Genomic DNA, 57,261 nt, shown 5'->3' on the forward strand with positions numbered 1-57,261 from the left:
GGCACCCGGCCCGGGGGGGGGGGGGGCGCGCGCCGGGGGGGGGGGGGGGGGGGGCCCGGCCCGCCCCCCGCCCCCCCCCCGGGGCCCCCCCCCCCCGGGGCGGCCCCCGCGCGGGCCCCCCCCCGGGGGTGTACGCCCGCGCTCACCCGCCGTAGCGAAGCGGCGCTCGAGGGCAGGTCGGGCGGTACGTCGGGCGGCAGGTCAGGCGAGCGAGGCGCTGAGCGTGATGGTGGTGCCGGTGAGCGCCTGGCTGACCGGGCAGTTCGCCTTCGCGTCCTCGGCGGCCTTCACGAAACCCGCCTCGTCCAGGCCCGGGACGGTGCCGACCACGGTCAGGTGGATGCCCGTGATGCCGGTGCCCGGCTGGAAGGTCACGTCCGCCTTGGTGTCCAGCTTGGTGGGCGGGGTGCCCGCGCCCGTCAGGCCGTGCGAGAGCGCCATCGAGAAGCACGCCGAGTGCGCGCCCGCGATCAGCTCCTCCGGGCTGGTCTTCCCGTTCGCGGCCTCGGCCCGGGACGGCCAGGACACCGGGAACTCGCCGATGCCCGAGGAGTCGAAGGTCACCAGGCCCTTGCCGTCGAGCAGGTTGCCCTCCCACTCGGTGTGCGCGGTGCGGGTCGTTGCCACGATCAGGTACCTCCTGTAGGGGGAACTGCCGGTCGAACTGCTCCACCCGCGACCGCACTTGCGGCCGCGGCCCGCCCAGCCTAGGGCCTGCTCGGCCGTTCCCGCCGGATCAGCGCGCAGTCCGTCCGGCGGCCGTCCCACATCGCGGAACGTGCCGGTGATCGGGGCGAAAGCGACGTGTTTGCCCTGTTAGATTGGCCGTTCGCCCGCGCCCGGGCCGGCCCGTCCGCCGCGCCCCGCCGTGCCCGGAGCCCACCCGCACCCGCATCGGAGCCGCCCCCATGACGGACCAGCCCACCCCCTCCCCGGCGGAGACCGACCCGGCCGTGCGGGCCGAGCTGACCCGCCTGCGCGAGTCGATCGACAACATCGACGCCGCCGTCGTCCACATGCTCGCCGAGCGCTTCAAGGCCACCCAGCAGGTCGGCCGCCTCAAGGCCGAGCACCGGCTGCCGCCCGCCGACCCGGAGCGCGAGCGCCGGCAGATCGCCCGGCTGCGCGAACTGGCCGTCAGCGCCCACCTCGACCCGGTGTTCGCCGAGAAGTTCCTGAACTTCATCATCGCCGAGGTGATCAGGCATCACGAGGCGATCGCCGGCGACAGGCCGTAGTGTCTGTGTGTCTGTCCGGTCCGCGTAAGGGCCGGATTTTCGCCGCGTCCGGCGCGCGGGTTAGCGTGCTGTCCTTCCCGAGGAGGCGGTGTCGGTGTCGGTTGCGGTGACCGAGGAGACCACACAGGAGCAGGGCTGGCGCAGGCGCCGGCCCTGGTACGTGGAACTGCCCGTGATGATCGCCGTCGGCCTGGTGGTCGCGGTGGTGATCAAGTCCTGCCTGTTCCAGATGTTCTCCATCCCGTCCGGTTCCATGGAGAACACCCTGCAGATCGGCGACCGGGTCGCGGTCAACAAGCTTGCCCCGCTCACCGGTTGGAAGCCCGAACCGGGCGAGCCCGTGGTGTTCAAGGACCCGGGCGGCTGGCTGCCGCCCACCCCGAAGGACAGCAACGCCTTCACCGGCGCCATCCACTCCGGCCTCAGCGCGATCGGCCTGCTGCCCCCCGGCGACGACTACCTGGTCAAGCGGGTCATCGCCACCGGCGGCCAGACCGTCGCCTGCCGCGGCACCACCCTCAGCGTCGACGGCCAGCCCGTCGCCGAGCCCTACCTGCACCCCGGCGACGACTCCTGCTCCGGCCTGGACTTCGGGCCCATCACCGTCCCCGCCGGCCACATCTGGGTCGAGGGCGACCACCGCAGCGACTCCGCCGACTCCCGCTACCACCGCGACGGCCCGTCCGGCGGCGCCGTCCCCGTCGACAACGTGGTCGGCCCGACCTCCGCCGTGGTCTGGCCCCTCAACCACCTCAACTGGTTCGGCTGGACCGGCCGCTGAGCGCCGGTCAGGCCGACACACCGCGCCGCAGCCGGACGGCGCAGCCCGCCGCGACCACCGCCGACAGCAGCACCAGCGCCCCGGCCTCCGCCCACTGGAACGTCCAGTAGCGGTCGGCCGGCTGGTACTCGGTGCGCTGCGACAGGTGCATCGCGTTGATCGTCTCCATGCACCGCTCGGTCGAGCCGGCCGGGCCGCACACCTCGGGGGCGGTGGGCGTGAACGGCCGGCCGGTCCGGCGCCAGCGCCACCGCGGTCCGCTGCTGCACGGGCGCCGCCAGGTGGGCGCGCAGCGCCAGCGGCACCAGCACCTGCATCGCTGCCACCGCCGCCAACACCACGGCCATCGCCGCGACTTGGCGCCGCAGCAGCAGCCCGGCCGCCACCCCCGCCGCGACGGTCCCGGCGGCGCTCGCCGGGACCACCGAACGCGAACGGGAGGTGCTCGTACTGGTCGGGCTCGGCCTCTCCAGCGAGGAGATCGCCGCGCACCTGCACGTCAGCCTGTCCACCGCGAAGACCCACATCGGCCGGCTGCTGCAGAAGCTCGCCGCCCGGGACCGGGCGCAACTGGTCATCGCGGCCTACGAGTCGGGCCTGATCCGGCCCGGGGCCCGCGCGGCCTAGGATGATCGGGTGTTCATTCTGGAGCTGACCTACACCGCCCCGCTGGAGCGCATCGACGCGCTGCTGCCCGCCCATGTGGCCTGGCTGGAGCAGCACTACGCGAGCGGCACCTTCCTCGCCTCCGGCCGCAAGGTTCCCCGGGACGGCGGGGTCATCATTGCCGTCGCGGAGAGCCGGGACGCCGTCGAGGCGCTGGCGGCCACGGATCCGTTCGCGCAGGGCGACGTCGCCGAGTACCGCATCACCGAGTTCGTCCCCACCACCACCGGCCCCGAGCTCGCCCCGTACCGGCAGACGCTCCCGGCCTGACGCGGGGGACGCCTCCGGCGGGGAGCCGGGGGCGCTTCGCGCGCACGGAGCCGGGCTCGATGTGACCTGATGGTCTGGCGTCCCGGGACGCCTCGACGGGCCCTGCGAGCTGGGGACCGGCATGCGTGGCGCCGGGCCGGACCCGGCCTGGCGGCTCGTCGGCGCGGTGTCTTCGGTGGGTCCACAGGAGCCGGCGGCCCCCCCAGGCCCGCGCAGCGGTCAGTGTTTGGCCGAGGAGGCCGACTGGGCGGCGAAGGCGCCGGCCAGGACGAGGGCGCCGCCGGCGAGTTGGGGGGTGCCGAGGTGTTCGCCGAGGAGGATCCAGGCGAGGACGGTGGCGACCACGGCTTCGAGGTTGGCGACGACGCCGGCCACGGGCGGGGAGAGGTACTGGACCGAGGCGACGCCGGTGAGGTAGGCGACGACGGTGGCGACCAGGATCATCCAGAGGGCGGGGAGCAGCGCCGGGAGCTGGTGGCCGTTCATGGTGACGGAGTGGGTCAGCAGGGACCAGTCGGCGTCCCAGGGGCGGGTGAAGGCGGTGAGCAGGATCGCGCCGATCAGCAGGCCGTACGCGGAGACCGCCAGCGGGTCGACGGGGCGGTCGCCCTCGCGGCCGGCGTCGGCGAGGACGAAGTAGCCGACCTGGCAGCAGGCCGCGCCGAGGGCGAACAGGACGCCGAGCGGGTCGAAGGAGAGGCCGTGCCAGACCTCGACGACGCAGGCGAGGCCGGCCACCGCGGCGCCCGCGCCGGCCATCGCGCGGCGGGAGACGGGGCGGCGCTGCACGAGTCGGACGTAGGCGAGCAGCAGCGGCGGGCCGAGGTATTCGATCAGCATGGCCACGGCGACGGGGATGCGGGAGATCGCCGCGAAGTAGCAGGCCTGGACGCCGGCGACGGCGAGCAGGCCGAAGCCGATCAGCAGTCCGGGGCGGCGCAGTACCGCGTCGCGGTGCTTCCAGGCGATGGGCAGCAGCACCAGTGCCGCACCGGCGACCCGCAGCCAGACGGTGTGGGTGGGGGAGAGGCCGGCTTCGATCAGCGGCTTGGCGGCCGTTCCGGATCCGCCGAAGGCGACCGCGGAGACCAGGGCCAGCACCAGGCCCAGCTTGGCGGTGCGGTGGGTGGGGGAGGGGCTTTCCACCAGGGGACGATCGGGCGCCGGGCGCGGGTCGAGCGACATGGCGGAGGGGTCCGAGCTGCTGTGCATCGCCGCATTGTGCCAGCCCGGACCCCTCTGCCGTAAGGTGCTATCCCGCAGGTTGGTCCTGTGTTCCGAGCAGTCCGCCGGAGCCGCCGGACCCCGTCGAGGCGCTCGGCGTCGGCGGCTCGCTGGGGCCGGCGCTGGGCTTGGCGGACGGGCTGCGGCTGGGCCGCGGCTGACCGCCGCCGTCACCGGCGCCGCCGCTGGGACGCGAGCTGGGGCTGCCGTTGCCGTTGCCGGTGCTGTCGCCGGCCGACGGGGACGGCGCGGAGGTCACGCCGTCCGAGGTGGACGGGTTCTGGCTCGGCGAGGCGGACCCGGTCGGCCCGGACGGGACGGTGGTGGACGGCGTCCGGACCGGACCGGAGAAGGAGCTGACCGGCTGCCCGGCCAGCGCGGACTTCATGTAGGCCGTCCAGATCTGCGCCGGGAACCTGCCGCCGGCCGCGCTGCCCATGCCGCCGACGCCGTCCAGGGTGACCTGCTTGCCGGTGGTCGGGTCCTGGCCGAACAGGCCCACCACGGTGACCAGTTCGGGCGTGTAGCCGGCGAACCAGACCGACTTGGAGTCGTCGGTGGTGCCGGTCTTGCCGGCCGCGGGGCGGTTCAGCGCGGCGGCCCGGTAGCCGGTGCCGCCCTGGTCGTCGATGACGCCCTGGAGGATCGCGGTGGTGCCGCGGGCGGCGTTCTTGGAGATCGCCTGGGTGCTCTTGTGCTCGGGCAGCGCGACCTTCTCGCCGCCGGACTCCAGCCCCTTCACCAGCCACGGGGTGATCTGCTGGCCGTCGTTGTCGAGCGTGGCGTACACGCCGGCCAGTTCCAGCGCGCTGGGGGAGGACGTGCCCAGCGGGATCGACGGGATGGCTTCCAGCTGCGGGGTGTCGGCGGGCAGGCCGAGCGCCACCGCGGTGGAGCGGACCTTCTCCAGGCCGGTGTCCTGGGCGAGCTGCGCGAACACCGAGTTCACCGACCAGTCGGTGGCCTGCTGGAGGCTGATCTGCCCGAACGAGCGCTCGCCCTCGTTCGGCGGCGCGTAGGGCACGCCCTTGGCGCCGCGGACGGGCCGCCGGTTGGTGCCGTCGTAGATGGTGTCGGCGGTGATCCGGTCGCCGTACTGGGTGCGCGCCCCGGAGTCCAGGGCGGCGGCCAGCGCGATCGCCTTGAAGGTGGAGCCGGCCTGGTAGTCGGTGCGGGTGGCGTTGTCGATCCAGTGCTTGGTGGCGTCGGCGCCGCCGTACAGCGCCACCACCTGACCGGTCTTCGGGTCGACCGACACCGCGCCGGCCTGCGCGGCCGCGTCCACCTTGCGGGTGTCCGGCTTCAGGTTGTCGATGAGCTGGGCCTGCACCGCGTCCTGCAGCTGCTGCTGCTTCTTGGAGTCCACGGTGAGCGTGATGGTGTAGCCGCCCTTGGCGAGCTGGGCGTCACTGACGATGTGGTTGTCGGTGAGGTACGAGGTGGCGGCGGCCACCAGGTAGCCGGCCTGGCCGGACATGCCGGGTGCGGACTTCGGCGACTGCACCTCCGGGAAGGTCAGCTGCTTGCGCTCGTCGGCGCCCAGCCAGTTCTTCGACACCATGCCGTCGAGCACGTAGTTCCAGCGGGCCGTCGCCTTCTGCTTGCCGTTCTCGGTGGCCGAGGAGACGTCGTACGCGCTGGGCGCGTTCAGCAGGGTCGCCAGGTACGCGCCCTGGGCGGCGTCCAGCTGGCTGGCGTCCACCCCGAAGTAGGCCTGCGAGGCGGCCTGGATGCCGTACGCGCCGCGTCCGTAGTAGGAGGTGTTCAGGTAGGAGGAGAGGATCTCGTCCTTGCTCTGGGTGGCGTCCACCTTGAACGAGATGAAGACTTCCTTCACCTTGCGGCTGACGGTCTGTTTCTGGTTCAGGAACGCGTTCTTCACGTACTGCTGGGTGATCGTCGAACCGCCCTGGGTGGCGCCGCCGGAAGCGGTGTTGAAGGCGGCGCGGGCCATGCCCTTGAAGTTGACCGCGCCCTCCGAGTAGAAGTTGCGGTCCTCGGCGGCCAGTGCGGCGTGCTGCGCGTCCTTGGAGACCTTGTCCAGTCCGACGTTCTGCCGGTTGGTCTGCCCGGTGCGGGCCAGCAGCGAGCCGTCCGAGTACAGCCAGGTGTTCGACTGGGCGGTGGCCGCGGCGTGCGCGTCCGGCACCTTGACCAGGGCGACCCCCAGGGCGAACAGGCCGACTCCCAGCAGCAGCGAGGCGGCCAGGCCGACCAGCGTCATCCGCCAGGTGGGTATGAGTCGGCGCCAACCGGTTCTTTTCGTGCGTTCACGGGGCTCTCGAGGCAACGGAGACCTTCCCGCAGGCCCCGGACGGGCTGCTCGCTCGGGCGACGGATGAACCTCGCCAGCTTGATCGATCGACTTGTCAGATGTTAGGGACCTATGTCCTATTTCTCCTAAGACGATCTTTAAATCCCCCTTAGTTGCGTGTTCTCCGTCACCCCGGCCGTCACCTCGGCCATCACTCCGGTCTCCTCAACGAGCGGACCCCGCACGGGGACATGGCCGGCCCGATCACACGATCGAGAACCTGCTCGGAGAAATGCAGAAGGCCCCCCGCTTTCGCGAGGGGCCTTCTGCTGTCTGTGCGCCGCCAGGGACTCGAACCCCGGACCCGCTGATTAAGAGTCAGCTGCTCTAACCAACTGAGCTAGCGGCGCTTGCTGACGGAGAGAACATTACACGCCTCCCGACCTGCGGTGAAATCGGGTTCCCCGGGCCGGTGTGCGGGGAAACGCAGAAAGCCCCTCGCGTGAGCGAGGGGCTTTCATGCTGTCTGTGCGCCGCCAGGGACTCGAACCCCGGACCCGCTGATTAAGAGTCAGCTGCTCTAACCAACTGAGCTAGCGGCGCCTGCTGACCTGGAGAACATTACATGCCCGGCGCCGATCCGCCGAATCGTGACGGCCCGGCCACGCACCGTGCCCGCCGGTGGTCAGCGCTGCGGCGGGAGCCTGGCCAGGAACACCTCGAAGGCGGTCGACCGCACCCGGTTCGCCCCGTCGAACGGATAGTTCATCTCCTTGATCGCGATCAGCGACAGGCCGATCAGCCCGGCCAGCGACACCACCATCGCCAGGTGCGCCCAGGTGTTGGACAGGCCGAACAGGAAGGTGAAGGCGATGGTGACGATCGCGCCGGCGATCAGCGCCGCCCACAGCAGCAGCGGCACGCAGTCCGCGATCTGGTTCAGCCGGGCGCGGCGCTTGCTGGCCAGGCCGTCCACGTGCGTCACCAGGTTCTGGTAGATCGTCGCCTGCCGGGCATCGGCCGGTTCGAAGGCCAGCGCGGTGTCGCGGATGCTGTACATCAGCGCGGTCGCCGCCGGGTCGCTCCGGTGTCCGGCCATCTGCTTCCACTCGGCGTCCACCACCGTGTGCGCGTAGCTGAGCGTCAGGCCCTCCAGCTTGGCGCCCTCCGGAAGCGGCATCGCCCGGGACATCCAGTAGACCCCCGCGAGCTCGTCCGCCTCCTCGAAGGTGGTCGCCCTGGCGGCCGAGGTGTTCTCCCACACCACGATCACCACGAAGGCCACCAATACCGCGTAGAAGGCGCCGACCGCGGCGAAGATGAACCCCGCCACGTCGTTGCAGTTCTCCCGGGCCGGGACGGACGCGTACCGCTGCACCAGCACCATGCAGCCCGCCGTCGCCAGCAGCATGCCGACCAGGATCGCCACGTCGGACCAGTTCACGACGACCCCCGCTGAGCAGCTCGGTGCACGCCTGTACGCATACCGCCATCAGGCCACGGGCGGGCCGGGGCGGGCGAGCGGGGATGGTCCGACCGGCCGGGGGCCGACGCGCCGCCGGACAGCGCGGTGATCGCGAGGAGGGCCGGTGGGCGGACGCGGGGCGAAGCGGCAAGACCGCCCCCCATCGTCCGTGCCGTCCTCCTTGACCTTCCGCGTTGCCCGCGAGGCGTCCGTCCGTCCCTCCATTCGGAGAGGAATCTATCGGGCCAAACGGGGCGGACGGGACAAGCTTCGCACCAACGCCCCGGACGGGCCCCAGCTGTCACCCGGATCGCGCACTGCGGCGTCAACTCTGCCTGACGGACGGGCAAAACGGTTCGAATCGGACCAATCGGCGTGCCGGGTACGGTCCGTGCGGGTTCGCGCCCCGGATGCAAGGATCGTCCGAGCGCAACTCCCCGGCCGCGCGCGCTCCCTGCCGCGCGGCCCCGTCGTGAAAGCAGGACGATGACCACCGCCCCCGACCGCTACCGTCCGGTCCGCCGGATGCTGGCTCGCGACCAGGGCGAGTCCCACCGGGTCTCCACCCCCCTGGAACTGTTCTTCGACCTGTGCTTCACGGTGGCCATCGCCCAGGCCGGCCGCCAACTCGCCCACGCGCTGGCCGCCGGGCACCTCTCGGTCGCCCTGCCCGGGTACGCGATGTCCTTCTTCGCCATCTGGTGGGCCTGGATGAACTTCACCTGGTTCGCCTCCGCGTACGACGTGGACGACGTCCCCTACCGGCTCACCACGCTGCTCCAGATCACCGGCGTGCTGGTGCTCGCCGCCGGCGTGCCGCGGCTCTTCGGGGACCAGGACCTCTCCCTGGTGGTGGCCGGCTACCTGCTGATGCGCCTCGCGATGGTCACCCAGTGGCTGCGCGCCGCCCGCGGCGAGAACGGGTCCGCCCGGACCGCCGCGCTGCGCTATGCCCGCGGCATCGCGCTCGTCCAGGCGTTCTGGGTGGTGCTGCTGTTCGTCCCGCACGAGGCCCGCGTCCCGCTGTTCGTGGTCGGCGTGGTCGCCGAACTGTCCGTCCCCGTCTGGGCCGAGACGCACAACCGGACCCCGTGGCACCGGCGCCACATCGCCGACCGGTACGGCGCGTTCACCATCATCGTGCTCGGCGAGACGGTCGCGGCCGCCACAGTCGCCGTACAGACCGCACTGGACGAACACAAGGCCGTCGCCGAACTGCTGCCGATCGCCGGCAGCGGACTGCTGATCTGCTTCGGCGCCTGGTGGATCTACTTCGCCGACGACGCCCACCCCTACCTGCACTCCGCCCGGCAGGCACTGCCCTGGGGCTACGGCCACTTCGTGGTCTTCGCCTCGGCGGCCGCCGTCGGCGCCGGGCTGGAGGTCGCCGTCCAGCACGCCGTCGGCACCACCCACCTGACCGAGCGCGCCGCGGCCGCCGCCGTCACCGTCCCCACCGCGGTGTTCCTGTTCACCGTCTGGGCCCTGCACTCCCGCCACCACCGGCGCGGCGCCGCCCAGTTGATCCTGCCGCTGGCCGCGCTGTCGGTGCTGGCTGCGACGCTGGCCGGGGATGCCGGTGTGCCGCTGGCCGGCCTGCTGGTGGCGGCCGCCGTCGCCATCGGCATCGCCCTGTCCGCGAAGACCGTTCAGAGACGGAGTTGACCACCCCGTGAGCCTGGAAGACCTCCCCTACGCCCACCTGCTGCAACGCCACACCGGACCGCTGCGCGCCGACACCCGCTACGACACCGTCCACTTCGACGACCTCGACCTGGGCGGCCAACTCGGCGGGGTGAGCTTCCTGGAGTGCGCGTTCACCGGCATCCGGGCGGACGGCGCGAAGCTGCGCCGGGCCGGCTTCAACGAGGTGTGGCTGCACGGCGGGCGGCTGGTCGGCGTCGACCTCGCCGAGAGCGAATGGCAGGACGCCGAGATCGACTCCAGCGTGCTGGCCGGCGTCTCCGCGTACAGCTCGGCGATCCGCCGCACCGTCTTCCGCCAGTGCAAGCTCGAAGCGGTCAACCTGCGCGGCGCGACGCTGCGCGACGTCGTCTTCGAGGACTGCCTGCTGCGCGACGTCGACCTCGCCGAAGCGAAACTCACCAACGTGACGTTCCCGGGCTCCACGCTCGACGACGTCCACCTGCGCGGCGCGACCCTCAAGGCGGTGGACCTGCGCCGGGCCGCGAGCCTCGGCCTGCCGGACGGGCACCAGGGGCTGCGCGGGGCGATCATCTCGACGGGGCAACTGCTGGATCTGGCGCCGCAGTTCGCGCAGGCGCTGGGGATTTCGGTGAAGGACTGAGAAAGGTTCCGCTTCGCGGCGAATGGGAGGGTTCCGGGGCTGGTGCGCCGTCAACGGCCCTGCGCGTACCCGCCGTTCATCTGGTGAACGGTTCGACAAACGTTCGGTTCAAGTCATGGCCATGCCGCCCCGGCTGCGTGAGGATGCTCGGCGTTCGACACGAGGTGTCTGAACAACATCATCAGCAGCCGAAGGGACGGGCGGGTCAAGATGGCAGAGCTGAGTCGTAGGAAGTTCATGGCGCTGTCGGCGAGTGCGGCAGCCGGTGCGGCGGTCGCCGGGTCGGGCGTGGTGGGCGGGGCGGCTCCCGCGGTCGCGGCGCCGGCGGGGACCACGGGGACGATCACGGACGCGAAGCACGTGGTGATCCTGATGCAGGAGAACCGCAGCTTCGACCACTACTTCGGGATGCTCAAGGGCGTGCGCGGCTTCGCGGACCGCTCGGCGATCCAGATATCCGGCGGCTACAGCGTGTTCAACCAGCCGAACCTGCTGGGCCGCCAGTACCCGTGGCAGTTCAGCGCCACCAAGCCGGCGGGTGGCGCGGACCCGGCGCGGCTGGCGCAGTGCAATGGCGACCTGAGTCACGCGTGGAGCGATCAGCACAACGCCTGGAACGGCGGCAAGCTGGACTCCTGGGTGTCCGCCAAGGGCACCGTCCGCGCGCTGGGGTACCTGACCAGGGCGGACATCCCGTTCCACTACGCGCTGGCCGACAACTGGACGGTCTGCGACGCCTACCACTGCTCGGTGCTGAGCGCGACGGGCCCGAACCGCACCTACCACTGGTCCGGCCAGATCGACCCGTCCGGCACGGCGGGCGGTCCGGCGTACGACGGCGGCGACGAGTCGGGGCTGCGCTGGCAGACGTACGCGGAGGCGCTGGAGAACGCGGGGGTGAGCTGGAAGGTCTACCAGAACGCGTCGGACAACTACGGCGACAACGCTCTGGCCTACTTCACCCAGTTCTCCTCCGCCCCGGCGGGCAGCGCCCTCGCCGTGAAGGGCATGGGCTCCGTCCCGAAGGCGACCGGCCGGACGCCGGACGACATCGTGGCGGCGATCAAGGCGGACGTGCTGGCGGGCACCCTGCCGCAGGTGTCGTGGATCGTGCCGGACCAGGCGTCCTCGGAGCACCCGTACGCCACGCCCACCGACGGCGCGCACTTCGTGCACAACGTCATGGACGCGCTGAACGCCGACCCGAACGTCTTCAACTCGTCGATCCTGTTCATCAATTACGACGAGAACGACGGCTTCTTCGACCACGTCCCGCCGCCGGCCGCGCCCTCCGGAACGGCCGGGGAGTTCTACAACGGGGTCAACATCGGCCTGGGCTTCCGCGTCCCGATGCTCGCCATATCCCCGTGGAGCCGGGGCGGCTGGGTGTCCTCGGAGACCTTCGACCACACCTCGGTACTGCGCTTCCTGGAGAAGTGGACGGCCGCCCAGGGCCGGCCCGCGAACTGCGTGAACATCTCGGCCTGGCGGCGGAAGATGTGCGGCGACCTGACCGGCCTGTTCGACTTCGCCAACCCGGTGTACGGGATGCCCGCGCTGCCCGACACCTCGGCGACCATCGGCCTGGCCGCCTGCGGTCCGCTGCCGAACCCGGCGCCCGTCAACAACCAACTGCCCGCGCAGGAGGCCGGTACCCGTCCGGCCCGTGCGCTGCCGTACCAGCCGGTGGCGAACCTGGACCACCTGGAGTTCGGCTCCGCCGGCGTGACGAAGGTCTGGATCGCGATGTCCAACGCCGGCACCGCCACCAACCACTTCGCCGCCTACGCCAACGCCTACCGCTCGGGCGGGCCCTGGCAGTACACCGTCGATCCCGGCGCGGCGACCAGCGACTTCTTCAACTGCGGCACCGGCTACGGCTCGGGCAAGTACGACCTGACGGTGATCGGCCCCAACCGCTTCCTGCGCCGCTTCACCGGCGACACCACCGCCGCCGGCAAGAACGCGGCCGTCACCGCGACGTACGCCCCCGCGCCCGACACCGGCAAGCTCGCCGTCTGGTTCAAGCTCGCCAACACCGGGACCGCCCCGGTGACCTTCACCATCACGTCCACCAACTACCGCACCGACGGCCCCTGGACGTACCAGGTCGCCGCCGGGGCCACCACCAGCGACTGGTTCAACGCGGCGGCCTACACCAACGGTTGGTACGACTTCACGGTGACGGTCAGCGGCGACGCCAGTTGGTCGCAGCGCTTCACCGGCCACCTGGAGACCGGCACCCCGTCGATCTCCGGCTGACGCGGGCTCACACCGCACGCAGGCCGTGCGCGGCGAAGATGTCGCGCGCGGCCTGCACCTGTTCGGGCGTGGGCGTGGGGGTGTCGGCGAGGGTGAACTCGCGGCCCAGGGCCGTCCACTTGGGGTGGCCGAGCTTGTGGAAGGGGAGGACGTCGACGCGCGAGACGTTGCCGAGGGAGGCGGCGAAGGCGGCGACCCCGGCGATGTTCTCGGGCGGGTCGGTGAGGCCGGGGACGAGGACGAAGCGGAGCCACACGTCCTTGCCGAGGTCGGCGAGGCGGCGGGCGAAGCCGAGGGTGGGTTCGAGGGGCTGGCCGGTCAGCCGGCGGTAGAGGGCGCGGTCCCAGGACTTGATGTCGAGCAGGACCAGGTCGGTGTCGGCGAGCAGGGCGTCGCTCGCCCGGGCGCCGAGGAAGCCCGAGGTGTCGAGCGCGGTGTGCAGGCCGAGCTCGTGCTTGAAGCGGCGCAGCAGTTCGCCGGTGAAGGCCGGCTGGAGCAGGGGTTCGCCGCCGGAGAGGGTGGCGCCGCCGCTGCCGGAGGCGTGGATGAAGGCGGTGTACTTGGCGGCCTCGGCGACCACCTCGTCCGTCGTGGTCCGTCGGCCGCTGCGCATCCGCATGGTGTCGGGGTTTTGGCAGTACAGGCAGTTCAGCGGGCATCCGGCGAGGAAGGCCACGAACCGGGTGCCGGGGCCGTCCACGCCGGTCGACAGGTCCCAGGAGTGCACCGAGCCGGTGGTCTTCGGAGCGGTGGTCATGGCGGTGCCTCCCGGGAGCTGTCGGGGTGGGCTCAGAGCGAGCCGTGGAAGGTGCGGTTGACGACGTCCAGCTGCTGTTCCCTGGTCAGCCGGACGAAGTTGACCGCGTAGCCGCTGACCCGGATGGTCAGCTGCGGGTACTTCTCGGGGTGCTCCATGGCGTCGAGCAGCGTCGTCCGGTTCAGCACGTTGACGTTCATGTGGAACCCGCCGACGGCCGTGTACCCGTCGAGCACACCCGCGAGGTTCCGCACCCGTTCCTCGCGGGTGCGGCCGAGGGCGTCGGGCGTGACGGTGTTGGTGAGCGAGATGCCGTCCTCGGCCGCGTCGTAGGGGAGTTTCGCCACCGACAGGGCGCTCGCCACGTAGCCGTGGGTGTCGCGGCCGTTCATCGGGTTGGCGCCGGGGGAGAACGGTTCGCCGGCCCGGCGGCCGTCGGGGGTGGCGCCGGTCTTCTTGCCGTATACCACGTTCGAGGTGATGGTCAGCACCGACTGGGTGTGCTCGGCGCCCCGGTAGGTGGGGTGCTTGCGCACCTTGCGCATGAACTCCTCGACCAGCCGCACCGCCAGTTGGTCCGCCCGGTCGTCGTTGTTGCCGTACGCCGGGTACTCGCCCTCCACGCGGTAGTCGACCACTAGGCCGGACGCGTCGCGCACGGGCCGCACCTTCGCGTACTTGATCGCCGACAGCGAGTCCGCCGCCACCGCGAGACCGGCGATGCCGCAGGCCATGGTGCGGCGCACGGCACGGTCGTGCAGGGCCATCTCCAGGCGCTCGTAGGCGTACTTGTCGTGCATGTAGTGGATGACGTTCAGCGCGTGCACGTACGTCTCGGCCAGCCACTCCAGCTGCCGGTCGAAACGGGCCGACACCTCGTCGTAGTCGAGGACCTCGGACTCGATCGGGCCGGTGTCGGGGCCGATCTGCTCGCCGGTGATCTCGTCCCGGCCGCCGTTGATCGCGTAGAGCAGCGTCTTGGCGAGGTTGACCCGGGCGCCGAAGAACTGCATCTGCTTGCCGACCTCCATCGCGGAGACGCAGCAGGCGATCGCGGTGTCGTCGCCGAAGCGGGGGCGCATCAGCTCGTCCGACTCGTACTGCACGCTGGAGGTGTCGATGGACACCTGGGCGCAGAACTCCTTGAAGCCCTGCGGGAGTTGCGGCGACCAGAACACCGTCATGTTGGGCTCGGGCGCCGGGCCCAGGTTGTACAGCGTCTGGAGGTAGCGGAACGAGGTGCGGGTGACCAGGGGGCGGCCGTCGCAGCCGATGCCGCCGATCGACTCGGTGACCCAGGTCGGGTCGCCGGAGAACAGCTCGTCGTACTCGGGGGTGCGCAGGAAGCGGACGATCCGCAGCTTGATGATGAAGTCGTCGATCAGCTCCTGCGCCCGGCGCTCCGTCAGCCGGCCCTCGGCCAGGTCGCGTTCCAGGTAGATGTCCAGGAAGGTCGAGGTGCGGCCGAGCGACATGGCCGCGCCGTTCTGCTCCTTCACGGCCGCCAGGTAGGCGAAGTACAGCCACTGGATTGCCTGTTGGGCGGTGCCGGCGGGCCCGGAGATGTCCTGGCCGTAGCTCGCGGCCATCGCCTTGAGCTCCTCGAGGGCGCGGATCTGCTCGGCCAGTTCCTCGCGCTCCCGGATGGTGTTCTCCAGCGTGCGCGGGTCGTGCGGCGCGGCGTCCAGGCCGGCCTTCTCCTCGCGCTTGGCGGCGATCAGCCGGTCCACGCCGTACAGCGCCACCCGCCGGTAGTCGCCGATGATCCGGCCACGGCCGTACGCGTCCGGCAGGCCGGTGACCACACCGGCCTTGCGGGCGGCCCGGATCTCGGGCGTGTAGGCGTCGAACACGCCCGCGTTGTGGGTCTTGCGGTGGACGGTGAAGACCTTCTCCAGCTCCGGGTCCACCGGGTAGCCGTACGTCTCCAGCGCGCCCGCGACCAGCCGCCAGCCGCCGTTCGGCATGATCGCCCGCTTCAGCGGGGCGTCGGTCTGCAGGCCGACGATCAGCTCGTTGTCCCGGTCGATGTACCCGGGGGCGTGCGCGGTGATGGTGGACGGCGTGTCCCACGAGACGTCCAGGACGCCCTTGGCGCGCTCCGCCGGGAACAGGTCGGTGATCCGCTTCCAGACGGACGCCGTCCGCGCGGTCGGGCCGGCCAGGAAAGCGGCGTCGCCCTCGTACGGGGTGTAGTTCCGCTGGATGAAGTCGCGGACGTCGACGGCGTCCCGCCACAGGCCGCCCTTGAAGCCGTCCCAGGCACCGCTGTGGATGCGCTCCGCGTGCTGCGTGCTCATTGCCTCGCTCCCGCCTCTCGCCTACGAGCACCATTGTGAAGCGGTCCACAAACTCACATGGGCTCGAAAAGTCCTGATCAGAGGGACATTGGTCCCCAATGGTCCGCCGGCTCTCAGATCGCCCGGTCGTCGCCGTAGTACGCCTGGGTCATCAGCCGCCGCAGGTCCCGCAGCATCGGCATCCGCGGATTCGCCGGCGCGCACTGGTCCTCGTACGCGTTCATCGCCTGCTGCTCCAGCCCCGCCAGGAACGCCGCCTCGTCCACCCCCGCCTCCTTGAACGAGCGCGGGATGCCGACCCGTTCGCGCAGCTCCTCGACCGCGAGCGCCAACGACTCCACGCCCTGCTCGGGAGTGTCCGCGGGCAGGCCCAGCGTCCGGGCGATCTGCTGGTAGCGCTCCGGCGCCCGGTAACTGCGGTACTTCGGCCAGCTCGTGACCTTCGCCGGGGCGCCGCCGTTCCAGCGGATCACGTGCGGCAGTAGCAGCGCGTTGGTCCGCCCGTGCGCCACGTGGAAGGTCCCGCCCAGGGTGTGCGCCATCGCGTGCACCACGCCCAGGAACGCCGAGCCGAACGCCATGCCCGCGATCGTCCCCGCGTTGTGCATCCGCTCCCGCGCCACCGGATCGTTCGGGCCGTTGTCGACCGCCGCCGCCAGGTTCTCGAAGACCAGCCGGATGCCCTGCAGCGCCAGGCCGTCGGTGAAGTCGTTGGCGTACACCGACACGTACGTCTCGATGCAGTGCGTCAGCGCGTCGAAGCCGGAGTCCGCCGTCACCGTCGCCGGCAGATCCGTGGTCAGTGCCGGGTCCACGATCGCCACCGTCGGGGTCAGCGCGTAGTCCGCCAGCGGGAACTTCTGCCCGCTCTCCGGGTCGGTGATCACCGCGAACGGCGTGACCTCGCTGCCGGTGCCCGAGGTGGTCGGCACGCACACCAGCTTTGCCAGCTCGCCCAGGTCGGGGAAGGCGAAGGCACGCTTGCGGATGTCGAAGAACTTCTCCCTCAGGTCCGCGAACTCCACCTCCGGGTGCTCGTACATCAGCCACATCACCTTCGCCGCGTCCATCGGCGAACCGCCGCCCAGCGCCACGATGGTGTCCGGCCGGAAGCCGCGCATCAGGGCCGCGCCCTGCTCCACCGTCGCGATGCTCGGATTCGGCTCGACGAAGTCCACCACCCGCACCTCCACCGGCTCCGGCCGCCGGCGCAGCACCTCCCGGACCCGCTCCAGGTGGCCGATCTCCACCATCGTCCGGTCGGTGACCACCACCACCCGATGGGCGCCGCGCATGTCCGTCAGGTACGACAGGGAGCCACGTTCGAAGAAGATCTTCGGCGGGACCTTGAACCACTGCATGTTCGTGTTGCGCCGCCCGATCCGCTTGACGTTGATCAAGTGCAGTGCCGAGACGTTCCCCGACACCGAGGTACGGCCCCACGAGCCGCAACCCAGCGTCAGCGACGGCAGGAAGGCGTTGTACACATCGCCGATGCCGCCCTGCGAACTCGGCGCGTTCCAGATGATCCGGCAGGCCCGCACCCCGGCGCCGAACTCCTCGGCGAACGCGGCGTCACCGGTGTGCACCGCCGCCGAATGCCCCAGACCGTTGAACTCCACCATCTCCGCAGCGAGTTGGACGCCGTGCGCGCGCGACCGGGCGCGCAGCACCGCCAGCACCGGGCAGAGCTTCTCCCGGGTCAGCGGCTCGCCCTCGCCCACCCCCGCGACCTCCGCCAGGATCACCGAGGTGTCCTCCGGCACCTCGAACCCCGCCGCCCGCGCCACCTCCGCCGCCGACTGCCCCACCACCGCCGAATTCAGCTTCGCGCCGGCACAGTCGGCCCCCGCGCCGACCCCGAACAGGTGCTGCTCCAGCAGCACCTTCTCCTCCGGCCCCGCCAGGTACGCCTTCAACGTCCGGAACTCCGCCAGCGCCGGCTCGTAGATCTCGTCGTCCAGGATCACCGCCTGCTCGGAGGCGCAGATCATGCCGTTGTCGAAGGACTTCGACAGCACGATGTCGTTCACCGCGCACGCCAGGTCCGCGCTCTTCTCCACGTACGCCGGTACGTTGCCCGCACCCACGCCCAGCGCCGGCTTCCCGCACGAATACGCCGCCCGCACCATCGAGTTGCCGCCGGTGGCGAGGATCGTCGCCACCCCCTCGTGCCGCATCAGCGCGTCCGTCGCCGCCATCGACGGACGGTCGATCCACTGCACGCAGTGCGCCGGGGCGCCCGCCGCGATCGCCGCGTCCCGGACGATCCGGGCCGCCTCCGCCGAGCAGCGCTGCGCCGACGGATGGAAGGCGAACACGATCGGGTTGCGGGTCTTCAACGCGATCAGCGCCTTGAAGATCGCGGTCGAGGTCGGGTTGGTCACCGGGGTGAGGGCGGCGACCACGCCCACCGGCTCGGCGATCTCCACGATCCCGTCGATGTCGTCGCGGGCGATCACCCCGACCGTCCGCATGCCGGCCATCGAGTGCGTGACGTGCTCGCAGGCGAAGACGTTCTTCACCGCCTTGTCCTCGAACACCCCGCGCCCGGTCTCCTCGACAGCCAGCGCCGCCAGCCGGGTGTGCGCGGCGAGCGCGGCCAGCGAGGCCTTCTTGACGATCCGGTCCACCCGCTCCTGGGTGAGACCCGCGTACTCCTGGAGTGCCTTGTGCCCATTGCGGACCAGTGTGTCGACTGCGGCCCCGGGATCGTCGGCGTCGACGGCGGGGACCTGAACGTGCTCGGCGGGGACCTGAACGTTCTCGGTGGGGGACTGCTGACCGGACATGGCGCGCTCACCTCTCGGGGTGCGGCTGCGGGGCGCCCCGGCGGCACTGCCGGGACCGGTTGACCCCCTCAGGCTCGGGCGGCGGACCCCGCGGCGGCTACGGCCGTTGGGCACGAGCTGCCCGGGACTATCGACCTTCTCCCTTGCGGCGCACGGCAGTTCGGGCCCGGCCCCGGCGCGTCAGGGGCCTGCGCCGGGCGGGTGAGTCGCGGGCCGTCGGGGTGCGGCGTCCGGGGGCCGGTGCGAGGGTGGGCGGAGCCCGCACGGGTACGTGCGACCGCTCCCCGGCGGCGTACCGTGACAAGTGAGGCACCGAAGCAGGGGGGCGCCCACCCGAGGAGGAGACATGGGCATCTTCGACAGGTTCCGCCACCACCCCGCCCAGCCCACCGCCCCGCCCGAGGAGTCCGCCGAACGGGCCGCCCTCGCCCACGACGAGGCCGCCGACGCCTTCGGCGACAACGTGGAACGCGCCCGCGACGACGCCGAACGCCGCGTCCAGCAGGAACGCGAGGACCGCGAGGCCGCCGAGAACATGACCGCCGAGGGCGATCCCTGGGGCTGACACCCACCCGTGAACGCCGGTGCCGAGCGGCCGACCCCCAGTCGGGGCCGGCCACTCGGCGTTCCTACGGCCGCGGCGGCAGCGGCGGCCGGCGGAGGTCGGGGCGGGGGACGCCGGGGGGCGGAGGTGCGGCGGCGGGGGTGGTGGTGAGGAGGTCGAGGGCGAGGGTGACGGCGGCGGCGAGGTCGGTGCGTTCGCCGCGGGCCCAGTCGCGGGGGGTGCGGATGACCTCGATGTCGGGGGCGACGCCCTGGTTCTCGACGGAGAAGCCGATGCCGCCGGAGAACCAGGAGGCGTTCTTCGGGACGGAGATCTGGGTGCCGTCGCCGAGGGCGTGCCGGCCGGTCATGCCGACCACGCCGCCCCAGGTGCGGCTGCCGACGACCGGGCCGAGCGCGAGTTCCTTGATGGCGGCGATGATGACGTCGCCGTCGGAGCTGGTGGCGTGGTCGGCGAGCGCCACCACGGGGCCGCGCGGCGCGTCCCGGGGCCAGCGGACGGGCTGGCGGCCGCGGGTGAAGTCCCAGGCGAGGACGCGGCGGCGGAGTTTCTCCAGGACCAGTTCGGAGACGTTGCCGCCGGCGTTCCCGCGGACGTCCAGCACCAGGGCGGGGTGGGCGAGTTCGGAGCGCAGGTCGCGGTTGAACTGGGCCCAGCCGGAGCCGCCGAGGTCCGGGATGTGCAGGTAGCCGCACACGCCGTTGCTGAACTCCCGTACCAGGTGACGGCGTTTGGCCACCCAGTCCTGGTAGCGGATCGGCCGTTCGTCGGTGAGCGGGGTGACGGCGATCCGGCGCGGCTGCCCGCCGTGGCGGACGGTCAGCTCCACCGTGGTGCCGCCGGTGCCGGCCAGCAGCGGCGCGGGCCCGCGCACCGGGTCGGGCGGGCGGCCGTCCACGGCGAGCAGCTCGTCGCCGTCGTGCAGGCCGTAACCGGCGAGCGGCGCGCGGGCCTTGGGGTCGGAGGACTCGCCGGGCAGGATCCGGTCGACCAGCCAGCGGCCGTCCGGGTCGCGGTGCGCGTTGGCGCCGAGCAGGCCGAGCGGCAGCTGGGCGAGCGCCGGGCCCTCGCCGCGCCGGGACGGGGTGACGTAGGCGTGCGAGGTGCCGAGTTCGCCGAGCAGTTCGCGCAGCAGGTCGGCGAAGTCGTCGGGGGAGGCGATCCGTTCCACCAACGGGGCGTACTGCTCGGTGAGTTCGGCCCAGTCGAGGCCGCACATGCCGGGGTCCCAGAACTGGTCGGCGACGATCCGGGCGGCCTCGGCGTAGGACTGCCGCCACTCCGCGGCCGGGTGCACGGTGTGGGTGATCCGGCGCAGGTCCACCGGGACGGGGGCGGTCGGCGCGGCCAGCGGGTACAGCTTGAGCGAACCGGCCGAGAACACCGAGATCGCCGAGCCGTCGGCGGACACCGCGAAGCCGTCCAGCTGCTCGACCAGCGTGCTGCGGCGGCCCCGGGCCAGGTCGAAGTACTCCAGGGCGGGGCGGCCGGAGGTGTCCTCCGGGTTGGCGAAGGTCTGGCCGAGCGCGCCGGAGATCGGCCAGCGCAGCCACACCACGCCGCCGCGCACCGACGCCGTCGCCGAGTACTTGGAGGCGATCACCGGGAACGGCACCAGGCGCTTGCTCAGCCCGTCCTCGTCCACCCGCACGGTGCCGTCGCCGGTGGCCTCCTCCGGATCCAGGCCGACCGGCGGGCGCCCCTCGGCGGGGGAGGCGAACGGCGACGGGGTGTCGGCGGCCAGCGCCACCAGGTACGGGCGGCAGCCCAGCGGGAAGGACAGGTCGCCGGTGTGCACGTCGTGCACCGGGTCGAAGCCGCGCCAGGACAGGAACACCAGGAACCGGCCGTCCCGGGTGAACACCGGATGCTCGTCCTCGAACCGGCCGCCGGTGACGTCGACGACGTGCCCGGGACGGTCCACCCGGGCCAGCCGGACGGCGCGCAGCGAGCGGCCCGCGACCGGCTGGGACCAGGTCAGCCACTGCGAGTCCGGGGAGAACGACGGGCTGGAGACCGGGCCGAACCGGGACGCGGCGACCTCGGTGACCTCGCCCTCGGCGGTGTCCACCAGCAGCAGCCGGCCGTCCGAGCAGGCCACCGCGAGCAGATTGCCGTCCGGGGCGGCGGACAGCTCCTGGACCCGGCCGATCCGGCCCGCCGCGATCCGCCGGCGCGGGGCCGGATCGTCCGCCGGGCCGTCCTTGCCGGGCAGCGGCGCCAGCTCGATCGCGTCCTCGCCGTCCGCGTCGGTGACCCAGGCGGCCCGGCCCGACCAGCCGAGCACCTGCGGCAGCCGGCAGCGCACCCCCGGGGTGTCGGCCAGCGCCCGGGCCGGGCCGTCCCGGTGGGTCAGCCAGTACAGCGAACCGCGCACGTTGATCACCCCGGCCCGGCCGGTGGCGTCGCAGGCCAGGTCCTTGACGTTGTTCGCGGCGCTCACCTGGTACGGGCGACGGCCGCACCGGGCGCCGCCGAGCGGCACCTCCAGGCGGTGCGGCGCGGGCGCGTCCAGGCTGTCCAGCAGCCACAGGTCGCCGGCGTGCTGGTAGACGATCCTGGTGCCGTCGGTGGCGGCCTCGCGCGCGTAGTACGTGGCGTGGTCGGTGTGCCGTCGCAGATCGGTGCCGTCCGGGCGCACCGAGTACACGTTGCCGACGCCCTCGTGGTCCGACAGGAACGCCACCCTGGTCCCGGTAGGGGTCTCCACCGGCATCGGCGCGGCCAGGTGCCCCGGCAGGTCCGGCAGCAGCAGGTCGTGGTCCACCCACAGCCGCCCCTTCGCGCCGCCCCGGTAGCGCTTCCAGAACGCCGGCTCGTGCGGGGCGGCATCGGTCAGCAGCACCGTGTGCCCCGCCCCCATCTGCGCGTCCGCGACCGGCCCCCACGGCATCCGGCGGCCCGGCGACCCGTTCGGCGGCAGCTCCCACGCCCACGTGTAGTGCGCGAACGGCTCGTGGTACGAGCTGACCGCCAGCACCTCCCCGTTCGGCAGCCACCCGCGAACCCTGGTGTCCTGGCTGCCCCAGTAGGTCAGCCGGGTCGCGGGCCCACCCGCCACCGGCGCGGTGAACACCTCCGGAGTCAGCGCGAACCAGCTAGTCCAGGCCACCGTCGCACCGTCCGGCGACAGCCTGGGATGACTCACCCTGGTCCGGTCGGCCGTGACCCGCCAGGCCCGACCGATCCGGCCGTCCGCGGCGAGCGGCGCGACCCAGACGTCGTCCTCGGCGGTGAAGGCGAGCAGACCGCCGCGTACATGGGGGAAACGCAGATATCCGGGCACCTCTCCATGGTTCGACCCCGCGCCTGGGGCCGCAACGCGGGCGGATCCGGGGCCGCGCGACGCACCTGATCGACGCTCAACGAACCTGCGCCGCAAGCGCATTGACAGCGCCGGGCCGAGCCGGTTCAGTGGTCTAGTCCAACTCCCCAGGGTGCGTGCCGGTGCGGCGGCACGCCCCCGGCCGGGAACCCCACAGCCCCGCGGGCGGGAGAGGACGTCCCCCACACAGAGGCAGGAGCATCCCCACATGCGCACTCCCCGAAGGAAGCGGCTGATCGCCGCCGGAACCGCCTGGGCGGTGGCCGCCGCGGCCGCCGTCGCAGTCAGCTTCGGACTGGCCGGATCGGCCTCCGCCGGCGAATTCCTGGTCAACGGCGGCCTCGAATCCGGCACCCTCAACCCCTGGACCTGCAGCGGCACCACCGGCAGCGTCGTCACCGGCCACGCCCACACCGGCACCTACGCGCTGGCCGGCACCGCCTCCTCCACCGACACCGCCCAGTGCACCCAGACCGTCGCCGTCGCCCCCAGCACCACGTACACGCTCAGCGCCTACGTCAACGGCGCGTACGTCTACCTCGGCGTCAACGGCGGCAGCTCCACCTGGACGCCCAGCACCGGCGGCGGCTACCAGAAGCTGTCCGTCAGCTTCACCACCACCGCCACCCAGACCTCCGCCACCGTCTTCACCCACGGCTGGTACGGACAGGGCGCCTACTACGCGGACGACATCTCCCTGGACGGGCCGGGCGCGCCGACGGGGTCACCGCCCGCCACCGCCTCTTCCTCCGCGTCCGCCTCCGCTTCTCCCTCTTCCTCCGCGTCCGCCTCCGCGTCCGCCTCGGCTTCGGTCAGCCCGTCGAGCTCGGCGAGCACCCCGCCGCCGCCCCCCGGCAGCCACGCGCTGGTCGGATACCTGCACGCGAGCTTCGCCAACGGCGCCGGCTACCTGAAGATGTCGGACGTCCCCGACAGCTGGGACATCATCGACCTGGCCTTCGGCGAACCGGACTCCATCACCTCCGGCAACATCCACTTCAACCGCTGCCCCGTCGCCCAGTGCCCGGGTGCGGAGTCCGATGCCGACTTCAAGGCCGCGATCGCCGCCAAGCAGGCCAAGGGCAAGAAGGTGCTGCTGTCGATCGGCGGCCAGAACGGCGAAGTGCAGCTCACCACCGCCGCCGCCCGCGACGCCTTCGTCTCCTCGGTCTCCTCGATCATCGACAAGTGGGGCCTGGACGGCCTCGACATCGACTTCGAAGGCCACTCGCTGTCGCTGAACACCGGCGACAACGACTTCAAGAACCCGACCACGCCGGTGATCACCAACCTGATCTCGGCCGTGAAGACCCTGAAGGCCAAGTACGGGGCGAACTTCCAGCTGACCATGGCGCCGGAGACCTTCTTCGTCCAGCTCGGCTACCAGTACTACGGCTCGGGCCCCTGGGGCGGCCAGGACCCGCGGGCCGGCGCCTTCCTGCCGGTCATCCACGCACTGCGGGATGACCTGACGCTGCTTCACGTCCAGGACTACAACTCGGGCTCGATCATGGGCCTCGACGGCCAGTACCACAACATGGGCGGCGCGGACTTCCACATCGCCATGACCGACATGCTGCTCGCCGGCTTCCCGGTGGCCGGCAACACCGCCAACATGTTCCCGGCCCTCAAGCCCTCCCAGGTCGCGATCGGCATGCCCGCCAACACCTACGCCGGCAACGGCTACGTCGCCCCGGCCGTGGTCAACCAGGCCCTCGACTGCCTCACCAAGGGCACCAGCTGCGGCTCCTACACCCTGCGGGCCGGCAAGCAGCCGAACCTGCGCGGGCTGATGACCTGGTCGATCAACTGGGACAACTACAACAGCAACGAGTTCTCGCGGAACTTCCACAGCTACTTCGGCTAAGCGCTCCGCAGAACGGAAAGGGGCCGGCCGCCGGGTGGTGGCCGGCCTCGGCTGCGTGTGGGGCTGTCGCCTGCGGCGGGCTTGAAGGGGGAGGGGCGTTGCCTGCGGCGGGCCCCGAAGGGGAGAGGAAGCGGTAGCCGCCGCAGGTGGGGCCGGTTGCGGGGTGGTGGCTGGCTTCGGCCGCGTGTGGGCTGGCGCCTGCGGCGGGCCCCGAAGGGGAGAGGAAGCGGTAGCCGCCGCAGGCGGGGCCGGTTGCGGGGTGGAACCTGCGGCGTCGTCCCTTCTTCCCGGCCCGCCGCAGGCGCTTCGGTCCGGGGGTCGTCGGGGTCCGGTCCGGTGGGCCGGCGAGGGACCGCGAGCTGCGCGGGACGGGCGGGGCAAGCTGCCGGGTGGCGGTCCGGCCTGGTCGTGTGCGGGTTGGTGCCTGCGGCTGGCGCGGTTTCCCGCGTCGCCTGCCGCCTTCCCCTTTCCCTGTCTCCCTTCCCCGGGCCCACCGCAGGTGGTGGGGGGTCGCCGGGGTGGGGTGGGGTGCCTAGCCTGAGGGGAGGAGGTGGTGGTGATGCTGGGCGATGCGCCGTTGTGTGCGGTGATTCCGGTGACGGACATGGGGCGGGCCAAGCGGTACTACAAGGAGACGCTCGGGCTGGAGCTGGTGGCGGAGGGAGCGGACGTCACGTTCCGTTCCGGGGGTTGTGAGTTCTCGCTGTACGAGACGCCTTACGGGGGGCAGGCCGGTCATACGCTGGCCAGCTGGAAGGTCTCCGACCTGGACACCGAGATGGCCGACCTGCGCCGTCGCGGCGTGGTGTTCGAGGAGTACGACCTGCCGGGGCTGAAGACCCTGGACGGTGTCGCCGAGGCCGACGGCATGCGGGCCGCGTGGTTCAAGGACCTGGACGGCAACGTGCTGTGCGTCAATGAGCGGCGTGCGGCCTGAGACAGAAGCCCCTGAGAACGCAGAAGGCCCCTCGCGTGAGCGAGGGGCCTTCGTGCTGTCTGTGCGCCGCCAGGGACTCGAACCCCGGACCCGCTGATTAAGAGTCAGCTGCTCTAACCAACTGAGCTAGCGGCGCTTGCTGACGGGGAGAACATTACCTGGTCAGGGCCGGAAACACACAATCGGTCCGGTTGAGGGGGGAACGTATGCTGAACGCGGCCGTCCGCTTCTGCCGAGAGGAACTGTCGTGGGCCAGCTGACCCTGCTCTTTCTGGTGCTGCTTGCCTCGGTGGTGACGATGCCGTTGGCGCGGAAGAGCAGGATCCCGCAACCGGTGCTGATGACGCTGGTCGGTCTGGTGTTCGCGCTGGTGCCGCAGATCCCGAACGTGGCGATCGACCCGGAGTTCATCCTGCCGCTGGTGCTGCCGCCGCTGATCTTCGCGGTGGCGCGGCGCTCCTCGGTGCGCTACTTCAAGGCCAACATCCGTTCGATCCTGCTGCTGGCCGTCGCGCTGGTGATCGTCACGACGACCGTGGTGGCGGGCGTGTTCTCCTGGCTGGTGCCGGCCGCGCCGCTCGCGGCGGCGGTCGCGCTGGGTGCGCTGGTCTCGCCGCCCGACCCGGTGGCGGCCGTCGCGGTGGCGGGTGAGGTGGGGCTGCCGCGCCGGCTGATCTCGGTGCTGGAGAGCGAGGGCCTGTTCAACGACGTCACCGCGATCGTCATCTATTCGCTGGCGGTCGAGGCGGTCGTCAACGGCGACCTGTCGGTGGGGCACGCGGTGCTGCGGTTCCTGCTGTCCGCGGTGGTCGCGGTGGCGGTCGGTGTCGGTCTGGGCTGGGCCAACGCCAAGCTGGCCGGGCTGCTGGAGGACCCCACTCAGCAGGTGGCGCTGAACCTGCTGGTGCCGTTCGCCGCGTACGTGCTGGCGGAGGAGGCGCACGGCTCGGGCGTGCTCGCCGTGGTGGTGTGTGCGCTGTACCTCGCGGACCGGGCGACCGACGCCGACGAGGTGTCGTACCGGCTGGTCGGCAACGCGTTCTGGGAGATCGTCGAGACCCTGATCACCGGTGTCGCGTTCGGCCTGATCGGCCTGGAGCTGTCGACCGTCCTGAAGGACGTCAAGGACACCTGGCACACGATGCTCGGCGACACCGCGATCGTGATCGCCGTGGTGGTCGTGGTCCGGTTGCTGTGGCTGTTGCCCGCCGCGTGGCTGTCCAAGCGGCTCAGTCACGGCGACGAGGACACCCCGATCAGCTGGCGGGAGACCGTGGTGCTGTGGTGGTCCGGGATGCGCGGTGTCGCCACCGTCGCGCTGGCCCTCGCCATTCCGCTGACCCTGCACAACGGGCTGGACTTCCCGGCCCGCAGCGAGATCATCTTCATCGCCTTCAGCGTCGTGCTGTTCACCCTGGTCGTGCAGGGCCTGACACTGCCCTACGTGGTGAAGCTGCTCGGCCTGGACAGCGACCACGACGCGCACGAGCAGGCCGTCCGGGACCTGTGGTGGCGCGCCGCCAAGGCCGGTCTGCACCGGCTGACCGAACTGGAGGAGAAGGACCAGCTGCCGCCGGAGATCACCGAGCGCCTGCGCGAGCGCCAGCACGACCGGCTGGCCCGGCTCTGCCCGGACCGGTACGAGGAGGAGGAGGCGATGGAGGCGAAGCGCCGCGGCAAGAAGTGGCGGCAGGCGTTCGCGGTCGAGCAGGAGATGATCGCCGCGTCCCGCCGGGAGGTGCTCGTCGCCCGCGGCGAATCCGGTGCCGACCCCGAGATCGCGGACCACGTGCTGCGGACGCTCGACCTCCAGTCGGCCAGGAAGTGACGGTCCGTCGACCGCTCGGCGTGCGAGCCGGTGGATGTCCCGGCAGGGAGACCCGCAGGGAATAGGGTTGGGGCCGGGCATGGCTGACGACGGATGAGGCAGCCGCCGGCCCCAGCCACCCTTTCCGCCGGAACTGCCGGTATCGGCACCGCATGACCCAAGGAGCAACCGATGTCGGACACCCCCGCCAGCGGCCGGACCCCGTTGGACCGCACCCCGCAGTGGGCCGCCCTGGGGAAGCACCGGGCCGAGCTCGGCGACCAGCACCTGCGCGAGCTGTTCGCCGCCGACCCCGACCGGGGCAGCCGCTACACCCTTCAGGTCGGCGACCTGTTCATCGACTACTCGAAGCACCTGGTCACCGACCGCACCCTGGACCTGCTGCGCCAGCTCGCCGCCGCCACCGGCGTCGCCGAGCTGCGTGACGCGATGTTCCGCGGCGAGAAGATCAACACCACCGAGAACCGCGCCGTCCTGCACACCGCGCTGCGCGCCCCGCGCGAGGCGGTCGTCGAGGTCGACGGGGAGAACATCGTCCCGGCCGTGCACGCCGTCCTGGACAAGATGGCCGACTTCTCCGAGCGGGTGCGCTCCGGCGCCTGGACCGGCCACACCGGCAAGCGGATCCGCAACATCGTCAACATCGGCATCGGCGGCTCCGACCTCGGCCCCGCGATGGCCTACGAGGTGCTGCGCTCCTACACCGACCGCGACCTGACGGTCCGCTTCGTTTCCAACGTGGACGGCGCCGACCTGCACGAGGCGGTCCGCGACCTGGACGCCGCCGAGACGCTGTTCATCGTCGCCTCGAAGACCTTCACCACCATCGAGACCGTCACCAACGCGGTCGCCGCCCGCAGCTGGCTGCTCGGGCAGCTCGACACCGGCGAGGCCGCCGTCGCCAAGCACTTCGTGGCGCTGTCCACCAACGCGCAGGGCGTCGCCGACTTCGGCATCGACACCGCCAACATGTTCGAGTTCTGGGACTGGGTGGGCGGCCGCTACTCGTACGACTCGGCGATCGGCCTGTCGCTGATGATCGCCATCGGCCCGGAGCGCTTCCAGGAGATGCTGGCCGGCTTCCGCCTGGTCGACGAGCACTTCCGCACCGCGCCCGCCGAGCAGAACGTCCCGCTGCTGCTGGGCCTGCTCGGGGTCTGGTACGGCGCGTTCTTCGACGCCCAGGCGCACGCGGTGCTGCCGTACTCGCACTACCTGTCGAAGTTCACCGCGTACCTCCAGCAGCTCGACATGGAGTCCAACGGCAAGTCGGTGGACCGCGACGGCCGCCCCGTCGACTGGCAGACCGGCCCCGTGGTGTGGGGCACCCCCGGCACCAACGGGCAGCACGCGTACTACCAGCTGCTGCACCAGGGCACCAAGATGATCCCCGCCGACTTCCTCGGCTTCGCCCGCCCCGTCGACGACCTGCAGGCCGGCCTGGTCGCCCAGCACGACCTGCTGATGGCCAACTTCTTCGCCCAGACCCAGGCGCTGGCGTTCGGCAAGACCGCCGAGGAGGTCGCGGCCGAGGGCGTCCCCGCCGAGCTCGTCCCGCACAAGACCTTCCGCGGCAACCACCCGACCACCACCATCCTGGCCGACGAGCTCACCCCGCACGTGCTCGGCCAGCTGATCGCCCTCTACGAGCACAAGGTGTTCGTCCAGGGCGCGGTCTGGAACATCGACTCCTTCGACCAGTGGGGCGTCGAGCTCGGCAAGGTGCTGGCCAAGAAGATCGAGCCGGTGCTGCTGACCGGCCAGGGCGGCGAGGCGCTGGACGCCTCCACCGCCAACCTGGTCACCCGCTACCGGGAGCTGCGCGGCCGCAAGTAGGCACTTGATGCACGAGGGCCCCGGGGAGTGTTCCCCGGGGCCCTCGGCGTCAGTTGATGCGTGCCAGCAGGGAGTCCGCGTGCGCCGAGATGAGTGCGCGGGCCAGTTCCGGGTCCGGGACGGCGAGGGCGTCGGCGAGTGCCTGGTGTTCGGCGTGGTCCTCGTCGGCGTGCGCGCGGGTCGCGGTGGCGGCCGCGGAGATGCGTATCTGACGGTCCCACAGGGTCTCGTACAGGGAGGTCAGGACGGGGTTGCCGGCCGCCCTGAGCAGCGTCAGGTGGAAGTGCCGGCCGGCCTCCACGGGGTGCGGGTCGCGGTGTTCGCAGGCGGCGCGCAGTTCGGCGGCGGCGGCCGTCAGAGCGGCCGGGCCGCGTTCGGCGAGGGCGTCGACGGCGGCGCGTTCGAACAGCACCCGGGCGGCCAGCACGTTCCGGGCCTCGCCCGGGGCGATCGGGACGACCTGGGCGCCGCGCTTGGGGTACAGGCGCAGGAAGCCCTCCGACTGGAGCCGCAGGAACGCCTCCCGGACCGGGGTGCGGGACAGGCCCAGCTCGAGCGCGACCACGCCCTCGGAGAGCAGCGTGCCGCCCGGCCAGGTGCCGTCGAGCAGTCGGGTGCGGACGTGGTGGTAGGCCCGCTCGGCGGTGGGCTGTGCGTTTGCGGGATGTGGCTCGGCTTCGGTCACCACGCCATTCTGCCACGCATCCCACTCTTGCATCTAAGCTTGCATCTATGATGCGGGCATGCCCCCGAACGCCCCTCACCCCCGGACCGCCCTGTTCGTGACCTGCCTGGGCGACACCCTGTTCCCCGACACCGGCCGCGCCACCGTCACCCTGCTGCGCCGCCTCGGCGTGGAGGTGGACTTCCCGCCCGGCCAGAGCTGCTGCGGGCAGATGCACTTCAACACCGGGTACCGCAAGGAGACCGCCAAGCTGGCCCGGCACTTCGTGGACACCTTCGGCGACTACGAGGAGATCGTGGTGCCCTCGGCGTCCTGCGCGGGCATGCCCGCCGAGGCCTACCCGCTGGCCGCCGCCGGCGACCCCGGCCTGGCCCGGGCCGTCGCCGAACTCGCGCCCAGGGTCGTCGAGTTGACGCAGTACCTGACCGACCGGCTGGGCGTCACCGAGGTCGGCGCGTACTTCCCGCACCGGGTCACCTACCACCCGACCTGCCACAGCCTGCGGGCCACCAAGCTGGGGGACCGGCCCGAACGGCTGCTGCGCGCCGTCAAGGGCATCGACTTCGTCGAGCTGCCCGCGCAGGAGGAGTGCTGCGGCTTCGGCGGCACCTTCTCGGTGAAGAACCCGGCGGTCTCCGGCGCGATGAACGGCGACAAGGCCCGGCACGTGCGGGAGACCGGGGCGTCCGTACTGGCCGCCGTCGACAACTCCTGCCTGATGAACATCGGCGGCCGGCTCGACCGGGACGGCCACCCGGTGCGCACCCTGCACCTGGTGGAGATCCTGGCCCGGACCGAACAGGACGGGCCGCTGCCCGGCGTCCCCGTGGTGGAGAGTGCGCGATGACGAGGTCGTTCCTGGGCTGGCCCGCGTTCCCCGAGGCCGCCGAACGCGAGGTCGGCAACCGGCAGTTGCGGGAGAACGTGCGCCGCGCCACGCACACCATCCGGGGCAAGCGGGCGGTACTGGCCGCCGAACGCCCCGACTGGGAGGCGCTGCGCGACTCCGCCGCCGCGATCAAGGACCAGGTGCTGGCCAACCTGGAGGAGTACCTGCTCCAGGTGGAGGAGAAGGTCACCGCCGCCGGCGGCACCGTGCACTGGGCGCGGGACGCCGCCGAGGCCAACCGGATCGTCACCGACCTGGTCCGGGCCACCGGCGAACGCGAGATCGTCAAGGTCAAGTCGATGCTCACCGAGGAGATCGGCCTCGACGCCGCCCTCGAAGCCGCCGGGATCAACGCCCGGGAGACCGACCTCGCCGCCACCATCGTCCAACTCGGCGACGACCTGCCCTCGCACGTGGTGGTGCCCGCGCTGCACCGCAACCGCAGCGAGATCCGCGACATCTTCGTCCGCGAAATGGGCCGGCACGGCCGCCCCGCACCCGACGGGCTCACCGACGAGCCCGCCGAACTCGCCGAAGCGGCCCGGCTGCACCTGCGGGAGAAGTTCCTCGGCGCGAAGGTCGCCGTCTCCGGCGCCAACTTCCTGGTCGCCGAGACCGGCACCCTGGTGGTCGTCGAATCCGAGGGCAACGGCCGGATGTGCCTCACCCTCGCCGACACCCTGATCTCCGTCGTCGGTATCGAGAAGACCGTCCCCCGCTGGCAGGACCTCGAAGTCTTCCTGCAACTGCTCGCCCGCAACGCCACCGGCGAACGGATGGCCCCCTACACCAGCACCTGGACCGGCACCACCGACGGCGACGGCCCGGGAACCTTCCACCTCGTCCTGGTCGACAACGGCCGCACCCGCGCCCTCGCCGACCCGACCGGCCGCCAGGCACTGCGCTGCATCCGCTGCGGCGCCTGCATGAACATCTGCCCCGTCTACGAGCGCACCGGCGGCCACGCCTACGGCTCCGTCTACCCCGGGCCGATCGGCGCCATCCTCAACCCGCTGCTCAAGGGCCTCGACGACCCGCAGACCGCCTCCCTGCCGTACGCCTCCACCCTGTGCGGCGCCTGCAACGAGGTCTGCCCCGTGCGGATCCGCTTCACCGACGTGCTGCTCGACCTGCGCGCCCAGGTCGCCGACGGCGGACAGCACCCCCTGGAACGCGCCGCGCTCGGCGCCATCGGCGGCGTGATGGAACATCAGGCCGCCTGGAAGGCCGCCGTGAAGAGCATCGGACTGGTCGGCCCACTGCTGCTGCCCCGGCGGATCAGCCTGCCAGGACCGCTCGGCGGCTGGACCGACAGCCGCACCCTCCCCGCCATCCCCCGGGAGTCCTTCCGCAGCTGGTGGAAGCGGACCGAAGGAGACCCCAAGTGACCGACGCCCGCACCGAGATCCTCCGCCGGATCCGCGTCGCCGCCGTCCCGCCCGTCCCCGAAAAGCCCCGCCACTACCTGCGGCACGCCCCCGGCCTCGACGAGGCCGACCGCCCCGCCGTGCTCGCCCTGTTCACCGAACGGCTCACCGAGTACGGGGCAACCGTGCTGCGCGCGGACCGGATCGGCACCGCGGTGGCGCAGGCGCTCGAAGGCGCCCGGAGCGCGGTGGTGCCCGCCGGGCTGCCGGACGAGTGGACGGCCGACTGGGACGGCGAGGTGCGTGCCGACCGGCCGCCGCTGAGCAACGCCCAACTCGACGCCACCCACGCCGTCCTGACGACCTGCGCCGCCGCCGTCGCCGAATCCGGCACCCTGGTCCTCGACGGCGGACCCGGCCAGGGCCGGCGCGCCGCCACCCTGCTGCCCGACCTGCACGTCTGCGTGGTCCGCGCCGCCCAGGTGCACTCCGCACTGCCCGGCGCGCTCGCCGCAGTCGACCCGACCCGCCCGCTCACCTTCGTCAGCGGGCCGTCCGCCACCGCCGACATCGAAATGATCCGGGTCAAGGGCGTCCACGGACCACGCCGCCTGGCGGTGATCCTGCTGCCCTGACCCTGCGGGGTCAGCGCCGCGTGGTCAGCCCTGGGGGGTCGGCGCCACCGAGGCCGTCGGCCCCGCCGGACGCGGCTCCGGGCCGTGCTGCGCCGTGTACACCAGCCCGAACCCCAGGCCGGCCACCAACGTCACCGCCCCCGTCCACGTGAAAACCCGCCGCAGCCGCCGCTGGAGCTCTTCGTGCCGATGGGCACGCAACGCGGCCGCCTCGGCCTCGGCGAGCTCGGCGTCGAGCCAGGCGGCCCAGTCGGAATGCAGGTCGTCGGACGCCATGACCGGGACATTAGCAGCCCTTTACGCGCGCCCGACCGAGCGGCGGCCCCCGCCCTCCCGGCCCGGGAACGCCGAAGGCCCCCCGCTTTCGCGAGGGGCCTTCGACCGTCTGTGCGCCGCCAGGGACTCGAACCCCGGACCCGCTGATTAAGAGTCAGCTGCTCTAACCAACTGAGCTAGCGGCGCTTGCTGACGTGGAAGACTTTAGCAGCGGCCGGCGCCGGAGCCCAAATCCGTTTCCGCCAGGAGTGCCGTCCGCCGGGCACCCGGGGTTCAGCGGGCGTTCGGCAGCGGGTCGCCCGCGTGGGCACGGGCGGCGCGGACGCAGGCCCACAGCACCACGGACGCGCCGGGCAGCCAGGGCTCGCGGGTGTCCGGGGCGACGATCCAGCGGCCGCCGGCCGTGTCGGTGGAGTCCATCGCCCGCTGGACCGGGGGCACCGTCACCGCGTCGCCGATGCCGTGGCAGAGCAGCGGCGGGACGTCCCGGGCCCACTCCTCCCAGGCCAGCAGGGTGCGCAGCCGGGCCGCCGTGCCCGGCTGCGCGAACAGCAGGACGCGGCCGCGGAAGCCGGCCACCGGGCCGCAGCCCGGGCCGGACGCCCACAGTTCGTCGAGCACCCGGCGGCCGAACACCGCCGGCATGCTGATCACGTCGAAGGCCCGGCCGCACGGCAGGACGGCGGGCGCCCACGGACGGGCCTCCCACAGCGCGCGCATGCTGCTCGGGTACTCGCTGGCGGAGGCCAGCCACGCCTCCCCGGCGACGCTGACGTACTCGACGGATTGATAGGTCCAGATGTCCACCCGCCCAGCGTGGACCCGCCACGCCCGGGGCCGCTGCGAAAACCGCGTTCACCGCACATCGGCGGCGGCGAGGGCGTACCATCGCCCGCCGCATATGCCAGCGGCCTGGAGGCGGCTACTCCTCGAGACCGCGGCGCTGCAGGGTGCGGCCGTACTCGACCATCTTCAGCGCGTAGTCGGGCGTCCACTCGGCGCGCTCGGCGATCTGCTCGGCGGAGAGCGCGTCGAACCGGCGCGGGTCGGCGAGCTGGGCCGCGGCGATCGCCTGGAAGTCGGTGGCGCGCTCCGCCGCGGCGCGGAACGCCAGCGTCAACTCGGTCGAGCGGGACAGCAGTTCGGCCGGATCGGCGATCGACTCCAGGTCGAAGAAACGCTCCGGCTCGGGCTCCTTGCCCTCCGGCTCGAAGATCAACTGGGCCGGGCGGATCCGGCGCCCCCGATCGCCAGGCCCCGGCACGGCCGGTACGGCAGCCGGCACCGGCGTACCGCTCTGGTCGGACGCCTGCGGGTGCGAGTCGGGCATGGCGGGGCACCTCCGGGGTGGTGAAGGGAAGACGGCCGTCGTCCATTGTCGCGCGCGGACGGCAGGTAGCGGAACGGTGCGCCCCCGGTTGCTATTCCCCCGCACCGGCGCGCGCCACCCTCCGCGCGCCGGTACGCGTCAGGTCAGGCGCACGCGGTGCTCGGACAGGCGCGCCAGCACCGCGTGGTTCGCCTCCCAGCCGTCCGGGAACTTCACCGCCACCCCCAGCTGCACCGGCTCCGTCGACGGATGCTCGTCCAACAGCTCCGCGATGCCCGCCCGCGCCACCACGATGCACGCGTGCCGATGCCGGGACGCCAGCACGCACAGCCGCCCCGTCTCCAGGTGGAAGGCCGTCGCGTCCGGCCGCCCCGACAGCGGATGCAGCACCACCGTGACGTCGTACTCCCGGCCCTGCAGCCGGTTCGCGGTGTCCACCGTCACCGCCTCGCCCAGCGCCGGATCCACCGGCACCCCCAGCCGGGCCAGCTCCGCCCGCACCGCCGCCGCCTGGTCCCGGTGCGCCGTGCCCACCGCCACCCGGCCCGCCGTCAACGGCGCCGAACCCTGCTCCGAGACCGCCGTCAACTCCCGCTCCAGCAGCCGCCGCACCGTCTGCGCCACCGCCGCCACCGCCTGCGCGTCGGTCCGCACCGTGTGCCGGGCCGGCAGCTCCAGCAGCGCCCAGCCGCTGTCCGCCGCCTCGTCGATCGCCGCGTCCACCGCCGAACCGTCCGCCCGCACCCCCGGACGCAGCGTCCGCTCACCCGGGCCGGTGCCCGAACGGAACGGCGTGTACGGGTAGAACGCCGACGAGATCAACGGCGCCGCCGAGGCCGGCAGCCGCCACGACACCGGCAGCCGGTGCGGCCGGATCGCCGGATTGTGCGCCAGCAGCGTCACCACCGCCGAGCTCGACGGGTCGTACGACAGGCCCGCCCACTGGTCGGTGCCCACCACCGTGAACGGGTCCAACTGGCCCGGATCACCCACGAACAGCGCCCGCTCGAACAGCCGGGCCACCGCCAGCAACGCGTCCGAGCGCATCTGGTACGCCTCGTCCACGATCGCCTGCCGCCACGGCTGCTCGGTCTTCACCCACTGCCACTTCGCCGCCGTGGAGATCACCACGTCCTGCTCCAGCAGGTCCGCGACCTTGTCCCTGGCCGTGACGTTCTGGTGCCGCAGCGCCTCCGGGGCAGGCTTCGAATCGCTCGCGTGCAAGCGGCCGATCGACATGCCGGGGGCCTTCGACGCCAACCGGTCCACCAGGTCGTCCACCTGGCTGTTGGTCTGCGCGACGATCATCAGCCGCTCGCCCGCACCCACCAGCTCCCGGGCCGCCCGCACCACCAGCGTCGACTTGCCCGCACCCGGCGGCGAATCCACCACCACCCCGCGCGGGGCACCCGGCCGCGGCCGCACCACCGCGTCCAGGATCCCCGCGACGGCACGGTCCGCGGCCTCGCCCGGCGACAACGCGCCCGGGGCGTCCAGGGGGTTGGTCACCAGCTCTCCAGAGAAACTCATCCGTACGTCATTCCCACTCGTCCGAACCGGCCGGTGAATCCTCGCCGACCACCGGCGGACCGCCGTGCGTCCACGGAGTGTCCGCCGGCTCCGGCAACGGCGCCGACTGGCGCGGCGTCAGCTCGAACAGCGTGAACACCACCTGGTCGCCCACCGCCGGCACACTGCCCGGCTCCGGATCCTTCCGCCGGCCCATCCCCGACAGCAGCCGCACCACCACCTCGCCCGGCGCCGACGACACGATCTCCGCCCGCTGCGCCGGCTCCGCGTGCGCCCGGTACACCTCACGGCCCGGATCCGCATGCGGACGGTCGCCCGTGCTCACCACCAGCAGCGGACGCGGCTTCGGCGAGCGGCCCTCGGACCACTCCGGCACCACGTCCACCACCTCGCCGGCGAACGCCTCGCCCGCCAGCCGGCGCTCCGCCATCGCCAGCGGATCGTCCAGCGCCTCCTGGATCTCCAGCTTCGCCTGCTCCCGCTCGCGCTGCGCCAGCTTGCGGGCCGCCGTCACCGCGTCGTCCCGGCGCGGCTGCGGCGGCTCACCCGCCGCCACCCGGTCCCGGTGCATGGTGAACGACCAGCGGTCGCCCTCCCAGCGGTCCGGCAGATGACCGGCCGGCGGCAGCTCCCGCAGCAGATCCAGACCGCGCCACACGTCGTGCCAGGTCGGCAGCGTCGCCGCCAGCAGCACCCGGGACAGCTCCGCCCGGGCCTGCTCGATCAGCCCCGCCGCGCGCCGCTCCTCCTTCGCGTCCCGCGCGGCCCCGGCCCGCTCCCACACCGCCACCGCGGCGTCGTGCCGCAGGATCGCCGGGGCCAGCACCTGCTCGTCGAACCGCGGATCCGTCGCCGGACCGGCCGGCGGATGCACCAGCAGACCGTCCGCGTCGCGCGCCGACTCCACCCACTCCGCGGCCGCCGCACCCGTCGCCGCAGGCTCCAGACCCGCCGGCGGCAGGTGCCAGGCCAGCCGGGCCGCCAGGTGCTGGTCCTCCAGGTTCGACTGACCCGTCGCCCAGTGCCGCGCCAACAGCCCCGTCATCGCCAGCAGCATCGACGAACCCGGCACCTGCGCCCGGTCCGTCAGATGCGTCAACCACCGCCCCAGCAGCGGAACCCGGGTCGGCGCCGGATACTCGCCCGGCTCCGGGTCCTCCGCCGTACGACGGAACCGGGTCGAACGCCCCAGCAGCGCCAGATGCGCCACCCCCGCCGCGTTCGGCACGATCAGCTGCGGCGCGTCCACGCACAACTCCCGCACCACCGGCAGCTTCTCGCCGCTCACCGGGTCCTTCTCCGAACCCTCCAGCAGCTCCACCTGCTCGCCGAACGACTCCAGGTACGGCACCACGTCCGCCGCCATCGCCGCCAGGAACTCCGAACGCTGCGAACGGTTCAGCGGCTGCGGCACCAGATGCAGCCGCGGCGCGTCCCGGTCCGTGCCGAGCAGCACCGCCAGCGGCGCACCCGCCTCACCCGCCGCCGCCAACGGCACCAGCACCATCGGACGCTCCGACAGCCGGCGGTGCAGCACCGTCGCCACCGGCTCCGCCCGCTGACCGCGCACCGCCTCCAGCCGCGCCAGCGTCGACAGCAGACTCACCGCACGCCTCCGAGCCGCACGCCCCCGGCCGCCAAGGCCTCCGCCCGCAGCCGCGCCGCGTACGCCAGCCGCTCGGACGCCTCGTCCAGCCCCAACTCCGCCAGCATCGAAGGCTCCAGGCCCTCCCCGGCGCCCCGCTCCGCCGCCGCCAGCGCCGCCTCCACGGTGCGCAGCGAACCGAGCTCCCCGCGCACCCCGCGGCCCAACTGCTCCACCGCACCCGCGCAGCGGGCCTGCGCCCGGCAGTGGAAACCCAGCTCGCAGGTCGAGATGCACTCCGGACCGTACGCGGCCGGCACCGACGCCACCGCCTCGGTCAACTCCTCGACCGGACGGGTCGGCGCACCCGAATCGTCCCGCGCCAGATCGAAGGTCACCCCCTCGGGCAGCGCCTCCAGCAGCTGCTCCACCCTGGTCATCCGGGACAACTGACGCCGGGTGGTGGACAGTTCGCGCCGCACATCGACCGGCACCGCGACCGGCCGGTTGGAGAAGTCCTTCGGGCAGACCAGCAGCGCCGTCAACTCCGGCGCGCCCGGCAGCTCCTGCGTCGCGTAAGGATCGGCGGAGGCCTCGGCGCCGGCCAGCCGGGCCGCCGCCTCCTGCAGCGCCAGCACGTACACCGCGGCCTGCCGGGCCGCCGCACCGACCTTCGCCGGATCGGCCGAACCGTCCAGCACCGGGAAGGACTTGATCTCCACCACGGTGCACCGGCCGCCGTGCACCACCACCGCGTCCGGCTCCAGGTACGCCGGGCTGCCCGCCACCTCCAGCCGCAGCATCGGATGGTCCAGCAGCGTCCAGGACGCCGGATCGGCGGACGCCTCGGCCAGCGCCGCCAACGTCCGCTCCGCGCGCACCGCGGGTGACTGCGAAGGCAGCAGATCCGGCACCGCCAGCGAGGCCACCTCCTCCTCCGGCACCCCCAGCAGGCGGCGCAGCGGCTGCAACAGCACCGCGTAGCCGTCCCGCTTCAGCCGGGACTCGAACTGGAGGCCGCGGCGGATCGCGAACGGCGACTGGCCGAACGGCGCGGGCCGGCCCAGCCGATCGGCCAGCGCGGTCTTGTCCACCCCCGCGGCATCCAGCAGCGCGCGGCGGCGGCATCCGGGATTGGCGGCGAGTGCGGCGAGGGCCCGGGCATCGAGACTGCGCTGCGGCGCGGGGCCGCGCAGCTCGGAGAGCCGCCGGAGCGACGGGGAAGCCTGCCCCAAGTGCGAGACGTTCATGGTGCGGCCCAGTCTCGCATCCGGTGCCGACAAAGCGGAGCCGGTCGCTCGATCCGACCGGTCCGGTGGGGGATCATGGGACCGGTGGTCCGCAACGGCGCGGCCGCGCACCGCAGTCCTCGAAGCTCCCGCGCTCCCTTCGCGCCCACGTCGAATGAGGTAGCCCCATGCCCGCCCGTATCGTGCTGGTCCGCCACGGCGAGACCGCCTGGTCGGCCACCGGTCAGCACACCGGCCGCACCGACATCCCGCTCACCGACGCAGGCCGCGACATGGCCCGCGCCCTCGGCGAGCGCCTCGGCCGCGCCCCGTGGCACGGCCTGCCCACCGCCGCCGTCTACACCAGCCCGCTCTCCCGCGCCCGCGAGACCGCCGAACTCGCCGGCTTCGGCGACCGCGCCGTGGACCGCCCCGAACTGCTGGAGTGGGACTACGGCCAGTACGAGGGCCGCACCGGCGCCGACATCCGCGCCACCGACCACCCCGGCTGGCTGATCTGGCGCGACGGCGTGCCCGGCGGCGAGAAGCTCTCCGAGGTGGCCGCCCGGGTCGACTCCTTCCTCGCCGAACTCAACGGGCGGCACGGCGTCCCCGACGCCGACACCACGACGATGCACTGCGCCGACTGCGAGGTCGTGCTGTTCGCCCACGGCCACCTGCTGCGCATCCTCACCGCCCGCTGGCTCGGCCTTCCCCCCGAGTACGCGCAGCGCTTCAAGCTCGGCACCGCCTCGCTCTCCGTGCTGTCCTGGGAGTACGGGCTGCCCGCCGTCGAGGTCTGGAACGACCACAGCCACCTCGAGAAGGCCTGACGGTCTCCGCGAGGCGGCCGGGCGGTGAGCGGCCCGACGGTGAGTCAGGCCGCCACGGTGCCGTCGTAGGTCTCCAGGAACTCCCGCACCTCCGCGACGGAGGAGTGCCCGCGCAGGCGGTCCGCGGTGTGCGCCAGCATGCCGCGGATCCGCGCCGAGCGGACCTGGCCGAGCATCCCCACCGCCTCCGTCCCCTGCACGGCGGCGCCCGCCAGATCGCCCCGGCCCAGCCGGTCGTGCGCCAACTCGGCGATGTACAGCGCCCGGTTGCGGACGAAGTGCGGGTGCTGCAGCCCGACCGCCTGCTCGGCCCGGGTGCTCGCCCGCCCGAACTCGCCGAGCGCCGACCAGCACTGCGCCTCCTGGCCGGCCAGTTCCGCCTCCCCGAAGAAGGACATCCACTCCGGGTCGGCGTCCCGCGGCCCGCGGTCGAACAGGGCGTACGCCCGGGACAGCGCCTGGTGGCAGGCCCCCCGGTCGCCGAGCAGCGCCCAGGCGCTCGCCTCGCGCAGCGTCAGCAAGGACAGCAGCCGCTCCGAGCCCAGCCCGGCGGCCGCGGCCTGCCCGGCCTGCGCCGTCCGCAGCGCCTCCCGGGGGAGGCCGGAGTCCCGGGCCAGGAAGGAGCTGTTGCTGAAGACGTGCGCCTCCAGGGCGGTGTCCTGGGACATCCGGGCGGTCGCCAGCGCCTCCGAGTAGAACGGCCTGGCGTCCATCAGCCGGTTCGAGTCGTGCGCCAACCACCCCACCGAGATGGCGAGTTCGCCCGCGCCGCGCTGGAGCCGGCGTTCGGTCTCGGCGTTGTACTCGCCGTCGTTGAGCAGCACGTAGGCGCTGCGCAGCGACTGGCCGGCCAGTTCGAACAGGGCGTCCGCGCCCTGCACGTCGTCCAGCAGCCGGATGTCGCGGACGGCCTGCTCGACGCCGTTCACCTCGGCCGCGCCGACCCGGCGGCGCTCGGACAGCGGTGGGGCGGGCAGGGTCGGGGCCGGGGCCTGGGGCGCCGCGGCCGCCGAGGCCGGTGACTGGTCCGTGCCGAGCGCGGCCGCCACCGCGACGGGGCAGCCGTTCAGGAATGTACGGCGAAGCATGTCGTCGTCCTCCTCGTCGGGCCGGTGCGACAGGTCCGGCGGGCCCGCCGGGGTGGCAGGTCCGGCGGCCGGATCGCTGGATGGTTGCGTGCTGGGTCCGGCGGCCGGGTGGCCGGCCGGTCCGGCCGTCGATTCGACGGCCGGACCGGTGTTCGGACCGGTGTTCGGCGGGCGGCGGCGGACCGTCTTGCGCGGGGCGAACCCGAGGTCCGCCAGCGACTTGCCCGGCCACATGTGCCGGAACACCCGCTGGTAGGCGTAGTTGGGGCAGCGGATCTCGCCGGCCTCGACCCGCCCTACGTAGCGCGCGTCGCAGGACACGTGCTCGCCGATCTCCCGGGCGGCCCGGCGGACCAGCGTGGCGAACTCCCTCGGTGAGAGATCGCCCCGTAGCTCCCGCATCGCCTGGTTGGGGACGGTCGCAGGCCGGGGCCCGCCGGTCCGCGTGGCTGCCATGCTGCACTCCGAGGTCGTACCGGCGCGGTCGCGCCGGTCTCGGGGTGAGGGCCGTCGCGTCGCCACGACAGTACCCGTAGTTACTCGGCGTACACGGCGAGTTGCCGGGCCGGGTCGGGTCAATTGTGGACAATACGGACGCAGTTGCCGCGTTCCGCCATGAAATGCCATGGCTTGCCGTAAAGGAAGCCGTGGCCTGGACGGGTGGTCGCGCGTTGTCCTGATACATGGACGCCGGCGGTACGGGCCCCCTCCCGTGCCGGCCCCCGCCGCCCGACCAGGTGGCGGAGCACCACCCGGCGTTCACGCGACCCCAGGTGACAGGAGGTCCCCCATGGCCACCGGAGTTCCCCAGTACCGCCGCCCGGCTGCCCCCGCCGTGCTGCCCGCCTCCTCCGTGCTGCCCGTCCCGTCGGCCGTCTCGGCCTGTACCGGCGCCGGGCCCGGCGGGGGAGTCACCGGGAGGGTCGCGCAGTACGACACGGTGACGGTGCAGGTCCGGCACGGGCTCGAAGCGGTCGACATCCTCCGGCTGCGGCGGGCGTGCGGGGCCGTTCAACAGAGCTCCGGCGGTTCGGCGATCGCCTTTCTGGTCCCGGCCGGTACCGCGTTGCGCTGGCACCTGCCCGGTTCGACCTGTACCCCCGGGGCCGACCTGCTGCCGCCCACCGACCCGCGCTGGATCATCCCGCCCGCCGGCGCCCAGCCCTGCGCCCGCCCCACCGACGCGTGGGTGCTCCGCTCGGCGCTCTGCGAAGCGGCCACCACGCTCACGGCGGGTGGCCTGGGCCCGCTCTGAGCCGGTTCCGGTGCGGCCCCCCCGTTCTCCGCGGTCATGGTTTGGGTGATCATCGGATAATGGGCCTATGGGCCGCTCACGTACCAACCCCGCCCCCGCCGTCCCCGGCCGCGCACACACCGACGGCCCGCTGACCGCCACCGTCGCCTCCGGCACCGCCGAACTGCGCCCCGACCGCGACCGGCCGCACGCCTGGCAGCTCGTCCTCGACGGCGCCCCGCAGTCACTCGTCGACCTCGCCGACCCCACCCACCTCGGCTTCGAGTACCAGCGGCGGATCGGCCACCTGATAGACCTCGCCGCCCCCGCCCGGCAGCCGATATCCGTGCTCCACCTCGGCGGCGGCGCGCTCACCCTGGCCCGGTACACGGCCGCCACCCGGCCACGCTCCCGGCAGCAGGTCGCCGAGATCGACACTGCGCTCACCGAACTCGTCCGCACCGAACTGCCGCTCGACCGCACCTGGCAGATCCGGGTCCGCGGCGGCGACGCCCGCGCCGTCCTGGACCGCACCCCCGAGGGCTCCACCGACCTGGTGATCGCCGACGTCTTCGCCGGAGCCCGGGTCCCCGCCCACTGCGCCACCGTCGAATTCGCCCAGCTCGCCGCCCGCGCCCTCACCGGCACCGGCCGCTACACCGCCAACATCACCGACGGCGGCCAACTCGCCTTCGCCCGCGCCCAGGCCGCGACCCTGCTGGCCGTCTTCCCCGAGGTCTGCCTGATCGCCGACCCCGCCGTCCTGCGCGGCAAACGCTTCGGCAACCTCGTCCTGGCCGCCGCCCACACCCCCCTGCCGCTCACCGACCTCACCCGCCGCCTCGCCGCCGACCCCGCCCAGGCCCGCCTCCTCCACGCCCGCGACCTCACCGACTTCCTGGCCGGCGCCACCCCCGTCCCCGACACCGAAGCCGTCCGCTCCCCGGCCCCACCCCCGAAGGCCTTCGGCTGACCGGTTGCCGGACGGTCAGCGCACCAGCACGGCCAGGTCCAGATCTAGCCGGAACGGCTCGGTGAGCGCGATGCTCTCGCCGGGCTGGACGGTGCGGTCGAGGTAGTCGCCGTGGTCCAACCGCCCGAGGTGCAGGCGCGGCGCGGGGGCGAGGTCGAGACGCCAGTGGTGGGGAATGCCTGCTGCCGCGCAGAGGCTGGGCTTCGTCCTGCGGTCGATGACCAGGGTGGACGGGGACGCGATCTCGATGGCCACCACGACATCGTCCGCATGCAGGGTGGCACCGGCTTCGGCGGCCGCAGCGGCATCGACGACGACCAGGTCGGGGATCAGCAGGCCGTCCGGGACGACGACGTTGACGGCAGTCAGTGCCTCGAACGGCGCGCCGGCAGCCGCGATGGCTGCGTCCAGGAGCGCCCACAGACGTGAACTGGCCCGCTGGTGCGGGACACCGGGGTTCGGGCTCATCAGCAGCGCACCCCCGACGAGTTCGACGCGATGGCGGGTGTCCTCGGGCAGTGCCAGGACGTCCTCGACCGTCCACGGCCCGTAGTGATCGGAAGTGGCAACGCTCATGCTCCTTCCTACCTCCCTTCGTCGCCGACGAATGCAGTGCCTCCGTTGTCTCTGTCGGCGCTGGTCGGCGACACCGGTTGAGTGGGGAAACGGTCAGTGTCCTCGTGGGAGGCCGCGGTGTTTGTAGGTGGCGGCGGCGGTGAGGAGGAGGCCGGCGGCGATGGGGAGGAGGACGGCGGCGGTGGAGTCGTTGTCGTCGGGGTCGGCGGGGGAGGCGGTGAGGCTGAGGGCGGCGTCGTGCTCGGGGGTGGGGTCGGGGGGTGGGGGGAGTCGGTCGCGGGTGGTGGTGAGGTTGTCGACGTGCCGGCGGGTGGGGAGCGGGGTGGCCTCGGCGGCGGGGTCGTCGGGGGTGCGCGGGGCCGGGGCCTTGGCGGCGGGTTCGACGGGTCGTTCGCGGGAGGCGCGGTCGTCCTCGGGGCGGGCCTGCGAGGGGACGGTGGAGAGCAGGCGGGCGGCGATGGCGAAGGCGTCGGGACCCTTCGAGTGCTGGCCGGGGAGCGGGAGTTCGCCCTGAAGGACGGCGTCGAGGTCGCCGACCGCTCCGTCCAGCGTGGGGGTGGGGCCGCCGAGCAGGCCGCGTTCGGCGGCGGGGACGGCCGGCCCGGGGGTGAGGGCGCGGGTGGCGGGGCCGGTCCGGCCGCTCCCGGTGGCGTGGGCGTCGATGGCGCCGAGGATCAGGCCCAGTATCTGGGCGGCGAGCACCCCGCCCGCCGCCACCGCCGCCCGGGGCCGGCCCCACCGGCGCCGGGGGGTGTCCGAACGTCTCGGCCGCTTCGCGTGATTGGTTCGCACACCAGGGGAGAACGAGCGGGACCCCCGCCGGTCACGCCCGTCGCTCACACGCCGTCACATCGGGTGGCGGTCGATGAGGGTTCAGCCGAGCCCCCCGCGCCGGATCACCTCCGCGTACCAGCGGGCGCTGGACTTGGGGGTGCGCCGCTGGGTCTCGTAGTCGACGTGCACGATGCCGAAGCGCTTGCTGTAGCCGTACGCCCACTCGAAGTTGTCGAGCAGCGACCAGAGGTAGTAGCCGCGGACGTCCGCGCCGGCGGCGATCGCGTCGGCCACCGCGGCGAGGTGCAGGTGGAGGTAGCGGACCCGTTCCGGGTCGTCGATCGTGCCGTCCGGGCCGACCACGTCCTCGTACGCGGCGCCGTTCTCGGTGACCATCAGCGGCAGGCCGAAGTCGCGGTGCATGCCGATCAGAGACTCGGACAGGCCGGTGGCGTCGATCGGCCAGCCCATCGCGGTGACGTCGTCGTTGGCGAGGTGGAAGCGCACGTCCTCGGCGCCGGGCCAGGGGCTGTGCGCGCTGTCGCCGTGGCCGCCGTTGTGCGTGGGTTCCGCGGACTCGGTGTCCTTGTGGAGGGCCGAAACGACGGTCGGGGTGTAGTAGTTGAGGCCGAGCAGGTCGATCGGCCGGCCGATCTCCGCGAGGTCGCCGGGCCGGACCAGTTCGTCCCAGTCGACGATGGCGGCGGTGTCGGCGAGCAGGTCGGCGGGGTAGCCGCCGTTGAACAGCGGGCCGGTCCAGATCCGGTTGCCGACCGCGTCGATCCGGCGGGCCGCCTCCCGGTCCTCGGCGCTGTCGGTGAGCGGGCGGACCAGGTGCAGGTTGTGCGAGACGGCGATCTGCGCGGTGGCGGGCAGCAGTTCGCGCAGCGTGCCGACGGCCAGGCCGTGGGCGAGGTTGAGGTGGTGGGCGGCCTTGAGCGCGTCGGCGGGGTTGGTGCGACCGGGAGCGTGGACGCCGGAGCCATAGCCGAGGAAGGCGCTGCACCAGGGCTCGTTGAAGGTGCTCCAGAGCGGCACCCGGTCGCCGAGCGCGCGGGCGGCGAGTGCCGCGTATTCGGCGAAGCGGTGGGCGGTCTCGCGGACCGGCCAGCCGCCGGCGTCCTCCAGGTCCTGTGGGAGGTCCCAGTGGTAGAGGGTGGCGACGGGGGCGATGCCGTGTTCGAGCAGGGTGTCGACCAGGGCCCGGTAGAAGTCGAGCCCGCGTTCGACGGCGGGGCCGCGGCCGGTGGGCTGGATCCGCGGCCAGGACAGCGAGAACCGGTACGAGGTGAGGCCGAGGTCGGCCATCAGCCGGACGTCCTCGCGGAAGCGGTGGTAATGGTCCACCGCGACGTCCCCGGTGTCGCCGTTCAGGACCTTCCCGGGGGTGTGGCTGAAGACGTCCCAGATGGAGGGGGTGCGGCCGTCCTCGGCCGCGGCGCCCTCGATCTGGTAGGCCGCGGTGGCCGCGCCCCAGGCGAAGCCGGGCGGGAAGGAGACCCCGGGGGCCCCGGCGGTGTGGGCGGCGGTGGACGGATCGGTCGTGGTCATTCGGGAGCGCTCCCATGGCTGAGGAGGGGACGGGGCGGGTGTGCCGGGGTCTTCCGGAGAGTCAGCTCTTGACGGCGCCGGACGTTATCCCGCCGACAATGTGCTTCCCCAGAACGGCGAAGATCAGTAGCAGCGGCAGGGTGCCGACCAGTGCGCCGGTCATGATCACGGCCTGGTTGATGTCGTGGCCGGAGCCGCCGCCGATCGCCGACAGCGCAACCTGCACGGTCGGGTTCTGCTGGGTGAGGACCACGAAGGGCCAGAAGAAGTCGTTCCAGGACTGGACGAACACCAGCATGCCGAGCACCGCCATCGCGGGCCGGGCCACCGGGAACACCACGTGCCAGATGATCCGCAGGCTGTGCGCGCCGTCCACCCGGGCCGCCTCGATCAGCTCGAACGGCAGTGCCCCGGATAGGAACTGACGCATGAAGAACACCCCGAACGCGGCCACCAGCGAGGGCAGGATCACCGACTGCAGGTGGTTGCCCCAGTCCAGCTTCGTGATGATCCGGTACAGCGGGATCACGCTGAGCTGCGGTGGGATCGTCATGGTGGCGACCACCAGGGTGAGCAGCGCGTTCCGGCCGCGGAAGCGCAGCTTGGCGAAGGCGAAACCGGCCAGTGTGGAGAACAGCACCGTGGACAGCGCGACGCAGCCCGCCACCACGGTGGAGTTCAGCAGCGCGGTGCCCATGTCGGCCTGCTCCCAGGCGGTGGTGATGTTCGCCCACAGCCGGCCGCCGGGCACCATCGGCGGCGGCGACTGGGCCACCCGCTCGCCGGTGTGCGAGGCCGCGACGAACGTCCAGTACAGCGGGAACAGCGAGACCACCGCGGCAACGGCCAGCAGCAGGTAGGCCACCGGGCCGGCCTTGTCGTGGTCGCCGGCCGCGCGGCGGAACAGGCTTCTGCGCGCGGAGGGTGAGGACAGAGTGGCGGCCATCTCAGCCTCCCGATTCGTGGCGCTTGCGGTAACGGGCGATCAGGAACTGCACCAGGCCGATCAGCAGCAGGATCAGCAGCATCGTCCAGGCCACCGCCGAGGCCCGCCCCAACTGGCGGGACGGCCAGCCCAGTTCGTACATGTACAGGCTCAGCGTCTGGAACTGGTGCGCGGAGCCGCCGGAGACGCCCACCCCGCCGCCGAACAGCAGCGGCTCGCCGAACAGCTGGGTGGCGCCGATGGTGGAGACGATGACGGTGAACAGGATGGTCGGCCGGATCGACGGGACGGTGATCCGGGTGAACTGCTGCCAGCGGTTCGCCCCGTCCAGACTCGCCGCCTCGTACAGGTCCTTCGGCACCGCCTGCATGGCGGCCAGGTAGATCAGCGCGTTGTAGCCGGTCCAGCGCCAGGTGACGATGGTGGAGATGGCGATCTGCGAGGGCCAGGTGTCGGCGTACCAGTTGGTGTGGTGGACGCCGACCGCGTCCAGCGCCCAGTTGATGAACCCGTAGTCCGGGTTGAACAGTTGGACGAACACCAGGGTCGCGGCGGCGATCGAGGTGGCGTACGGGGCGAGGATCGCGACCCGGAAGAAACCGCGGGCCCGCATCCGGTAGTTCAGCAGGTGGGCGAGCCCCAGCGCCATCAGCAGCTGCGGGACGGTGGAGATCACCCCGATCGTGAAGGTGTTGCGCAGCGCCGTCCAGAACTGGTCGTTGGACCACAGCCGGGTGTAGTTGTCGAGGCCCTTCCACTCCAGCACGTCCGGCTTCAGCAGGTCGACGTAGTGCAGCGACAGCCAACCCGTCCAGATCAGCGGGAACAGGCCGAACGCGGCGAAGCAGAGGAAGAACGGGGCGATGAAGGCGTACGGCGAGGCCTTCAGGTCGAGCCGGTACAGGCGGGAGCGCCAGGAGGGGCGCGCCGGGGTGGCGTTGGTGGCCACGGGGGTTTTCCTTCCCGGGGTGGCGGGCGGCGGCGGAACAGCGCCCGGCCGGGTGGGCGGACCCGGCCGGGCAGTCGGTGACCGGGACAGCGACCGGGTCAGTGGCCGACCTTGTCGTCAACCAGCTTGGTGACGTTGCTCCACGCCTTGGCCGGGTCGGTGCCGTGCTCCTCGATGTCGAGGACGCCGTTGTCGGTGATGATCGTCTTCGCGTTGCCGTCCTGCTCACCGATCGGCGCCGGCGTGACGGTCTGCGCGGTGGTGGCGAAGATCTGGCCGGTCGGGGCGTTGTTGAAGTACTCGGCCTTGGCGCCCTGGACGGCGGGCTGCCGCAGGCCGCCCACGGTGGACGGCAGGTTGCCGACCTTGGTGAACACCTTCGCCTGCTGCTCCGGCGCGGTCAGCCAGCTGGCCAGCGCGGCGGCCTCCTTGGTGTGCTTGCCGGCCTTCGGGACGGTCAGGAACGCGCCGCCCCAGTTCGAGGCGAGCGGCGGGGCCGCGACGTCCCACTTGCCCTTGCCCGAGTCGCCCGAGTACTTGCTGATGATGCCGGTCATCCAGGACGGGCAGACCACGGTGGCGAACTTGGCGTTCGCGAACGCGGCGTTCCACGGGTCCTGGAACTGCCGCAGACCGGCGCTGATCTTCGCCTGCGAGGCGGAGACCGCCAGGTCCCAGGCCTTCTTGACGCCCGGGCTGGTCTTGTAGACCAACTTGCCGTCGGCGTCCGAGTACTGCTGGGGCTCGGCCGACAGTGCGGCGTTGAACAGGCCGGACGCGGAGTCGGTGAAGAACGTGCCCGCCGGGGCGTTCGACTGGTAGCTCCTGCCCGCCTCGACGAACTTCGACCAGTCACCGGCCCACAGCTTGCCCACCTCGGCGCGGTCGGTGGGCAGGCCGGCCTGCTGGAACAGGTCGGTGCGGTAGCAGATCGCCATCGGGCCGATGTCGGTGCCCAGACCGATCAGTGCGCCCTTCGCGGTGGTGGCCTGCTTCGCCTTCCAGCCCAGCCAGTTGGCCGGGTCGACGCCGTCGGCCTTGCCGAGGTCCACGAACTTGTCGCCCAGCGTGTTGGCGGCCTGCGCGATGTACCCGACCTCGACCGCCTGGATGTCGGCCAGGCCGCTGCCGGACGCCAGGTGCGTGGTCAGCGCGTCCCAGTACTTCTGGCCGTCCTGGACGGTGTCGTACTTGATCGTGACGTTCGGGTGCGCGGCCATGTACTCGTCGTACAGGCCGGCCTCCTTGTAGCCGAAGGTGCCGAAGTCGCCGACGGTCAGGGTGACCTTCGCGTTGGCGTCGCTACTGCCGGCCTGGTCCGTGCCTGACGAGCAGGCTGTGAGGAGCAGGGCGGAGGCGGCCAGCACGGCGGTGGCGAGGACGGCGGCTCTGTGCGGGCGGGAGGTGGTGCGCATGGGGGTGAACTCCTCTGTCCGGGTGGTGGGTCCGGGATGTTCTTCGTGCGCTGATTCTGGCTACAGTGTGGGAGCGCTCCCACACTTGGCATGCCGGAAGGTTGCTGGGTCGCGGGGGCGGGTGTCAAGGCATGGCGGCGCAAACGTTGCCGGAGCTTTCGGGGGTCACGGCCGGTTGAGGGTGGGGCGCGGGGCGGGGCTTCGGGCTGCCCCGGGCCTGGGGCCTGTCCGGCCGATCCTGCCGGGCGCGATCGGCCGGACAGGCCCTGATCGCGGTGCGCCCCGGATGGTCGTGAACGGCGGGGGACCGGCCACAATGAACAGTCCGTGGGGCGCCGGGCGGGCCCCGTCGGAACTGTGCTGCCCGCCCCGCCCGTCCCATCCGTCACAGAGACCGAGAGGTGCAGCGATGAGCCCGACCGCACAGCGCCCCGAAGCGCTCCACCCGGGCGCCGGCGGCAGAGCCACCGCGCGCCCCACCCTGGAAGAGGTGGCCGCGCTGGCCGGCGTCGGCCGCGGCACCGTCTCCCGGGTCGTCAACGGCTCGCCCCGGGTCAGCGCCAAGGCCCGCGAGGCTGTCCAGAACGCCATCGCGGAACTCGGCTACGTCCCCAACCGGGCCGCGCGCACCCTGGTCACCTCGCGCACCGACTCCATCGCGCTGGTCGTCCCCGAGGCCGAGACCCGGCTGTTCTCCGAGCCGTACTTCTCCGACATCATCAGCGGCGTCTCGGCCGAACTCGCCGAGACCGACATGCAGTTGCTGCTGATCCTGGTCCGCAACGAGCGCGAGCGCGAACGCCTCTCGGCCTACCTGACCGCCCAGCGGGTGGACGGCGTCCTGGTCGTCTCGGTGCACCGCGACGACCCGCTGCCCGCCCTGCTGGAGAGCCTGGAGATCCCGTCCGTGCTGGCCGGCCGGCGCGGCGACCTCGAACCGCTCAGCTACGTCCACGCCGACAACGCCGGCGGCGCCCGGATGGCCGTCCGGCACCTGCTGCGGCGCGGCTGCCGCCAGGTCGCCACCCTCACCGGCCCGCTGGACATGGAGGTCGCCCAGGCCCGACTCGGCGGCTACCGCCGGGCCCTGGAGGAGTCCGGACACCCCTACGACGAGGAACTGGTCGGCCTGGCCGACTTCACCGAGGAGGGCGGCCGGGTCGCGATGCGCGAACTCCTGGCACGGCGGCCCGAGCTGGACGGCGTGTTCTGCGCGTCCGACGTGATGGCGGCCGGCGCGATGCAGGTGCTGCGCGCCGCCGGCCGGCGGATCCCCGACGACGTCGCGGTGATCGGCTTCGACGACTCGATCGTGGCCCGGCACACCGACCCGCCGATGACCAGCGTGCGCCAGCCGATCGAGGAGATGGGCCGCACCATGGCCCGGCTGCTGCTGGACGAGATCGCCGAACGCGGCCGGGCCCGGCGGCAGGTGGTGCTGGCGACCGAGTTGGTCGTCCGCGACTCCGCCTGACCGCCGGGGCGGGTGGGCCCTGCCGGTGGGTGGACGCTGGGCCCCGAGTCGGTCAGGAGTTGGGGCGCAGCGTCCAGACGATCTCCAGCACGCCGGTGACGGCGCCGTCCTCGCGGGTGATCTCCACGGTGATCGGGAACTCGGGGCGCTTGCCCTCGTCCAGCTCGGCGAGCACGTCCGCGACCGGGCGGCCCAGCGTGGCCGTGGCCGTCACCACGCCGCGGGCGAGCTTCTTGAAGGAGATCTCGCCGACGGTGGGCAGCGGCACCGCGCGGCCCAGCTGGTCGCCGAACGCGGCCAGCACGACCGCGCCGCTCGCCGACTCGGCCAGCGTGAACATCGCGCCCGCGTGCGGCCCGCCCACGTGGTTGCGGTACTCCGGCAGGTCGGGCAGCCGCAGCACGGCCCGCTCCGGGGTGGTCTCCAGGTACTCCAGCTGCAGGGTCTTCACCATCGGGACGGTGTCGGTGAGCAGCTGGCCGATCGCAGTAGTGGTCATGGCGCCGATGTTACTGACAGGTAGCTTCGGCGTCCACGGTGGAGAGGACCGGTGCACGGGCCGAGGACCCGCTGATGTGCTGTCAGGTGTGCGGTCGTTCGAGGTGGGGGCCGGTATTGAATTCACGCCCGACATGCAGGGCGGCCGTTCCGGCAGTGCAACCGGGAATGCAAGAAGGGCCCTGGCCAATTCCCTTGGCCAGGGCCCTTCTTCGATGGGGTGAGCGACGGGACTCGAACCCGCGGCCACCTGGACCACAACCAGGTGCTCTACCAACTGAGCTACGCCCACCATCTGTCCGGCGCTTTCCCGCTTTCGCGTTCCCGCTCCGACAGGAAGAACTCTACAGGATGCTGAGGGGTGCTTGCGCCAGGGTTTCCCGGAGCGCCCGGACCCGAGCCCTGGTCAGGTGGTGGGCACCTGGTGGCGGGCAGCGATCTCCCGGGCGGTGTCGCCGTCCGGACCGGGCTGCGGAACGAACACCGCCTCGCGGTAGTACCGGAGTTCGGCGATCGACTCGCGGATGTCTGCCAGCGCGCGGTGGCTGCCGCCCTTCTGCGGGCTGTTGTAGTAGGCGCGGGGGTACCAGCGGCGGGCCAGTTCCTTGATCGAGGAGACGTCCACTATCCGGTAGTGCAGGTGGCCTTCCAGCTCCGGCATGTCCCGGGACAGGAAGCCGCGGTCGGTGGCCACCGAGTTGCCGCACAGCGGTGTCTTGCCGGCCTCCGGCACGTGCTCGCGGATGTACGCCAGCACCCGTTCCTCGGCCTCGGCCATGGTCAGGCCGTCCGCGAGCTCGTCGAGCAGACCCGAGGCGGTGTGCATCTCACGCACCACCTCGGGCATGTTCGCCAGCGCCTCGGCGGGCGGGCGGATGATCACATCCACGCCCTCGCCGAGCACGTTCAGCTCGGAGTCGGTCACCAGGGCGGCGACCTCGATCAGGGCGTCCCGATCGAGGTCGAGGCCGGTCATCTCACAGTCGATCCATACCAAGCGGTCATTCACGCCCCTCAGCCTACGGCGCGGTCGCGCGCCCCCGACACTGCACGCGCGCCGTCCGGACCGAAGTCCGCCGTCCCGCGCGCCCCTCGCTCCGACTCGGTCTCCGGGCGGTGTGCCACCCGCTGACCCCGGGCGCTCGGCTGCTGGCCGTCCGGGTCCTCCGCGATCGCGTGCTCCACCGGCCGGTCCTTCCGCTCGGCGCGCTCCGCACCGTCGAGCAGGTTGGAACGGTCGGGCCGGTCGGCCGGCGACGAGCCGCGACCGCCCGGGTACGCCGCACTCGGCCGCACCGGCTGGCCCGGCGACGGCTGCGCGTGCGCATGCGCGGGCGGGGGACCTTGATGGGCGCTCGGGTACGGGACGCCCGACTGCCCGCCCGGGCCGCCACCCGGCTGTGCCGCATTCGCGCCCGCGCCCGTGCCACCGGCCGGGCGGGCGACGTACCGCGGGTCGCCCGGACGTTCCGGCAGCCGCGCACCGAACGCCCCCGCCGGCGGACCGGCCTGCGACGGCACCAGCGGACGCTGCCGAGGCCGTCCCGCCGCACCGGCCGGGCCACCCACGCCCGGACCGCCGAGGCCGGAACCGCCCGTGCCCGGACCGTTCACGCCCGCCGCACCCTGACCATGAGTCACCCCGGTGTTCCCGGCCAGGCCCTGGCCCTGCTGGCCGTGCCCGCCCGGACCCGCCCCCGGACCGCCCAGCGCACCCGCCGCCCGCTCGGCCGGGACACCCGCCGAGGGCATCGCCGAGTTGCCGGCCGCCGGACGCCGGGCCCGGAAGGTGGTCCGGTACGCGGCCGGGGAAACCCCGAGCTGGCGGCGGAAGTGACCGCGCAACGCCACCGGGGAACGGAAGCCGCAGCGACGCGCGACGTCATCCACCGACAGGTCGGAGGTCTCCAGCAGCCGCTGCGCCTGCAGCACCCGCTGGGTGATCAACCACTGCAGCGGGGCGCTGCCGGTGAGCGTGCGGAACCGGCGGTCGAACGTGCGCCGCGACATGTAGGCGCGGGCCGCCAGGACCTCGACGTCGAACTGCTGGTTGAGGTTCTCCAACGCCCAGGTGACCACCTCGGCCAGCGGGTCGTTGCCGATCTCTTCAGGTAAAGACTGATCGATGTACTGGGCCTGACCTCCGCCACCGCGCCGGTTGGGCACCACCAGCCTGCGGGCGAGCGCGTTGGCGGCCTCGGCGCCGTGGTCGCTGCGGACCACGTGCAGACAGAGGTCGATGCCGGCCGCGGTACCGGCGGAGGTCAGCACGTCGCCGTCGTCCACGAACAGCTCGCGCGGATCGACGTGCACCCGCGGGTAGCGTTTGGCCAGCGTAGGCGCGTACATCCAGTGCGTGGTCGCCGGACGGCCGTCGAGCAGCCCCGCCGCGGCCAGGACGAAGGCGCCGGTGCAGAGGCCGATGATCCGGGCCCCCTCGTGGTGCGCCTTGCGTAGGGCGGCGATGGCCTCGACCGGCGGCGGCTGCGAGATCGAACGCCAGGCGGGCACCACGATGGTGCCGGCCCGGGACAGCGCCTCCAGCCCGTACGGTGCGGTGAGGGTCAGCCCGCCGGTGGTGGTCAGCGGCCCCTCCTCGCCGGCGCACACCAGCAGGCGGTAGCGGGGGACTCCGGCGTCCTGGCGGTCCACGCCGAACACCGACAGCGGGATCGAGCTCTCGAAGATCGGTGCCCCACTGAACAGCAGCACCGCGACCGTCTCGCGCCGCCGCCGCCCCGCAAGCTTCCGCGGCGCACCCAGCACACCCGGTCCGGTGGCGGCGAGCGCGTCGGATCCGCCCGAATTGCCGCCAGCGATCGAGGAGTTGGACGGTCCGGCGGCGAGACCGCCGTGACCGGTGGTGGTGGACTGGGGCTGCTGAGTCGAGGTCGCTCCGTACTGACTCTGAGTCAAGGTGCCGCTGCTGCTGTAGGGCTGATGCCCATTCGAACCGGCGCCGAGTGAACCGGGAGCTGCACCAACGAACTTGCCGAGTCTCGCTCCACCACCGGGAAGGCCCGACGGCTGGCGGCCGCCTTCAGGACCCGCGTCGCTCCTGCTCACCCTGCTCAAGGCGCTCCAGCCCCCTCGGTGGTGTGGTGGTCCCGGCTGCCGCTCTGCGAGCCAAGATCGAATCTACTTGGTGGACCGTTGCTGTTGTGACAAGTTCACCATCCGACGCTATGTCGACATGGCAATTTGGCGTGAAGCATTCGATCACGAAGCGTGGCACCCGTCGACCCCGCTGTGAAGGGGGCGCGGACAACCGTGGCTGGTTGTCGCACGACCTGTTCATGATTTACCCGCGAGCGGCGCACCCGCCGGCCACTGTGTGCTGCGGCTTTGCCCGAACGGCGGGTCGGGCCCGCAAGTTGGCCGAAAACATACGGTTCAAATCGGGGGCGCGAACCTACCTCCCATGCGCCACAGCGCACACCTGAGCCAAGATCCCCGCGCCCCGTCAGCCCCCCGGCGCAACCCGAATCGGCCACCTTCGACCGCCTCCCACCTCACACTCCGTCACTTCGTACCCCCCATTTCCCTCTCACCACTCCAGCCCCACAGGCCCCACTCGCCCCACGACCGCCATCGGTCGGCCAACCCCTCCGGCGACCCACCCCGTTGGGGCCCGTGCCGCACATTCGTCCGAATCCAACCCCCTTGCGGAGGGGCCGCTCGCACCCTCCGGGGCGCGCCGCCGGGCCGCCGGGCGACCGGGTGCCGAGTGGGCCCAACTCGGGCGGTTTGGAGGCGTGTTGGGCGGCCCTGGGGCGTGGCGTCGGCCGGATGGGCCGTCGGTCTCCTGCGCGGCCGGTTCCGTGGCGACTGCGGCTGGTGGCAACTCGACCTCACCGGGCGGGAGTTCGGGCGCCCTTCCGGCCTCAGCCGGCGGCGGCCGAGGTGTCGCTCCAGTGGCCCTGAACCGAGGGCCGGGCCTGCGCCTGGGCGGCGGACGGTCGGACGGGCGGCCCGGCGGGCTCGAGAGGCATCAGCGGCACTGTCCCGGTGAACGATGCGGGCTGGGTGAGGGGCGCCTTCGGCCCGTCCGGGGCGGGGGAGGGGGCCGGGGCCAACCTGGAGGCCGGGATGGCGAGGCGGGTGCGCGGCGGGCGCTTGCGGCCGGCTGCCCCGGTGGCGAAGTGCCGGGCTGCGAAGTGCCGGGCGGCGGTGGGGTGTTCGGCGATGGGGTGTTCGGCGGTGGTGTGTTCGGCGGTGCCGAGGATCACGCGCACCGCCTCCGGAAGGTCCGGCGCGCTGACGGTCGGGCGGTAGCCGCGTTCGGCCCAGGGGCGGCCGTGGTGCAGCCAGACACTGCGGAGCCCGGTGGCCTCCGCGCCCGCGATGTCGGACGGACCGTAGTCGCCGACCATCCAGGTCCGCGCAGTCCAGTCCCCCACCGGGCGGAACCCGCAGCGCCGCGCCGCGATTTCGAAGATCAGCGGATCCGGTTTGACGCAGCGGGCCTCCTCCGAGATGACCCAGCCGTCCACCAGGGCGGCGAGCCCGGTGAGCCGGATCTTCTCCAACTGCGGCACCGTCCCGCCGTTGCTGACGATCCCCAGCGTCCACCCGGCCTCGCGGGCCGCACGTAGCGCGCTCGAATGCGAATCGGGGCAGCTGATATGGGAGTTGATGCCGTGGCGGTAGTGCCCAAGCATCGACTCGACCGACCGGTCGAGGCCGTAGCGACGCTTTGCCGCGCCCAGTACGGTGCTGCGCGGTACGTAACCGCTGCCGTCGAGCATGACCAACCAGTCGAGGTCACCGGCGGGCAGACCGTTCTCGGCGAGGAAGTCCTCCGCCCAGGCCCGGAACGCGGCATCCCTGGGCAGCAAGGTGTTGTCGAGGTCGAACAGGAGCAGCGGCATGTCTCGCATGGTGCCAGCGGGCGCCCCATATGCAGGTGGCAATTGCCAAAGGCGAATCGAATTCCCACGAATTGGCCGAATCGGGCTGGTACGCCCCCAACTCGGGCCGTGATCACCCGAATTCCCCTTCCGCGCCCCGCCAACTGCCTTGCCCGGCCCGTGTTGACCATTCACCCGCACCGTCCACGGGCAGGGACGATCTCTGGCGATGACAGTCGGATCACGTTGTGTGCCTGCCCAGTTGCGCGTACGGCGCTCGTCGGTCAAGCTCCATGGAACCCGCCGCAGAAGGGGCGCACACGCCGGCGTGTGATTCCCCCACAAGCGGGAACCTGGTCGTACCGAGGGCTTCGCCGCTGGGTGCGGCCCATTCCGCGCCGTACTCTGAAAGGCACAGGTCGCCAACGGTGGTAGTCGTTTCCGAACGGTCCGCCACCGCGGTCGTGCCTTCCCCCGGGCCAGGGCGGTCCGCCGCCGTGTCCCCCTGTGCAGGCCCATCCCGGTTGAAGAGTTTTGAGCCATGGCTGGTCGAGAGCCTTCCGGTTCTGCCCACGGCAGTTCGCGGGACGACAGGTCCACTGCCGAGCTCCTCGGCACCCCGCCGGGAGCCGACCCGGCACGCCGCCCAGACGTCGCCGGACACGGTGGCACCGACGGACGCGGGCGCGGTGACGCGGCCGGTCGCAGTGATGTGGGCGGACGCGGTGATGCGGGCGGATGCGGTGATGTGGGCGGACGCGGTGATGCGGTTGGACGAGCCGCCGAGGACGTGCCCGAGCGTTCCGACGGGACGGGCGCCGCTGGCCCCTCCGGCCGTTCTCGCTCGACGAGTTGGGCAGTCCCGCGTGGGCGCAGGGGCGGGCGCGCGGGCGTGTTCGGACGCCCGGCCCGCCGGCGCCGTACGGACCGACCGGGGCCCGACGGCCCGGGACACCCCACTCCTGCCACCCCCGGCCCGGCGGCTGATCCCGCCGCCGCCCCACGATCCGGCACTGCGGAGGACGCGATGACCGACAGTTCCCGTCCGACCGTCGGCCGCCGCGACGGTGAAGGGGAACCGCAGCTCCAGGAGCACGGCTCCCGCGCCTGCGACCCGCAGTTCCAGCACGGCGTGGTGGTCGGCTTCGACGGCTCGCTCTCCAGCGAACGTGCCTTGGCCTACGCCGTCGGCATGGCCCGCCGCTCCCAGTGCGGACTGGTGATCGTCCACGTCGCCAACCGCCTCCCCGCCACGGTCTGGGCCGGCTGCGAGCCGCCCGTCTTCGTGGACCTCCCCGACCAGCGCACCGAGATCCTCGGCCTCGAACTCGCCTGCGCCGACTTCCTCTCCGGCGTCCCGTGGATCCTGGTCGAACGGGGTGGGGACATCTGCCACGAGATCGAAGAGGTCGGCCGGGAGTACGCCGCGGACGCCATCGTGGTCGGCAGCACCCACGGGCTGCTCGGGAAGATCTTCGGCTCGGTCTCCGGCCGCCTCGCCCGCCGCGCGAACCGTCCGGTCATCGTCATCCCCTGACCGACCCGGCCGCGCCCCGTTTCCGCCCCGTTTCCGCCTCGCCTTGTCTCGCCTTGTCTCGCGCCGCATCCTTCGGGCCGTCCGCCCACACCTGCTGTCGCGACTGTCGGATCATGGCCGGATGAGGGCGGGAGGAACCGGCCACCCGCGGCGCGGGACGGCTCGCGGCGGCTCGCGGCACAGGGATTTCCGGCAGCTGGATACGGCCGAGTGAGTCGTTCCGGCGTCGCGGTGTGCGTCACGTCAGCCGCCGAACCGGGACGTGGTGAAGCATTCGTAGATGACCAATCGTCATATCGGCTTACTAGCTCAGAAATCGCGGGCCGCGGCGACGGTGCCTGCTGGCCGCTCCCGGTCTCCCC

At 72.4% G+C, this 57,261-nt stretch carries 46 protein-coding genes, 5 tRNA genes and 2 pseudogenes (1 of these 53 only partly in view); 21 read left to right on the forward strand and 32 right to left on the reverse strand.

The features are described from left to right. Nucleotides 1–201 precede the first annotated feature (201 nt). Complete coding sequence (locus ACFYST_RS32995; protein ID WP_387867727.1) at nt 202–627, reverse strand: OsmC family protein; 426 nt, start codon at nt 625–627, stop codon at nt 202–204. 281 nt (nt 628–908) lie between these two features. On the opposite strand from ACFYST_RS32995, the gene ACFYST_RS33000 reads away from it, so the two are divergent. Continuing rightward, nucleotides 909–1,238: a chorismate mutase gene (locus ACFYST_RS33000; protein ID WP_387647338.1), complete on the forward strand. Its 330-nt coding sequence runs from the start codon at nt 909–911 to the stop codon at nt 1,236–1,238. Between the two features lie 94 nt (nt 1,239–1,332). After that, entirely contained in the window at nt 1,333–2,019 is a 687-nt protein-coding gene (lepB, locus tag ACFYST_RS33005; protein ID WP_387647336.1) for a signal peptidase I, read from the forward strand. A 7-nt stretch (nt 2,020–2,026) separates the two neighbouring features. Here the strand turns inward: lepB and ACFYST_RS33010 are convergent, their stop codons facing one another. Further along, the gene (locus ACFYST_RS33010) at nt 2,027–2,188 is read right to left on the reverse strand and encodes a hypothetical protein (RefSeq protein WP_387867730.1); all 162 of its coding nucleotides are present in this window, start codon (nt 2,186–2,188) and stop codon (nt 2,027–2,029) included. Nucleotides 2,189–2,415: 227 nt separating this feature from the next. Between ACFYST_RS33010 and ACFYST_RS33015 the strand changes: the two are divergent. Both ACFYST_RS33015 and ACFYST_RS33020 read left to right on the forward strand, forming a co-directional pair. Beyond that, nucleotides 2,416–2,646, forward strand: a pseudogene (locus ACFYST_RS33015) (response regulator transcription factor); the annotation flags it as partial. A 9-nt stretch (nt 2,647–2,655) separates the two neighbouring features. Then, entirely contained in the window at nt 2,656–2,955 is a 300-nt protein-coding gene (locus tag ACFYST_RS33020) for a YciI family protein (RefSeq protein ID WP_387867732.1), read from the forward strand. 219 nt (nt 2,956–3,174) lie between these two features. Here ACFYST_RS33020 and ACFYST_RS33025 read toward each other — a convergent pair whose 3' ends face one another. The 5 genes from ACFYST_RS33025 to ACFYST_RS33045 form a co-directional block, all read right to left on the reverse strand. Beyond that, the gene (locus ACFYST_RS33025; RefSeq protein ID WP_387867733.1) at nt 3,175–4,167 is read right to left on the reverse strand and encodes a DMT family transporter; all 993 of its coding nucleotides are present in this window, start codon (nt 4,165–4,167) and stop codon (nt 3,175–3,177) included. A 40-nt stretch (nt 4,168–4,207) separates the two neighbouring features. After that, entirely contained in the window at nt 4,208–6,403 is a 2,196-nt protein-coding gene (locus ACFYST_RS33030) for a transglycosylase domain-containing protein (protein WP_387867735.1), read from the reverse strand. A gap of 366 nt (nt 6,404–6,769) precedes the next feature. Continuing rightward, nucleotides 6,770–6,843 (reverse strand) — tRNA-Lys (locus ACFYST_RS33035). A 119-nt stretch (nt 6,844–6,962) separates the two neighbouring features. Next, nucleotides 6,963–7,036, reverse strand: a tRNA-Lys gene (locus tag ACFYST_RS33040). 82 nt (nt 7,037–7,118) lie between these two features. Further along, on the reverse strand, nt 7,119–7,877 hold the full coding sequence (locus ACFYST_RS33045; RefSeq protein ID WP_387647324.1) for a hypothetical protein: 759 nt from the start codon (nt 7,875–7,877) through the stop codon (nt 7,119–7,121). A 507-nt stretch (nt 7,878–8,384) separates the two neighbouring features. Between ACFYST_RS33045 and ACFYST_RS33050 the strand changes: the two genes are divergently transcribed. From ACFYST_RS33050 to ACFYST_RS33060, 3 genes are all read left to right on the forward strand, one after another. Beyond that, entirely contained in the window at nt 8,385–9,563 is a 1,179-nt protein-coding gene (locus ACFYST_RS33050; protein ID WP_387867738.1) for a low temperature requirement protein A, read from the forward strand. Between the two features lie 7 nt (nt 9,564–9,570). Then, a complete protein-coding gene (locus ACFYST_RS33055) occupies nt 9,571–10,206 on the forward strand; it encodes a pentapeptide repeat-containing protein (RefSeq protein ID WP_387647320.1) in 636 nt (211 codons plus the stop codon). Nucleotides 10,207–10,416: 210 nt separating this feature from the next. After that, the gene (locus ACFYST_RS33060; RefSeq protein WP_387867741.1) at nt 10,417–12,468 is read left to right on the forward strand and encodes a phosphocholine-specific phospholipase C; all 2,052 of its coding nucleotides are present in this window, start codon (nt 10,417–10,419) and stop codon (nt 12,466–12,468) included. A gap of 7 nt (nt 12,469–12,475) precedes the next feature. On the opposite strand, the gene pflA is transcribed toward ACFYST_RS33060, so the two are convergent. The 3 genes from pflA to adhE form a co-directional block, all read right to left on the reverse strand. Next, nucleotides 12,476–13,225, reverse strand: coding sequence for a pyruvate formate-lyase-activating protein (gene pflA / locus ACFYST_RS33065; RefSeq protein WP_387647316.1), 750 nt, complete (start codon nt 13,223–13,225; stop codon nt 12,476–12,478). Nucleotides 13,226–13,257: 32 nt separating this feature from the next. Beyond that, nucleotides 13,258–15,525, reverse strand: coding sequence for a formate C-acetyltransferase (gene pflB, locus ACFYST_RS33070; protein WP_387867743.1), 2,268 nt, complete (start codon nt 15,523–15,525; stop codon nt 13,258–13,260). Between the two features lie 113 nt (nt 15,526–15,638). Continuing rightward, nucleotides 15,639–18,317, reverse strand: coding sequence for a bifunctional acetaldehyde-CoA/alcohol dehydrogenase (adhE, locus tag ACFYST_RS33075; RefSeq protein ID WP_387867746.1), 2,679 nt, complete (start codon nt 18,315–18,317; stop codon nt 15,639–15,641). Between the two features lie 346 nt (nt 18,318–18,663). On the opposite strand from adhE, the gene ACFYST_RS33080 reads away from it, so the two are divergent. Then, on the forward strand, nt 18,664–18,882 hold the full coding sequence (locus ACFYST_RS33080; RefSeq protein WP_387647309.1) for a hypothetical protein: 219 nt from the start codon (nt 18,664–18,666) through the stop codon (nt 18,880–18,882). A gap of 64 nt (nt 18,883–18,946) precedes the next feature. Here the strand turns inward: ACFYST_RS33080 and ACFYST_RS33085 are convergent, their stop codons facing one another. Further along, nucleotides 18,947–22,270 carry a S41 family peptidase gene (locus ACFYST_RS33085; protein WP_387867749.1) on the reverse strand — a complete coding sequence of 1,108 codons (3,324 nt, stop codon included), beginning with the start codon at nt 22,268–22,270 and terminating at the stop codon, nt 18,947–18,949. A gap of 145 nt (nt 22,271–22,415) precedes the next feature. Between ACFYST_RS33085 and ACFYST_RS33090 the strand changes: the two genes are divergently transcribed. Both ACFYST_RS33090 and ACFYST_RS33095 read left to right on the forward strand, forming a co-directional pair. Next, nucleotides 22,416–24,074 carry a chitinase gene (locus ACFYST_RS33090; RefSeq protein ID WP_387867751.1) on the forward strand — a complete coding sequence of 553 codons (1,659 nt, stop codon included), beginning with the start codon at nt 22,416–22,418 and terminating at the stop codon, nt 24,072–24,074. A 559-nt stretch (nt 24,075–24,633) separates the two neighbouring features. Beyond that, entirely contained in the window at nt 24,634–25,011 is a 378-nt protein-coding gene (locus ACFYST_RS33095) for a VOC family protein (protein WP_387867753.1), read from the forward strand. A 62-nt stretch (nt 25,012–25,073) separates the two neighbouring features. Here the strand turns inward: ACFYST_RS33095 and ACFYST_RS33100 are convergent. Continuing rightward, nucleotides 25,074–25,147 (reverse strand) — tRNA-Lys (locus ACFYST_RS33100). Nucleotides 25,148–25,258: 111 nt separating this feature from the next. Between ACFYST_RS33100 and ACFYST_RS33105 the strand changes: the two genes are divergently transcribed. Beyond that, a complete protein-coding gene (locus tag ACFYST_RS33105) occupies nt 25,259–26,839 on the forward strand; it encodes a Na+/H+ antiporter (RefSeq protein ID WP_387867756.1) in 1,581 nt (526 codons plus the stop codon). Nucleotides 26,840–27,010: 171 nt separating this feature from the next. Beyond that, the gene (pgi, locus tag ACFYST_RS33110) at nt 27,011–28,675 is read left to right on the forward strand and encodes a glucose-6-phosphate isomerase (protein ID WP_387647296.1); all 1,665 of its coding nucleotides are present in this window, start codon (nt 27,011–27,013) and stop codon (nt 28,673–28,675) included. A 49-nt stretch (nt 28,676–28,724) separates the two neighbouring features. On the opposite strand, the gene ACFYST_RS33115 is transcribed toward pgi, so the two are convergent. Next, the gene (locus tag ACFYST_RS33115) at nt 28,725–29,360 is read right to left on the reverse strand and encodes a GntR family transcriptional regulator (RefSeq protein WP_387647293.1); all 636 of its coding nucleotides are present in this window, start codon (nt 29,358–29,360) and stop codon (nt 28,725–28,727) included. A gap of 58 nt (nt 29,361–29,418) precedes the next feature. On the opposite strand from ACFYST_RS33115, the gene ACFYST_RS33120 reads away from it, so the two are divergent. From ACFYST_RS33120 to ACFYST_RS33130, 3 genes are read left to right on the forward strand one after another with little or no spacing between them, the layout of a single operon-like run. Continuing rightward, nucleotides 29,419–30,207, forward strand: a complete 789-nt coding sequence (locus tag ACFYST_RS33120) for a (Fe-S)-binding protein (protein WP_387647291.1) — start codon at nt 29,419–29,421, stop codon at nt 30,205–30,207. Continuing rightward, the gene (locus tag ACFYST_RS33125; RefSeq protein WP_387867759.1) at nt 30,204–31,637 is read left to right on the forward strand and encodes a lactate utilization protein B; all 1,434 of its coding nucleotides are present in this window, start codon (nt 30,204–30,206) and stop codon (nt 31,635–31,637) included. Before ACFYST_RS33120 ends, ACFYST_RS33125 begins: the two co-directional genes overlap by 4 nt. Then, nucleotides 31,634–32,251 carry a lactate utilization protein C gene (locus tag ACFYST_RS33130; RefSeq protein WP_387867760.1) on the forward strand — a complete coding sequence of 206 codons (618 nt, stop codon included), beginning with the start codon at nt 31,634–31,636 and terminating at the stop codon, nt 32,249–32,251. Before ACFYST_RS33125 ends, ACFYST_RS33130 begins: the two co-directional genes overlap by 4 nt. Before the next feature lie 24 nt (nt 32,252–32,275). Here ACFYST_RS33130 and ACFYST_RS33135 read toward each other — a convergent pair whose 3' ends face one another. From ACFYST_RS33135 to ACFYST_RS33165, 7 genes are all read right to left on the reverse strand, one after another. Beyond that, nucleotides 32,276–32,527 carry a hypothetical protein gene (locus ACFYST_RS33135; RefSeq protein ID WP_387647283.1) on the reverse strand — a complete coding sequence of 84 codons (252 nt, stop codon included), beginning with the start codon at nt 32,525–32,527 and terminating at the stop codon, nt 32,276–32,278. Between the two features lie 112 nt (nt 32,528–32,639). Then, nucleotides 32,640–32,713 (reverse strand) — tRNA-Lys (locus tag ACFYST_RS33140). Nucleotides 32,714–32,800: 87 nt separating this feature from the next. Continuing rightward, nucleotides 32,801–33,334: a bifunctional DNA primase/polymerase gene (locus tag ACFYST_RS33145; protein WP_387647280.1), complete on the reverse strand. Its 534-nt coding sequence runs from the start codon at nt 33,332–33,334 to the stop codon at nt 32,801–32,803. A 115-nt stretch (nt 33,335–33,449) separates the two neighbouring features. Next, the gene (locus ACFYST_RS33150) at nt 33,450–33,857 is read right to left on the reverse strand and encodes a hypothetical protein (RefSeq protein WP_387647278.1); all 408 of its coding nucleotides are present in this window, start codon (nt 33,855–33,857) and stop codon (nt 33,450–33,452) included. Between the two features lie 138 nt (nt 33,858–33,995). After that, nucleotides 33,996–35,387: an AAA domain-containing protein gene (locus ACFYST_RS33155; protein WP_387647277.1), complete on the reverse strand. Its 1,392-nt coding sequence runs from the start codon at nt 35,385–35,387 to the stop codon at nt 33,996–33,998. 7 nt (nt 35,388–35,394) lie between these two features. After that, on the reverse strand, nt 35,395–36,993 hold the full coding sequence (locus tag ACFYST_RS33160; protein WP_387647276.1) for a hypothetical protein: 1,599 nt from the start codon (nt 36,991–36,993) through the stop codon (nt 35,395–35,397). Further along, nucleotides 36,990–38,222, reverse strand: coding sequence for a hypothetical protein (locus ACFYST_RS33165; protein ID WP_387647274.1), 1,233 nt, complete (start codon nt 38,220–38,222; stop codon nt 36,990–36,992). Before ACFYST_RS33165 ends, ACFYST_RS33160 begins: the two co-directional genes overlap by 4 nt. 167 nt (nt 38,223–38,389) lie before the next feature. Between ACFYST_RS33165 and ACFYST_RS33170 the strand changes: the two genes are divergently transcribed. Then, nucleotides 38,390–39,034, forward strand: a complete 645-nt coding sequence (locus ACFYST_RS33170; RefSeq protein ID WP_387867763.1) for a histidine phosphatase family protein — start codon at nt 38,390–38,392, stop codon at nt 39,032–39,034. Nucleotides 39,035–39,078: 44 nt separating this feature from the next. Here the strand turns inward: ACFYST_RS33170 and ACFYST_RS33175 are convergent, their stop codons facing one another. Continuing rightward, nucleotides 39,079–40,578, reverse strand: coding sequence for a tetratricopeptide repeat protein (locus tag ACFYST_RS33175; protein ID WP_387867766.1), 1,500 nt, complete (start codon nt 40,576–40,578; stop codon nt 39,079–39,081). A gap of 334 nt (nt 40,579–40,912) precedes the next feature. On the opposite strand from ACFYST_RS33175, the gene ACFYST_RS33180 reads away from it, so the two are divergent. Then, the gene (locus ACFYST_RS33180) at nt 40,913–41,377 is read left to right on the forward strand and encodes a hypothetical protein (RefSeq protein ID WP_387867769.1); all 465 of its coding nucleotides are present in this window, start codon (nt 40,913–40,915) and stop codon (nt 41,375–41,377) included. A gap of 67 nt (nt 41,378–41,444) precedes the next feature. Beyond that, on the forward strand, nt 41,445–42,329 hold the full coding sequence (locus ACFYST_RS33185) for a spermidine synthase (protein WP_387867772.1): 885 nt from the start codon (nt 41,445–41,447) through the stop codon (nt 42,327–42,329). Between the two features lie 15 nt (nt 42,330–42,344). On the opposite strand, the gene ACFYST_RS33190 is transcribed toward ACFYST_RS33185, so the two are convergent. The 6 genes from ACFYST_RS33190 to ACFYST_RS33215 all read right to left on the reverse strand — a co-directional run bounded on the left by ACFYST_RS33190 (nt 42,345) and on the right by ACFYST_RS33215 (nt 48,540). Beyond that, nucleotides 42,345–42,905 carry a Uma2 family endonuclease gene (locus ACFYST_RS33190; RefSeq protein ID WP_387867773.1) on the reverse strand — a complete coding sequence of 187 codons (561 nt, stop codon included), beginning with the start codon at nt 42,903–42,905 and terminating at the stop codon, nt 42,345–42,347. Nucleotides 42,906–42,998: 93 nt separating this feature from the next. Next, entirely contained in the window at nt 42,999–43,697 is a 699-nt protein-coding gene (locus tag ACFYST_RS33195) for a hypothetical protein (RefSeq protein ID WP_387867775.1), read from the reverse strand. Between the two features lie 81 nt (nt 43,698–43,778). Next, entirely contained in the window at nt 43,779–45,230 is a 1,452-nt protein-coding gene (locus ACFYST_RS33200; RefSeq protein ID WP_387867778.1) for a glycoside hydrolase family 1 protein, read from the reverse strand. A gap of 61 nt (nt 45,231–45,291) precedes the next feature. Next, entirely contained in the window at nt 45,292–46,176 is an 885-nt protein-coding gene (locus tag ACFYST_RS33205) for a carbohydrate ABC transporter permease (RefSeq protein WP_387867780.1), read from the reverse strand. A gap of 1 nt (nt 46,177) precedes the next feature. Further along, on the reverse strand, nt 46,178–47,125 hold the full coding sequence (locus ACFYST_RS33210; protein WP_387867783.1) for a carbohydrate ABC transporter permease: 948 nt from the start codon (nt 47,123–47,125) through the stop codon (nt 46,178–46,180). A 98-nt stretch (nt 47,126–47,223) separates the two neighbouring features. After that, entirely contained in the window at nt 47,224–48,540 is a 1,317-nt protein-coding gene (locus tag ACFYST_RS33215) for an ABC transporter substrate-binding protein (RefSeq protein WP_387647260.1), read from the reverse strand. A gap of 409 nt (nt 48,541–48,949) precedes the next feature. Between ACFYST_RS33215 and ACFYST_RS33220 the strand changes: the two genes are divergently transcribed. Further along, nucleotides 48,950–50,014 carry a LacI family DNA-binding transcriptional regulator gene (locus tag ACFYST_RS33220; protein WP_387867785.1) on the forward strand — a complete coding sequence of 355 codons (1,065 nt, stop codon included), beginning with the start codon at nt 48,950–48,952 and terminating at the stop codon, nt 50,012–50,014. Nucleotides 50,015–50,066: 52 nt separating this feature from the next. Here the strand turns inward: ACFYST_RS33220 and ACFYST_RS33225 are convergent, their stop codons facing one another. From ACFYST_RS33225 to ACFYST_RS33245, 5 genes and pseudogenes are all read right to left on the reverse strand, one after another. Beyond that, on the reverse strand, nt 50,067–50,513 hold the full coding sequence (locus tag ACFYST_RS33225; protein ID WP_387867788.1) for a DUF4442 domain-containing protein: 447 nt from the start codon (nt 50,511–50,513) through the stop codon (nt 50,067–50,069). 215 nt (nt 50,514–50,728) lie between these two features. Further along, nucleotides 50,729–50,804, reverse strand: a tRNA-His gene (locus ACFYST_RS33230). 114 nt (nt 50,805–50,918) lie between these two features. Next, a complete protein-coding gene (orn, locus tag ACFYST_RS33235; protein WP_387647258.1) occupies nt 50,919–51,521 on the reverse strand; it encodes an oligoribonuclease in 603 nt (200 codons plus the stop codon). A 668-nt stretch (nt 51,522–52,189) separates the two neighbouring features. Beyond that, nucleotides 52,190–53,278: pseudogene (locus tag ACFYST_RS33240) on the reverse strand (helix-turn-helix domain-containing protein); the annotation flags it as partial. 1,118 nt (nt 53,279–54,396) lie between these two features. Continuing rightward, nucleotides 54,397–55,383 (reverse strand): HAD family hydrolase, encoded by a 987-nt coding sequence (locus tag ACFYST_RS33245; RefSeq protein WP_387867790.1) that lies wholly within the window; start codon nt 55,381–55,383, stop codon nt 54,397–54,399. A 1,006-nt stretch (nt 55,384–56,389) separates the two neighbouring features. On the opposite strand from ACFYST_RS33245, the gene ACFYST_RS33250 reads away from it, so the two are divergent. Together ACFYST_RS33250 and ACFYST_RS33255 are read left to right on the forward strand one after the other, a co-directional pair. Next, nucleotides 56,390–56,899 carry a universal stress protein gene (locus tag ACFYST_RS33250; protein WP_380483760.1) on the forward strand — a complete coding sequence of 170 codons (510 nt, stop codon included), beginning with the start codon at nt 56,390–56,392 and terminating at the stop codon, nt 56,897–56,899. A 280-nt stretch (nt 56,900–57,179) separates the two neighbouring features. Next, nucleotides 57,180–57,261 carry the start of a hypothetical protein gene (locus ACFYST_RS33255; RefSeq protein WP_387867793.1) on the forward strand. It continues 1,742 nt past the right edge of the window, so the window shows 82 of its 1,824 coding nt (coding positions 1–82); the start codon lies at nt 57,180–57,182; the stop codon falls past the right edge of the window.

The organism is Kitasatospora sp. NPDC004614 (assembly GCF_042873675.1).
Lineage (GTDB): Bacteria > Actinomycetota > Actinomycetes > Streptomycetales > Streptomycetaceae > Kitasatospora.

Bases quoted from the DNA above. Each gene is read 5' to 3' on its own strand.
- ACFYST_RS33215 (WP_387647260.1), bottom strand. From the start codon at position 48,540: ATGCGCACCACCTCCCGCCCGCACAGAGCCGCCGTCCTCGCCACCGCC.
- ACFYST_RS33205 (WP_387867780.1), bottom strand. From the start codon at position 46,176: ATGGCCGCCACTCTGTCCTCACCCTCCGCGCGCAGAAGCCTGTTCCGC.
- pflA (WP_387647316.1), bottom strand. From the start codon at position 13,225: ATGACCACCGCTCCGAAGACCACCGGCTCGGTGCACTCCTGGGACCTG.
- ACFYST_RS33010 (WP_387867730.1), bottom strand. From the start codon at position 2,188: ATGGAGACGATCAACGCGATGCACCTGTCGCAGCGCACCGAGTACCAG.
- ACFYST_RS33165 (WP_387647274.1), bottom strand. From the start codon at position 38,222: ATGAACGTCTCGCACTTGGGGCAGGCTTCCCCGTCGCTCCGGCGGCTC.
- ACFYST_RS33250 (WP_380483760.1), top strand. From the start codon at position 56,390: ATGACCGACAGTTCCCGTCCGACCGTCGGCCGCCGCGACGGTGAAGGG.
- ACFYST_RS33080 (WP_387647309.1), top strand. From the start codon at position 18,664: ATGGGCATCTTCGACAGGTTCCGCCACCACCCCGCCCAGCCCACCGCC.
- ACFYST_RS33245 (WP_387867790.1), bottom strand. From the start codon at position 55,383: ATGCCGCTGCTCCTGTTCGACCTCGACAACACCTTGCTGCCCAGGGAT.
- ACFYST_RS33095 (WP_387867753.1), top strand. From the start codon at position 24,634: ATGCTGGGCGATGCGCCGTTGTGTGCGGTGATTCCGGTGACGGACATG.
- ACFYST_RS33225 (WP_387867788.1), bottom strand. From the start codon at position 50,513: ATGACCACTACTGCGATCGGCCAGCTGCTCACCGACACCGTCCCGATG.
- ACFYST_RS33090 (WP_387867751.1), top strand. From the start codon at position 22,416: ATGCGCACTCCCCGAAGGAAGCGGCTGATCGCCGCCGGAACCGCCTGG.
- ACFYST_RS33170 (WP_387867763.1), top strand. From the start codon at position 38,390: ATGCCCGCCCGTATCGTGCTGGTCCGCCACGGCGAGACCGCCTGGTCG.
- ACFYST_RS33220 (WP_387867785.1), top strand. From the start codon at position 48,950: ATGAGCCCGACCGCACAGCGCCCCGAAGCGCTCCACCCGGGCGCCGGC.
- ACFYST_RS33085 (WP_387867749.1), bottom strand. From the start codon at position 22,270: ATGCGCTTGCGGCGCAGGTTCGTTGAGCGTCGATCAGGTGCGTCGCGC.
- ACFYST_RS33000 (WP_387647338.1), top strand. From the start codon at position 909: ATGACGGACCAGCCCACCCCCTCCCCGGCGGAGACCGACCCGGCCGTG.
- ACFYST_RS33155 (WP_387647277.1), bottom strand. From the start codon at position 35,387: ATGAGTTTCTCTGGAGAGCTGGTGACCAACCCCCTGGACGCCCCGGGC.
- ACFYST_RS33175 (WP_387867766.1), bottom strand. From the start codon at position 40,578: ATGGCAGCCACGCGGACCGGCGGGCCCCGGCCTGCGACCGTCCCCAAC.
- ACFYST_RS33185 (WP_387867772.1), top strand. From the start codon at position 41,445: ATGGGCCGCTCACGTACCAACCCCGCCCCCGCCGTCCCCGGCCGCGCA.
- pgi (WP_387647296.1), top strand. From the start codon at position 27,011: ATGTCGGACACCCCCGCCAGCGGCCGGACCCCGTTGGACCGCACCCCG.
- pflB (WP_387867743.1), bottom strand. From the start codon at position 15,525: ATGAGCACGCAGCACGCGGAGCGCATCCACAGCGGTGCCTGGGACGGC.
- ACFYST_RS33025 (WP_387867733.1), bottom strand. From the start codon at position 4,167: ATGCACAGCAGCTCGGACCCCTCCGCCATGTCGCTCGACCCGCGCCCG.
- ACFYST_RS33200 (WP_387867778.1), bottom strand. From the start codon at position 45,230: ATGACCACGACCGATCCGTCCACCGCCGCCCACACCGCCGGGGCCCCC.
- ACFYST_RS33050 (WP_387867738.1), top strand. From the start codon at position 8,385: ATGACCACCGCCCCCGACCGCTACCGTCCGGTCCGCCGGATGCTGGCT.
- ACFYST_RS33125 (WP_387867759.1), top strand. From the start codon at position 30,204: ATGACGAGGTCGTTCCTGGGCTGGCCCGCGTTCCCCGAGGCCGCCGAA.
- ACFYST_RS33135 (WP_387647283.1), bottom strand. From the start codon at position 32,527: ATGGCGTCCGACGACCTGCATTCCGACTGGGCCGCCTGGCTCGACGCC.
- ACFYST_RS33190 (WP_387867773.1), bottom strand. From the start codon at position 42,905: ATGAGCGTTGCCACTTCCGATCACTACGGGCCGTGGACGGTCGAGGAC.
- ACFYST_RS33120 (WP_387647291.1), top strand. From the start codon at position 29,419: ATGCCCCCGAACGCCCCTCACCCCCGGACCGCCCTGTTCGTGACCTGC.
- ACFYST_RS33060 (WP_387867741.1), top strand. From the start codon at position 10,417: ATGGCAGAGCTGAGTCGTAGGAAGTTCATGGCGCTGTCGGCGAGTGCG.
- adhE (WP_387867746.1), bottom strand. From the start codon at position 18,317: ATGTCCGGTCAGCAGTCCCCCACCGAGAACGTTCAGGTCCCCGCCGAG.
- ACFYST_RS33150 (WP_387647278.1), bottom strand. From the start codon at position 33,857: ATGCCCGACTCGCACCCGCAGGCGTCCGACCAGAGCGGTACGCCGGTG.
- ACFYST_RS33180 (WP_387867769.1), top strand. From the start codon at position 40,913: ATGGCCACCGGAGTTCCCCAGTACCGCCGCCCGGCTGCCCCCGCCGTG.
- ACFYST_RS33030 (WP_387867735.1), bottom strand. From the start codon at position 6,403: ATGACGCTGGTCGGCCTGGCCGCCTCGCTGCTGCTGGGAGTCGGCCTG.